We start from the raw sequence: 54,139 nt of genomic DNA on the forward strand, positions 1-54,139 counted from the left end.
CACCCTACACCCCACACCCTTTGACGATGAACCAAACCATAGTGATCAAAATCGGTACTTCCAGTTTGACCGATAATGAAACCGGCCAATTATCCCTATCCACGATCGCCGCTTTAGTGGAAGTCCTCACCCGGTTGCGCGCTGCCGGTCATCGGGTGGTATTAGTATCTTCCGGGGCCGTGGGGGTGGGCTGCCGTCGTCTGGGAATACAGGAAAGACCGAAAAAAATCGCCCTCAAACAAGCGATCGCCGCCGTCGGTCAAGGTCGTCTGATGCGGATCTATGATGACCTCTTTACCAGTCTTGGTCAACCGATCGCCCAAATTTTGCTCACCCGTCCCGAATTGATGGAACGCACCTGTTATGTCAACGCCTATAATACTTTTCAGGCTTTGTTTGAATTAGGGGTGATTGCCATTGTCAACGAAAATGATACGGTGGCGATCGATGAGTTAAAATTCGGCGATAATGACACTTTATCAGCCCTTGTAGCCAGTTTAATCGAGGCTGACTGGTTATTTATCCTCACCGATGTGGATCGCCTCTACAGTGCCGATCCGCGGCTATTTCCCGAAGCACAGGCTATTGCCCGAGTTAGTCCCGCGCAATTAGCGCAACTATCGATCGATGCCGGTAGTAGTGGCAGTCAGTGGGGGACCGGGGGTATGGCGACTAAATTGGCCGCGGCCAGGATTGCCACAAGCGCCGGGGTAGAAATGGCGATTACTAAGGGAGGGCAGCCCAGCAATATCTTAAAAATTATGGCAGGAGAGGCGATCGGAACCCGTTTTGAAGCCCAAAAACGCAGTGATAACGCCCGCAAACGCTGGATCGCCTACGGACTAATGCCCATGGGTAAAATCTATCTCGATACCGGGGCGATTCAAGCCATTTGTCAGGGGGGAAAATCTCTCCTAGCGGCCGGGATCACCAAAGTGGAGGGGGAATTTAGCGCCTCGGAATCGGTGCAATTGTGCGATCAAGAGGGCCGGGAATTGGCCAGGGGAATTGTTAACTATAGTAGTGAGGAGATCGATCGAGTTAAAGGTCAACATTCCGAGCGTATTGCCAGTTTATTAGGTTATATGGCCGCAGAAACCATCATTCATCGGGATAATCTCGTTATTTTGAGTGCCTCGTCCACCACCTCGACTAATAAGGGATAATTCCCCCACCCAGAGCAAGTCCAGCCAATGCCTTAAATGTAAAGAAATGTCTCAAAAAAACAACAAATTGTTAGACAAGCAAGGGAGTTAGACTAGGGATGTCCCCCGAAGTTCAACCCTGTGAGATTATAAATAAAGCGAAACTCAAAAATGCCTTTATTGCTGTTGGGAGAAACTTAATAATGCGAGACGCGGTAACTAGCCTGATTAGAAAATACGATGTCACCGGACGTTATCTCGATCGAGATGCGATCGATAATCTTAAACAATATTTTGCCTCGGGAACTGCCCGTCTAGCTGCCGCCGCCCTAATTAACGCTAATTCGGCGGCGCTCGTGCGTGGGGCGGCGATTCGTCTATTTGAAGAAGTTCCCGAATTGATCCGCGCCGGGGGTAATGCCTACACCACCCGTCGTTATTCTGCCTGTCTGCGGGATATGGATTACTATCTCCGCTATGCCAGTTATGCGCTGGTGGCTGCTGATACTAATGTTCTAGATGAGCGGGTACTGCAAGGACTACGGGAAACCTATAATTCCCTCGGTGTTCCCATCGGTCCGACGGTGCGCGGTATCCAAATCATGAGCGAAATGATTCAAACCATGGCTCTTGAGGCGGGTATTGCCGACACCTCTTTGATCGCTGAACCCTTTGATCATCTCACTCGCGAACTAAGCGAAGTCTCTATTTAAATTCAGTTATCAGTTATCAGTTATCAGTTTTGTTCGTTCAATCAGTGACTGAGTTTCTTAGTGGATTCTTTTGATGAACAGCGAACAGTTATTGCTATCGAGATGGCGTGATTTGCCGCCAGACAAACAGAGAGAGGTCTTAGATTTTACCGAATTTCTAGCCACACGTCTCTTGTCGTCGCCGGAATCAGAAGCTAGTCCGAACTTGTCCGCATCGCCAGAAAACCCTCAAACTCCCGATCGCCGCTGCCAGTCGATTCCCGCTTTGATCGAGGCAGTCAGACAACGCTATCGGGAATTACCCAATGATGTGGAATGGCTAGACAGTACGGTATTGATTCGCCAAGAGCGAGACGGGCGATGACAACTGCTTTTAGATGCGTTGTCGATGCCGTCGGCGATCGAGCCATTGTTGTAAAATAATCGCCGCCGCTTCCCGATCGATCGCTCCCTTATCCCAAGAGGAAAACTGTTTTTTGGCTTTTAAGAATTCTTCCGCCTCTAGGGACGTGCAACGCTCATCAATGTATTCGAGGGGTAAATCCAAGGCGATCGCTAGTTTTTGGGCGTATTTTTGTACCTGTTTGGCCTGAAATCCTAACTCTCCGGCCATGGTATAGGGCAGTCCCGCCACCAAAATCTTAATATTTCTTTCCTTGACAATTGCCTCAAACTGTGCTACATCGGCAACAAAGGAAGAACGGATAATCGTAGTCAAACCAGTGGCGATTAAACCTGTACCGTCACATCCTGCCACTCCTACCCGTTTTTTGCCGATATCTAAGCCCAGGGCGGCGACCCTTTCCATTACACTGGATGCCCCTGATCCGGGGGTTCTGAGGGGGGTTTAGCGGGGGGAAGTTCTCCCGGACTGTCGAGGGAGTCTAGGGGGGGATTATTGGGCCATTTTAACCAAGACATCCGACTAGGGATGGGAGTTCGTGGCACCGATTGTAAACCCTGGAGCATTTCTGCTAAGGCGGAATTTTCCGGCTTAGTTTCGCGAATTTTGTGCCATACCGAGCGCGACATCATCAGGGTGTGAGAACTGCGGATCGCTCCCAATTGTTCCAGATATTCCCGTCTTTCGTGCTGATAATCGGCAGATATCAACTCTAGCGAGCGAGGGGGATACTTGCGAGTGATCTGGGCCATCTGGATTAATAACTTAGGATAGAGCCAAGTGTAGGCGGGATGGACAATTAATTTCGCTTGATGGGGTCGCTCATCCCGATTAGATAGAATTAATTCAAAATAACCGATCGCCGCTTTTCGTTGCGGTTCAAAAACGTAACCGCGACTAATTTGCGGACCGCCGCACCAAATCTGACAGCGACCGAACAAACTATCAACTAAACTGATTTTAAAATCCTGGATATGGCGATCAAATACCTGACGCAGTAGCGGCGGCATAGACACACAATCTAACTGATAAAGCAATTGAGCGTCAGCATTGCTCACAGGCAGTAAATTCGGTAAATCTGCCTCTTGTTTGCTCAATTCCTGTAATAATTGCGGCGGTAAAGACCAATAGGTTAATTCTGCCAAAGGCTGAAAACCGTGTTGCCGGAAAAGTGCCAAACTGTCCTTTTGATTGATATTAACCTCTAACACCCAGGTGCGGGCTTCCCAAACCGTTTCTAGACAATAACGCAGTAATTGCGCCCCGATGCCCTTGGGTTCGCTTAAAGACTCCCCTGGATGCACCCGCACCTGTTCCACCCGCCAAGTGCTGCGACTACTATTAAAAGGGTTGACTTGGATTGCCCCGCGAATTTTTCCTTCTTCTCCCCGATTGGCCATGGCCTCAGCCACATAGACATGAAAACGGTGTTGGAGAGGATTGGGAAAAAAACTGAGAATTTTAAACAACCCAAACCAAGGCCGCACCTGTTGCACCTGGGTGCGGAAATTTTGGGCGCGACGATCAATATCCTCATCGAAGTCATCCAGGGTTAAAGCTTCAATGTCTTCCAAATCCCGATACTGTACGGGACGGATTGGGCGATCGCTAAAATCGTCCCCTTGGGGAACAGGAGAAGTGGTCATGGCTCTGGGGTAAATATCGTCTATGCACCTATCTTACCGCAGAATCTAGAGGCACTTCCCCACCAATAACAATTTCTGACGGCTCAAGGAGACTGCCACAGAAAGGACACCTCGATGAGCATCTGGGGTTTTTTGGGCCAAATTTCCAATCATGAGAATTCGATGCTACAATAACGGACGGTTAATCAGTCCGAATTTGCAGTAAAAGTCTTTGAGTCAATCTGTAGATACCACTAACACCCTAGACACTCTAGCTCAAGAACTGGCCGCCATTCAGCAGACCGGTTCTAAGCGCGTCGCTTTATTGGGTTCCCGTCACGTTCCCATCACCCACCAGCAATTGATCGAAATGATGGCCTATGCCCTCGTGCTGGCGGGCAATCGGATTATGACCTCCGGGGCGACGGGAACCAATTCCGCCGTCATTAAGGGGGCAATGCGGGCAGATCCTAATCTGTTAACCGTGATCTTACCCCAAAGTCTCGATCGCCAGCCCCTGGAATCCCAAGAACAACTTCAGCAGGTTATCCATCTGGTGGAATGTCCCGAAAATGACCATCTATCCCTAGGGGAAGCCAGCAGCCTCTGTAATCGGGAGATTATCAATCGTTGTCAACAGTTAATCTGTTTTGCTTTCCACGACAGTCAAACCCTTTTGCAAACCTGCGCGGAAGCGGAAGATCAACGCAAGCTGGTTACCCTATTTTATTTTGACTAAATTCAGCGATGAATCTCTCCGTCAGTGCCATTCTTCTCTATTCGATCGTGGCTGCCGCTGTCTCTGTATATCTACCTTTTCTGCTGGTGGCTTACGCTAGAGCTAAGGTGGGTTACAATACCTCCGCTCCCCGGGCCATGTTCGACCAACTCCCAGACTACGCTAAACGAGCAACTTGGGCCCATCAAAATGGTTTTGAAACCTTTATGATCTATAGTGCCGCCGCTCTCATGGCCTACGTTACAGGAGTCTCCTCATCCCTAGCTGCTAACTGTGCGATCGCTTTTGTGATCCTCCGGCTTCTATTTTCCCTTTTTTATATCACTAATATCCCGATCGCTCGTTCCCTGATGTTCGGTCTTGGTTCTCTCTGTACTTATACTCTCTTTGGGTTAAGTTTAATCAAGATTCAGTAGAATTACCCAAACCAGATGCAGGAGAGTCGAAAAACGCTATAGTTCGGGAGCGGTAAAGAATTTGCTTAACCCAAACTATAGTTAATTGTGTTACTGATAAACCGGTAATTTGGGATTATCCACTGATAACAAACCGGTTAAAAGTGAGGCGGGTTTTTGACTATAGGGCCAGGCAAAAGCATGGCGAAAAGCCGCATCTTGACAAGCTTGTAATTGTCGGAAATCGATCACATCTAGGGTGAGTAAATTCTCGTACTCGAAGGGCAGCCGGACATTGTGTAAACCAGCATTATCGGTACAGATAGCAATATCAACCCCCGCTTCAAAACAGCGATCGAAGACTATCTTTAATTGCGATAAACTTTCGAGGGTGCCAGTTTTTAAATAGGTGGTGGGACAGACTTCTAAACATTGATGACGACGGGCAACTTCCGGCAGCAATTCTGGGTATTGTAGGGGAATTTGAATACCGTGACCAATTCTTTGCAGATAGGGCAGTAATTGGGGATAACAACCGTTCTTTGTTTCATAAAGATGGCCGGTGGTATTTAAACCGTTTTCCCTAGCATAACTGTATAAACCAGCAAATTCCTCTAGTCGAGTTTGGTAGTACGAATCACCCCCCGCAATATCGATCGCACAGACGTATTCTCTCATCCCTAGGGCCAGATCAACGATCGCTTTGTTGACTTCGTAGGGAAGTCGCGAGTGCATACAGAGAATTTGACTGGTAATAATCGGATATTCGCTCATTTTCGAGGCTTGACCAACGATCTCGACAATTGATCGCATTTGCTCGATTCGCTCTGTCTGGTTCAAATATTCGTCGGTGCGATAGTAGGGAGTATAGCGCAATTCTAAATAGGCAAGATTCTCGAAGATATAAGCACCGCGAATCAGACGATAGATAAAATAGGGCAAAGTTTGGGCGGTTTGGACACTTTCGACAAGGGTGTGTAATTCTAAATACTCATCTAAACTATTGCGTTCGCGGGTGTAAAATTCCTCAAAAGCGGGATATTCTGGGAATTTATCCGCTAAATCCCGCTCATGTCTGTGAAAGTAGCGCCAGAGAATTCTTGGTACTACCGATCCCCCTAAATGCCGATGCAAATCCGCGTATAAAGCCACAACTCCGCTGCTCCTTAGTCTCTCAAATGTTCCTTAAATATAACGAAGTTTTACAATTGTTTGACAATTGCTCGCAAATAGTATCAGTACCTAGTCGGTGAACAGTGTGGGGTGTGGGGTGTGGGGTGTAGGGTGTGGGGTGTGGGGAGTTTTCTCAGTGAACTGATAACTGATAACTGATCACTGCTTAATGATTTGATAGCATGGAGGAAAACCTATAGAGGGTAAAGCGGTATGAGTAACTATAAAGATTCTTCTTCCATGCGCTATTTCTTGGCAGGATTAAAACCCTTTGCCCAACCTTTATTTTGGCTGCCCCTAGGAATATTTTCCTTAGCTCTCATTGCTTTCTCGATATATCAACAGAATCCTGAATGGTTGGGTTCGGTATTCGATACCCCAGGAAAGTCCTTGGAGGAACGCGAAATCGAGAGCAACAAGATTACCGATACTCCTCTCCCCACTGCCGTACCACTGCCGGCCATTCCTGCCAATAATAATACCGCTCGCCCGGGGAGACCAGCCTCGACGCAGCCTTTTGATCCTTTAAATACTAATCCCAATGACAACCAGAAACCCTCTTTATTCGCTCCGTTAATGCCGCCAGTCAAGCCAAATCCAGTACCGAATGCTAGTAAAGGTCTGCAACCGATTCAAGTGCAACCGATTAGTGGCAACACTAGCAATTATCCTTTACAGAGAGAAATCGAAAATCGCTCGCGGACTGCTAACTTGAATAATTATTCTAATCTCAACCCTGGGGGCAACCCGAATCAAGTCGCCCCCCAGGGAAATTATTCCCCTTATCAACAAAATGTTCGGACCCTACCCTCCTGGAATAATGCCAACCCTAACCCGGTCCCTGGCTCTAGCAACCAATCCAACTATTATCAACCCCCCATATATCAGACCCCCGTTTACGGCAATCAACCCAACGTCACTGGTTATCCCAATCAGGGAATACCGCCCAACAATAATGGCATCCCCAATCAAGTTCCCCCTCAAAGTATTAACCGGGGTTTCTCCATCCAACAACCCATTAATACCCGGTCTTCTGGTTACTAGAGGAACTTAGCTATAAGCTTGCAGGAAGTCTAATAAAATCGGATTAACTATTTCTGGGGCCTCGTCCTGGGGACAGTGGCCTAAGCCAGCTAAGGGGATAAACTTTTTTACTGTCGGGAATCGTGCTAATTCTTGGCCCAAGGGCAAGGGTTCCCAGGGATCCTCGCTACCCCAAAGCAGAATAGCCCGACAGGGGAGAATCGGCAGTAGATCTTCCGGGAGTGGGCCACCAGAATAACCAGTAAAAGCGAGGAAAACCTCGATCGCTCCTGGATCTCTGGCGGGTTTTAAGATTATTTCCACTAATTCCTCCGTTACAGCTTCTGATCGCCGATAAGCTTGCAGGAGAATTTTACGCACTGTCTGGGGTTTAGCGATCTGTTGGAAGAAAAAAGCCCCAATTGCTTTATTTTTGAGAATTATTTGGGCAAAATCTGCTCCTAAACGACGATACCAGGGTAATTCCCCCCGTTTTCTTTCGTGCAGTAGTCTGAGGGAACAATTAATCGCCGCCACCCCAAGGACAAAATCGGGATGATCCACGGCAGCCTGCATAATGGCGATGCAACCGATGGAATTCCCCGCCAAAAAAGCAGCACCCCCCACCACTTCCCGACAAAAATCGGCAATTTGCGCCCCCCAAGTCTCGAAAGTGTAATCGATCTCGTTTTTCGGTTCGGGTTTGTCGGAACCGCCAAAACCAATTAAATCTAGGGCAAAACAGCGACATTTTTCGCCTAAAACGGGGATATTTTTCCGCCAATGTCCCCAAGATGCCCCAAATCCATGCACAAGCACGATCGCTGGTCCTGTCTCCCCCGCACTTTGATAGGTGATTTTGAATCCCCGCCAATGCCAGATTTTTGGTTGTGTCTCTAATCCTAGAATTTGCTGCATACTTTGTTGTGTCTGTAAAGTATTTGTTGCTTTTCTTAATATATACTGTCAGGTTAAGTGGCGGCTTGGCTGGTGGTCTGGGGATGAGGTTTAAAGACTGATCGGGTTCCAATTATTTTTATTAATAAATATTTTACACACTTGATACTGGGTAAGCAAGAGGCTACGGCACTACTAACAGATCATTTCCTCTAAAAAAATGGAGAATCACGTTTTTATCCATGACTACAATGCACAGTAAAGCAAAGGATTAAGCCTCCATCACTACTACCGAATCACCACCCATCAAGAGTAAGAATGATTCTGTATTCTGTGCTACCGTTTGAATTGGGAATTACTGTCTAGAATTTGGTATCGACGACTGGCGACTGGCTCCCCAAAACGAAAACTTTATACCTCGCCCTTGAGATGACTGTTATAAGTTGTGTTGAGAAATGTGTAGAGTTGGAGCAAATCCTTGACGGGAACCTAAGGTCTTGTGATAACTTGTATAGGAGTTATCGACAAGACCCCATCAGCTAGACAGACCCTTCCAGTTTCTCTATGTTTCATCCTAACCAATCGGAAACCCGCGAAGATATCCGTGAGTATGTGGCTCAACTACAACTTCACATGGCTTTACAAGCTCGTAATCTCGTGCCTAGTCTGACTAATACTAGAGATAGTCGCGAGAAACTGCTGCAGGATACCCAGGCGACTATTGAAAAAATCGTTTCTCGTCATTTCTAGTTGACCGATTTTAGCATAGTCACTTGAGCCACAGGACAGGCAATACAGGTGTCAAAATTGCCACTGCGGAGGCTGTCACTAATCTCGATGTCTCCGCTTCTGCAAGAGCAAGAATTGTCTCTGTCCATCAGTAGGCATTTACCTTGTCGTGACAGCAAAGATAAGACCACCAGTTCTTTCGGTTATCTATACTTTAGATGGTCATAATCTGAGATTTATTAAACTTCTGAAATCGTAGAGTGAGCAAGGAATCCAATTCATTTTTATGTTTCAAATAGGCATCATTCAGACATCCATAAATATACTTTGCACGGCTACAACTTGCATTTTTTACAAAGACAATAATATATAGCAAACCTAAAGGAGTTGTGAAAAGGCATCAAATCTTTTCAAGTTAGGAAATTTGAAAAGATTATATTTGGCAAAAAATTCAAATAAAAGATTAACAATCTTAAAGTTTTTGCCGAATTGATTAAACGCTCTATTTGTCTTTCTCTTTCATTTTGATTGGTTTCTAATTGCTTTTTTTCTTTCATTTCTTGATAAAACTTTTCTATTTTACCATAGCAAGCTCTATTTACCCCTCAAATGGAATTGCTATAGTCTTATCCAGCTACAATACGCTTAAATTCTATAGGGGAGGAAAAGCGCAGGATTTTCCCATGTATCGCCTTTCCTCCCGAAAGATTTCAATTGTACGCTCGATCGCTGGTTAAATGCAAGGCGTTTAAATAATAGACCTCCTGCATGATTAAAAAGTCAGTTAATTTCAGGGCAGAAATCAGCCTATTCCCTGACTTCCGCCAGAATTCTCCCGGACAAAGCTCTAACCCTTAAAATCCTAACGTTTTAAAGGATAAATACCCGGTGGCAACCAAAATCCTTCTGTGTAGCCATTCTCCCATTGTATATAAACATGATCGAAGAAATCGAGGTTTTCAGCATGAAGGTCTTTAATTTGCCATTTAGGCCCGTTTATTCCGGTTTCGTGTTTGCCCTGTTGATCATCCCAATCATTCTCTGGGTTAGGAAACTCGGTACGTTTTTCTCCATCTTTGGTAATGAAATAAATGTGATACGATTGATCCTGATTATTTCGAGGCGCTCTTGCTCCAATTGCCCCACGAGGTGCTAGGTAATCTTTTTTCAAAAAGTAGAGAAAACCGAGACGACGCAGTTTTGTCTCAACGCCTGTAACTCGAATATTCTGAGTTGAAAAGGGATCTTTAAACAGGGCTTTGACAGTGGCTAATCCTAACTTTTCAGCCAGATATTTCATCACACAGGAGGCAGAATAAGCGCAGGGATATTTAGCAATAGATGTCTCTGGGTCCTGTTTAACTAATTCCTTTAGTTTGTTTCGACCTTCCTCCGTTGCTTCCATAAAGGTTGTTTTTGACTGAAGAATGGGTAGGATTCCTTGTTCAAATAACCGGCATCCTTCGGCATCAGTTAACTTGTGGTCTGTCGGCAGAGACTGGGTGTGTTCAAGTTTTTTGTAAGCATCTAAAACCAGACCCCCATAAATAGTTTTAGTATAATCTGAGGAATCTGCCACATAAATTATAATGCTGGTTTCTTCTTCATGATTAGCTTGATCATAGCCAAAGGCAGTAATTTTGCGCTTCCCAAGATTCGTGAATCCTGAATAAGTAATCGACCAAGAACCGTCTGCTTTAACCTGATTATTGCCTAGGGAATATTTGTCATCTGCTTTGAGTTCTACAGTGACTATTCCAGAATTTACTTTGCCTGTAAAAGTAACAGGTTTTAGACATTCAAAGCGAGCATCGTTGATGGGACTAATAATTTGTAAGGAAGTCATGGCATTTCTCCTATGGGATTGTTGAAAAATTTACTGTTAGACGAATTGATCACCCAATGAAGGATTAAAAGCGATCGCTTCCAGATCAGTACGATAGATACCAACTTTATGAATTTCCTCTGGTAATCTTGGCCAGATGTGGACTTCACTCTCAAAAGTGCGCCAAAATTGCGGGGTAATTCGGAAGACTCGGTGATTAACAAGGGGAAGTCGCGTAAAATGTTCCTGCATTCTGGCATTAACGTGCCGATTTAAGACCTCAAAGACTTTTTTGACCGTAGCAGGATTATCATATCCGTCGTAATGATTGAAAGTGATTCCTGTTTGATTTTTTAGCTGATTACAGAAGCTTTTAGGTTCTTCGAGTCGTTGAACTTCTTTATAGCCATTAGCAAAAACATCATGAGCAATGGCTTCTAAATAAAGTTGTCTTTGAGCGGCGGGATTTTTAGCGTAGAAAAGAATTTTTGCCACCGCCAAAGTTGAGCCAACACAATTGCCAAATGTTCCCCAACTACCGAAGGCCAATAAATCATCATAAGGTAACACAGAAGTGGCATTCCAAGCCCCATTAAAAAGTCGGCCATCAATGATGACTAATTTAGCGCGTTGCTCGGAAGAATAGTTCTTATATTGAGCCAGAAATTGCTCGTCTAACTGGGCTTGTTCCTGGTCGTCTTTCTGATAATCATCAATACTACCATTTTGACGACGAGTTAGGATAGCGACCTCGAAATCCCAGTCAGTTTCTGATTCTTCTAACCCAACTGCTGGTAATTTTTCAGTCACAAGTTCTCTGGGTGGTCGTCGCCCGTCGTACCACATTTCAGTCTCTTTATTAGAGATGCGGACACGCACTTTAGTTTTAGGAAGAGTTTGAGCGATTCCCATTGCTACTAATTCATCTGCTCCCCAAGTAATTGGCTGTTTGAGAGCCGAGAGATTATACTTATCCAGAAGATTGTATAATCTTGTTTGCATTGTTTCTCGCACATCTTTGGATGAATGTTTTTGAGAATCTCCCATCGCACAAACGACAGCTGAGATTTTTCGATTCATCGACTGTAATAGACGGATAGATTGTTCGAGTCTCCACAACTCTTTGTCGTGTCTTTCTTTTGCCCAATCTGGATAAGGAGTTGGAGCCGGTTGAGGAGGACCGACACCAACAAAAGATTGGACGATGACCGCTTTTTCAAATTGAGAAATAGTGGGGAGATAATCTTCGGGATATTGTAGCAATCGTTCTGCAATAATGAACGCTGTATCCTTGACCCGAAGCAGTGTAATCAGTTGTCTGACTAAAGAATCTGTTTGTCTTCTTGGACTAAGAACGTACACAGGACAAATTCTTTCTGAACGGTTGTCTTGTCCATTAGGGGGAATCCCCACTCCATCTCCATCTTGTTCTGTTGGTCGATGATACACCTTAAATTGAGACTGCTTAATATCTTGCAATATCTTGGCCACAGGGTCATTACTTTTAATTTCGACATGGGGCATATAAGCGAACCATTTCGTCATCTGATTAACAGGAGTTGTTAATTCTAATTCCCAGTGATTATTGTTCGCAGATTTGTAATTATTAATCTCAATTTTATCTCCTGCTGTCAAGGAAAATTTTTGAGTAAGATCAGTAATCTGACTGCTATCTAGGGTAGATTGTTTGATAACAGTATTGACTAGAGCTTTCAGTTTTTGGGTAGTCATCATTGATTCTCCTTTTTTTCAATATCAGAGGATTATCTAAGTCTCAAAACTAGCAAAATTTGAGGACATAACCCTAATTAGGGACAGTAAATTGCATAAACTTGGCAGGTATTGCACACTGATTTCCAGAATCCCCACTATTGCCATCAATCAAAATATAGGCTGTTCCATCAACGATCGCTAATCCTTCTGATGACTGGGGTAATTCTCGAAGGATTTCAGGTTTAAGAATCGTATTGGGTTTGAGATCCTCAGCCGATAGTTTCCAAAAAACGAAATTATCTTGACCATCTTTCGGCCCGCCAGCAATTCCCCAAATCTGGTTATTATCAAAGGTAATTTCTCTGATTCCCCGTCCCCCTAAATCTAGAAGTGTTGCACCATCGAATTGATAGTTATCCAGATTAGCCATTGATAGTAAAACAGCATAATTCTTAGCGTCTAATGTGACAACGGGAGAACGTAAGCCAATCCAAATCTTGAATTTTTCGAGGGATAAAGGCTCAGGAATGGCTACTGCTCCTTCCGCATTAAAAGCATTGGCTTGTTCACACGCCACTTTATCTCCTAATGATTGATTAGCCTTGGTTTCCGCCTCATCAATAGCACGACTCACGGCACTGATAATCTTGTTAGAATTCACATCTAGACCTTGAAAGAGAACTTGAGAATCGATTTGAGGACTTTGGATCAGTTCACCAATAATTTTTAATTGATTTCCCGACAATTGAGCCTGTACAAACCGTTGTCTATTTGCTTTGATCTCACATTTATTGTTACGACTGTGAGAACCGAAGAGAAGAACTTTATTATCATCTAATTTTGCGATCGCTTCAATGTCACTTATTTTTTTCTCTAAGGCTAACTGACTTTGACGAGTTGAGTCTAATTGCTTAGAACTCACAGAATAGAGAAAGAGAGCGTCTTTTTGTTCATTATCTGCTACTAAAAGGCAATTTCCTTCTGATTCTGGACAGGTTACTTTTACGACAGCAGATGGTTCACAGACAGGATATTTTCCCAGTGTTGATACATTGTCAGCCTTAATATGAGCCATCGGGAAAAGCCAACCGAGAAGAAGAGCCAAACTAAGTGCTGATAATAGCTTGAAAAGGTGGGTAATTTTCATAGAAACAGTCCTTAAATTATGAAACACTCGATCGGGGGAAGCTTAATTCAGGAAAATAGTAATAACTCCCCTCATATTTATGTTGACAATTTTAGGTCAATGCGGTGTAAATTTCCTCCGATATTTCGGTATCTTTATAGTATTCAAAGTTAATTTCTTGGACTGTTTCTGTCATGGTGAATAGAACATCTTCAATCTCACGAATCAAGGTTTCTAAATTCGTTTTTTGGATTAATTCCTCAGCAATAACATGACCGAGAAGTGCCATCACTTTAATCGTCACAGGTAAGACATATTCATAGGTATCTTTGAATCCCGTCATTAATTCCTGATCAAATCGTTCTTCGTCCCAGTGGGAATATGCTGTTCCTGGACCATAATCGGTTTCAACAAACATATATTGTAGTTCGGGAATCTTCTTGATTGTTTCGGGTTTAAAAGCACCCGTATTTTGATAAAACAAATTCATCCATTGATCCCAACCAAATCCTAATGTATGTCCAATTTCGTGAATAATTGTGCCAGCAATACCATAATTAGTAAACGTTCCAAGATACTTAGTATTAAACTCAATCTTGCCATAGACGGTATTGCCTTGTTGATAAGGTTTATAGGCTCTAGCAATCACAGAACCAGGACTATAAAATGTTCCTAGTCGGATCACAATATTAGACTGAGGAATGACAAAACGATTCCAAAAGTTACAGGCTAATTTAGCGGTTGCTTTCAGCTTCCCATTGTCATCGTTTAAGATTTGGTAAGTAATCACCGTGCTTCGGTTAATATTTGGGCGAATGATATTGACATGAGGACTATAAGCAAACCAGATGACTGAACCATTGACAGGGGAAGATAAAAGCAATTTCCAATGATTATGATCCACCCTGTCATACTGTTGAATCTCAAGTTTCGATCCAGCTAATAAAGTAAATTTTTGTCTTGGATCGGTTATCTGTGTACTATCAATGGGGTATTTTTTAATGACAGTATTTACCAATGCTTCGATAGCTTGAGTCGTCATAAACTTTTCTTCTCCATTGCCAATAAAATCATTTGAGCGCACAATAGTATAAGGTTTATCGGGATAAAAATTGTGGTCTTTATCCATCTCTCCCCGCACATAAGGAGCAAGGGGTGCAACAGCTTCTATGTCACGATGAAAGGTCAGAGTTTCTAATTCAACCCATCCACAATTGCTATTTACTCCTTCAGGTTTAGAGATAGCTGTACCAAGAATTTCAGAGACGGGAAAAAAAGGTTTTTCTCCACCGATTATTCCTTTGATATAAGCTCCTTTAGGGATGCGTGCTACCATGTCTCCATGAAGGCTTAAATCATCGAGTTCTAGCCATCCAGGGATGCCTTGGTTAGGATTGAGTTCTTCAGGGATTGACATCATAATTAAGTCCTCAAATAAGTGATCATAATTATTAAAACTAGGAGGGGATTAGATTGATTTTGCCCTACCTAACAAAAAGTTTAAGTTTCCTTGACTTCTGCGTATTCTTCAAAGACAAAATGAATATCTTGATTGCCTTGACTTTTATCTGGCTATTTCAGCCAATAGTTCCGCTATTTTTGGTAATCAAGTTAAGTCAATACAGATAATATTTTATCTGTGATTGCTTAACTTGACGTGAATGGACAAGGAATTAAGCAATTGAACACCAGCGAACAATGGTATAACCAATAACACCAGGATCACCGTTGCTGTTTAAATCATTCCAAAATCTGGTGTATTCATTAGGAGGCATAGTCTGACATCCAGCACTGAAAGGATTCGTTTCTCCACCTTGATGAAATAACATCGTTGTTCCAGCAGAAGCACGAGGTTCATTAGGTTGAAATAGGCCATCGTGACTGGTATCTCGTTCCGCCATGGCTGATGCGGTAGGACACAATACTTTACCCAAGGTGGCACTTGTTCCTGTTTTATATTTGTAATATCCTTCGGGTAAACGTCCTAAATCCAGTCGTCCATCACCATTTGCATCAACCCCCATTCTGTTGCGATCAGCCAATGGATTATTACTATCTTCATACTGAGATGAGGGTTCCGTGTTAGAGGCGTATTTACGAGCGTGTTTCCCCGCGCCATCTTTCCAGATCATGTAAGTAATATCATCGTAACAACCATGCCAATCATTGACTTTTGTACTGGTTTCCTTCCGGAAAGAGATTAAATTGCGTTTACGCAATGTTCCGCCATTATGGGTGATAATCTCGGCACAATAATCGTATTGCTCACTTTCCGATAGATTAGAAGCAGGAGGATTGATTCCCGAACCCATTAGGCGATCGGAGGTTAAACTTTCTAGGACCCAACCAGAACAAGGTGAACTAATACGAAGCCATCTCGCACCTTGACTATCCAAACCAGCATCTACGACAGTTAAAGCCGTGTTATTGTCTAATTGACCCACTTTTTCATAGGTAGTCCCGGGTCCAGAGCGCACATTTAAGGGAGGATTGGCATCAGCGGCAAAGACTCGATGCAGCGAGGAAGTTAAAGAAGTAAAGACATAACCTTCCACAGGTTTATCGATGCGAAGCCAATTGTCATCCGTCCCTATCACGTTTAAGGGTGTGCCATTAGTCAGTTCTGTCACCACTGAAAAGTTTGTTCCTGCTCCTGAACGGACTTTTAAGGGCGGATTTGGGTCATTGACAAACACGCAATAGGAAGATTTTGTCAAGTCACGATGAACATAACCTTCAATCGGTTTACTGATTTTGAGCCAATTTCCCTCTTCACCTACAACCGTTAATCGTGTCCCGTTATCTAAACGCCCCACAGGATCATAATTACTTCCTGCACCTTTCCGCACATTTAAAGGCGGATTGGCATCACAGACAAAAACGAATTTTTCTGGCTGAGGTGGATTAACGATGGGTGGTTGACTTCCTAAATATTCCTTAACCCCTGCACAAATTTTCTCAACAATTTGCTGATAACCGCCATCCCTCAACCAAGTTGCATCCGCATCATTGTCAATAAAGCAACTTTCAAACAAGATGGTGGGCATGGTACAAGCATGGGTACAATTCCAGACACGACTATACCAGTCATGGGCAAAGGGCGTTCCAGCGTATTCATAACCCCGTGCTTGTAAAGGCAGTCCTCGGAAGTGTTTATCCATGATTTTGATAAATTTCTCAAATTCTGGACTCCGATTCACATAGAATAACCACCAACCTTTTGCCTGTCGGTTACAAGCATTATGATGCAGACACAAACAAACATTTGCACCACTGTCATTAGCTCGTTGTTGCAAGGTGGAAAGGGAAGCTAATTCATTTTCTTGACGACAGATAATCACTTGATAATTGCCCTCCGCTTCTAAACGGGCCTTAACTTCAACTGCTTCTTTCCAGTTGTAGTCTTTTTCCCGTAAATTTAGCGTATGGTTGACTGCCCCTGAATCTGTCCCTCCATGTCCTGGCATAATAGCAACTTTGAAAATCCGTGATGGAGGAGGTTGTTCTCCACCATATTCATCTAGTAAGCTTTGAGCTTCAGGGAAAACATTTTTGACCTTACTGACATAGTTTGGGTCGGTGGCATAGCCTTTTTCCCAAATATATTGTAAATAGCCTTCGGGATCATTATCATAGGCCTCCCATCCCTGATAGGGGGAATTCGGACGACCGATAAACCGCCAATATCCCATTGCAGCCTGTTCTGCGGTTTTCCAATGACACCAATAACAACCATTGGGTTCGCTAGGGGTAACTAACCAAATTTGATGGGTGATTTTTTCGGTGTAATTGTCGTCAATTTTATCTCGCCATTTGAGTCCACCGGGGTTTCCCGCTTCTTGAAAAAGTTTACTCGTACCTCGTGCAGATTCAACGATTGCTTGTGCTAATTGAACAACCCGTAATTTGCGATACCGAGTGGGAATTTGTTCGGTGGTAGCAACGGCACGCACATAATCAGTCCATGAGAACATCATAATCGTTTCCTCCTATTATTAAACAGTTTCCAAATACTAAAAGTTAGGGAATGCAAATTAATTGATTACTGCTCAAAATTCTTGAGATTTTCCTTTAAGTAAGCCAAGAGAATCTCTAGACGTTTTGCTTCCGCTTCAGTCACTCGTTCACCTTTTTGTTTTAACTCAAAATACCGCTTAGTAGAACTAGCTAAACGAATAGTTTTACCCAATTCTTCTAAGGCATTGAAGTAGGGAATCACAGTATTAGAAGTGGTTAGAGGATAGTTAGTAGTTCTGTGGTAAGCTTCTAATACTTCAGTGGCTAAGTTTTTCTCGATTTGACTGGGGGCTAAAGTAATCCCTTTTTTGATGTTAACTACAATGTAAGGACTGACGGGTTTATTATTAGTTGAAGTCACAATCCCATTCGATCCCATTTTCAAGGTTTCTATCTCAACGGGTTCAAAGAAAAAGGCATAAGCTCCTGTTTGTAAGGGAGCTTCTCCAATCACAGGTCTTTGCTCAACGTTAGCAGGATAAAGACCAAAAGTTGATGTTTTCACTTGGGGTTGAAATCTAGCTTCAACAACAGTTGCCAGAATATTATTAATGCCCTGTAAGGCTGTACTTCCCAGTGTTGTATAAGGTATTAAACTAGGAAAAGCCGCCCCTACAGTTCCCACAACTTGCTTCAATGAATTGGTAACTTGTTCTAAAGTAGAACGTCCTAATCCTTGACAAAAACTACTAAACGATAAATACAATCGCTGAGATTTTTCATCTTTTTGAAAGTCTTCAATTACAGCAACATTTTCAGCCCAAATGTCTGTTACATCTAAAGTCATTCCAGAGATGTGATTAAGATAGTGAACCTTGAAAATAGGGGTTTCTTGATCTCCTAATCCTATCTGACTGACAAGAGCGAAATAGTTATTATCCCACTGTCCTGCTAAATAATGACCTTTGTACTTAGTATACAGTTGCAGTGAAATTGTATTGATCGAGATAGTAAAATCCTCCGCAGGAGCAATTAAAGCATCATTGTCCTTGATATAGGGATCAAGTAATTTTCCCGGTTCGTGAAGAGGAACTCTACCAATAGTTGTCGTGGTCATTTGATATTCTCCTGATGGCATCAATAATGCAGGTAATACATCTAAGCAATTACTGTTGTCCCGGTGATTAAATCTTTAAACTTTGCCGCAACCTGATTTTCCCAAGCCTGAAAAATCAGATCATCTTCAAATAATTTTTGAGGATTAATGGTAGAATTAGGATTGATCAGAACTCCGATATCTCGGTATTCAGGTTGCTCATCTAAAGCGTAAGCTGCTAACTCACTACAAATCCATTTATCAGGACAGTTGAGAGCTTCAGACAGTAATTTTTTGATTTTTTGCCGTGATAAAAGACTGAGTATCTGACCGGGTAAACTTCCAGAAAAGGCATGAGCTAGGATTAGTTTATAGTCATATTTTTTACCTAATTCTGGTTTGAGAATCTCAACAATACGCTCTGCAATCTCATCAGTTAAATCTTTGGGTTTGCGGAAGAAAATTTGGCAATTAGAAGGTTGAAAATAGGGTTCTAGAGGATTTTCTTCTACCATATTCGTGCCAGCATTCGCTTCAATACAGGTATTTTCACCCGTAACGATGAGAGCGTGAGTAGCATAAATATTGCTCATTTTATCCCACTTAGTAAAATAAGCAATTCCTCGACCAACTGGATTTGTTCCGTCATAGGTAAAACCGATGTAACCCTTGTTATAGTTAACTCCGTAAACAGGGTTCAAGGTGACGATTTCAAGTTCGGCTTTTTGTTGTAGTTGAGTAGTCATTTTTTTGCCTCTCAGAACGTAACAAAGAAAGTTCTAACTCTGTTCGGAAGTGAAATAGATGAGTTAGATAGCTGGCGTGACTGGGTAAAATTAGGTGCGGTACTTATACTTACTACTCTAGATCGTCTATCAGAATTTACTGCCCTAAAGACGGCAAATTAACATATTTCTTTAGGTTTCTGTATATAAGTTTACAGAATATTGTTCGGCTATTTATTAATAAAAAAAGTTGAGTTTGATTGAAAACCATCCTAACACTTTAGCTCGCCAATCTGAACTTTAGCCGATTCTCGATCGCAATTTTAGGCCACCCTAGCACTTCGCTCTTTTCCCACAAGGATTTTTACCGAGAAAAATGATCTGTCTGCCTGAGAACAGGCTATAGTGATCATCAAACCCTCAGTGAAAAACTTCCCGTGTCTTCAGTATTCCGCCTTCCTCCCTATTTTTCCCCCGCTCTGCAGCGTCGAGTCATCAAAACTCTCGCCGCAAAAAAAACCCGTCAATTCTTGACATGGGCGGCAGCTTGTGCTAGTTTTTTGATCCTCTGGGCGTGGAATTGGCAGCTAGTTTTGGCCACTTTAACCGGGGTGGGGGCGATGATTGGAGTTTACCATCTCCAGGGTCAAAACTGGCCATCGCTGTGGCTGTGGGGGCGTGCTTTTTTCAGTGCCGATAGCGGTAAGTTAACTTTAGCGGTAGTCTGTGGCGGTTTAGGCAGTTTAGCCACCTATCTCGCTGTGGCAATTTGGACCTATGCCGAAAATCGCTGGTTGGCCCTGGCCTCAATTTTGCAAGGATTTGGCACGGTTTTGACTTTAATCCTGCTAGGATGGCATTTTCTCGACCATCGCGGTGAAAATGAGTCAAAAAACTTCGATCGCTGGTTAGAAAAATTAACAGTCAATGATCCCTTAATGCGCTTAATGGCCGTCCGACGTTTAAGTGAAATGGAACTTTCCCCTAGTCGTCGAGAACAATGTCAAGAATACTTTCGTTATCTTCTCTCGCGAGAAACCGATGCACAAGTGCGATCGGCTTTATTGGATAATTTTTCTGGCAAAGAAGCAATCAAACCGCAACCTTTACAAATACCCCTACAGGTGAAAAAATCCCTCTTGAAATATGATTAAAAAGCTCTCTGCTATTAGCAATCAGCCCTCAACTAAAGCTGACTGCTAGAGGCTGAGGAGGATATTTTTTTACACCAAAGTTAACTCGCGCTCCTCGATATTTTGGAACATCAGCGTACTCAGATAACGTTCTCCAAAACTAGGCTGAATCACCACAATTAATTTACCCTCATTTTCCGGTCGTTGGGCCAGTTGAATTGCGGCACAAAGATTGGCACCGGAAGAAATCCCCGAAAGTAAACCCTCTTCTTTTGCCAAACGACGACCAAATTGAAAAGCTTCCTCATCACTGACAGTAATTACCTCATCAATCAGATCTGTGCGTAAAACTTCCGGAATAAAACCCGCACCGATACCCTGAATTTTATGGGGACCGGGATTACCACCAGAAATCACCGGACTATTGAAAGGTTCCACCGCGACTACTTGAAAACTAGGTTTACGAGATTTAATCACTTCAGCGACTCCCGTAATCGTGCCTCCAGTACCCACACCCGCAACAATAAAATCTACCTGTCCGTCGGTGTCTTGCCAAATTTCCTCAGCAGTGGTGAGACGGTGAATTTCTGGGTTAGAAGGGTTGCGAAATTGTTGCAACATATAAGCCCCGGGGATACTATCGACAATTTGCTGCGCGCGTAAAATTGCCCCTTTCATGCCTTGGGAACCGGGGGTAAGTTCTAGGGTAGCACCGTAGGCTTTTAACATCGCCCGGCGCTCTAAACTCATCGTTTCCGGCATAGTTAAAATCAAGCGATAACCCTTAGCTGCCGCAGTCATCGCGAGGGCAATTCCCGTATTGCCAGAGGTGGGTTCCACTAAAACCGTGGTTTCTGGATTGATTAAACCCGCTTTTTCGGCACTATTAATCATGTGAGTGCCAATGCGGTCTTTGACGGAAGCAGCGGGATTCATCCCTTCTAATTTCATCACAATTCGGCCAAGACAGCCCTCCGCTTGGGGAATCCGATTCAATTGTACTAAAGGTGTGCGGCCAACCAATTCGGTGACATCGTGAGCGATACGCATGATATTTTCTCAGTCTGGGTGATTCGTGTGCTTAGTTATAGCGGTAAGTTCTCAGCTTTAGCGTTTGAGAATTTCCTCACTAGCCAAGGAGGCGCTATATAGCTCACTTATAGCAAAGGCCAGCCCTAGATCGGCAAAATTTCCATTTTCCTTTGTTTCTTTAATCAGTCCGCCTAGCTTGAGAGGATGTGCTATAAAATCTAGATATGATAGGAATGGGATTTTTCTGACAAACTGAAGGTTTTCCCACTGGTGAAAGAGGCTAATCCGTCTTATTTAACCCCTGAAGAACAAGCTTTATCCCTAGAGCAACGTCTGGCTTTTCTCAAGTTACCATTGATTGAGTGCAGGCGTATCCTTGAAGGGCAGGCTGTGTCTATGCTTGACCACTATCAGCAGGATTCTGAATGGCAGCAGTTAATGTCAGGTGATAGCATCAGCTACTAACTTTTAAATTCTGAAAAGTAGGTTACTTTGCTATGGCTAACTCACTAAAATATGCTGAGATACTATCCAAATTTTTGAGAAAAAAGCGATAATTCAACCTCGCTGATTACTGATAACTGATAAGTAGTCGGACATAAATTCTGTTGTCTATCTTGAGAAATGTAAATTGCCGCAATTCTTACTGACTACTGACTCCTGACTCCTATCTCCTATCTCCTGAATCCCGTCTCCTGAATCCTATCTCCTAACCCCATGGTAGATGTTGGATTTTTGTAGGAGTTCTATTTTTCAACAAAGATAAGCAAAAATTATCTACTAACTCCAAAAACTTGAGAATATTTAAATTAACATTCCGCAATATTTATAAATTCTTAAGAATTAATTGAGAAAGATTTTTATTTAACAACGATTTTACAATGGTTACAGCGATTTGATAGAATTTCATAGTGGGTTATTGTGTGCTTTTTTGAACAGCAATGGTTGAAACCCTTGCCACACCTACAAGGTAATCCTAATTAAGACGGGTAAATCAGTCAATTTCACCCACAACGATGATCTTCTTTTTGTGTAGTTTTATTGCAAAAAAAAAGTTTTTTTGACAAAAAGCACAAAGTATGATAAGTACCCAACCTATTTCTGGCTGCCAGTAGTTATTGCAGAGTGGGAGTTGGGAAGCTTTTCCAGTAATCAGTGGACTGAAAACGCAAATCTGACAACTGATGACCCTCTTTTCTTTCCTCTGGCATCAAAATGGTTTCCCGATGCAAGGTGACAGCCATCATAATTTGGTTGGCAATCTTACCGATGTCGTTTTTGACCGCGCTGCCCTGATCTCAGCGTTCGACAAAAGCTCACGCCGAGGTCTGAACGGTGCGTTCATCCGGCGATGACTGGGTTTTTTAAGCGGTTGCTTACCCGGCCCCCTATTCTTAAGAGCATACATCATATAAAGTCGCCCTAAAAGGGCGAGGCTTTAAACCCAATTTTTCGGTAAGTTTTGACGAAATATTGGGCGAGGGTGTGTAAATCCGATGTGAATCCCTAGTCAGGGAGAATAATGTAAAGATTTATTAAATTGTAGCGTAGGATACTGTGCGGGGGGGTAGAGTGTATTTTTGTTTTCAATAGTTAGGGAGAGATTAAGTTAAGATGTGTGACAAGATCGAGACAAACCAGAATTAATAGTTCCAGTGGTTCAGGGAGATGAACTGATTAGCAAGGGGGACGTTAGCAGTTTCGAGATTGGCGATTGCCTTGACAATTGCCTTGAAGCCCATATTTTTTAAGAGGTTAGCGTTACGGTAAACCGCGAATATCCGCGAATGGCTTGGATTCGCTTGGTGCAACTCTTCAAAGTCATCGCAGTTATGAGTTAGCAGAATCCGATTTTCCTGTATGGCATAGTCAAGTACGACATTATCTGTGCATCCAGCCAAACCAATTTCATTGATCGTCAGTACGTCATGACCGGCAGCCGTAAGTAACTTAACCAGAAGTTGGGCTTGCGAGTCCTCATCAAGCAATAATCTTAGGCTCAACACTAATCCCCTTTGCTTCCAGACGGTGGCGTTCTTCTTCTGCTTCTTGCTTGAGTAGCTGCTGATTCGTCTCGCAATAGTCAATTGCTTCATAGATGGCAGCTAGGGGTAACTCCCAATTAAGGGCTGCTTCTTGAGGAGTCATGTCATTGACAATCATATCTGACCAGACATCAAAAGCTTTCAGCCTCCTGCCTTGAAAACAAAGCTGTTGTCGCCAGGAATGAGGACGCTTCTCTAAATATTGCCATTGAGTTTTCGCTACGTTGGTAGTCATGCTGATGCCTTGATGAAAGCTGGTATCCCTAGTTTATCCGATTAAAACAGGGGAAACCACCTGAGACTCCTTCCCCTGTGAATCGCTAGTTGGGATATAGTGTTTGACGATCGTCCTCAGTACTTTTGAGGTTGGGGTTGGCCATCGCTTAACCCACGCTACAAGACTGCTTATCTTGACTAAAAAAACCCGATTCTAAAGTCCCAAACCGATCTAGTCGGGTCAGGTAAGTGATATTTATTTTGGATTTTGGATTTTGGATTGTCTGTTGGCACTAGATTGTCAAAGCGATACTCTCTCCCTCACAATCCGAATTCCTTCCCAAGCTGGCATTTGTCCTGTTTGTCGTTCAGTTATCAATCTTAAGAAAGCATAAAGATTAAAAGCTTCATAGCTTTTGGCAGCATAAAGATTACTCAATTTTTGACATTTAGTATCAGTTAGTTTTACATCTCGTAGAGCCTGATTATTTTTGAGGGCTGCATCATAAATATTTGATAATAAATAAAGTATAAGAAATACTAATAGTGAATAAAACCGAAATAAATCAACAACGCAATTGCCTTTATGGTTAAGTTCGTATTCGAGAATAATATTAAGATCGGGGTTAAGTAAGTTATAGACAATACTATATAGGTCACGATCAGCAATGCGATTGGGGTTAGAGTTAAGGACAGAGTAGAGAGTCTGATATAAATTACAATTAAGGTCAGAGGTAAGCAAATATTCAAGAATGCTATCAAGATTACGGTCATTAACGTTGTCGATTAGACAGTCGAGAATATAACCAAGATTGTTTTTAATAACTTGATTAAGTCTGAGATTAAAAGCACTGTTTAATTCAGAAGTAAGCTTGGGGTTAAGGTCAGAATTAAACTTAGGATTAAGGACGTTATTAAGAACAGAATTAAGATCAACTGTTAGATCAAGAGAAAGATTTTTTAGGGAAATGATATCCAGCTTCTTTAGAGGATTCTTTGTAGAAACGATCAAGTTAAACATTAGATCAAGAACGAGTTTTTCCAGGGAAATGGAAATGATATCCAGCTTCTTTAGAGGATTCTTTGTAGAAATGATATCCAGCTTCTTTAGAGGATTCTTTGTAGAAATGATCAAGTCAAACAAATTCATTTGCCATTGTTGCCATTCAACTTTTTCTATGCCATAAATTCTCTTTTTTTCTCCATCTTTTACCCAACATCCTATTTGCTTTTCTGGGGCTGGATGTTCTTCTATTTCAGTTAATGTAGGTATTCTGTATCTAAATCCTAATTCCGACTGTTTTTGGGTCAGCCATTCACAAAATTTTTCTGCATCACTTGCTCTTATTCCAGTAATTGGCTTTTGAGCATATCCAGGTGGAAATCTATAACCTTTCCAGTGTTCGGGTTGATAACTTTCACCTAATTCTCTCTTCTCATCAATAAACAACTGATATTCGGCACAAGTAATATAACTCTTATCAATGAATAGATTATTATCAATACGCAACAAATTATTTAGCCTCCTTTTTAAGAGAACATTAGCTGCTTGTTTAAATGTGTCTTTCATAATTCAAATTTGATAATTTACAATTCATAATTTATAACTCATGGATGACTTTCTAAATCCTCTTCTAATTTAGCATCTAATTTATTTTTGACATATTCATCAACACTTAAGCCTTCATCTCGACATTCATAAGCAAGTGCCATTGTGTCAACAGTCGGTTCTTCCATGTTCAATATAGCACTAATTATATTAGTGGCATTACTTTGAGCCGCATAAAGACGAATAGTTTCGTGCCACCAAGAGTGATTAATATTGTCAAGTAATAGCTTCTCTTGCTGAGTTTCTTTGATTTCAACTGCTGCTAAATATTCTTGAAAACTCAAATGAGCGAATTCATAGACATCATTCTCTTTCTCCACCAACAAACCACAGACATCTCTCACCTGCTTAATAAACTCCTCTGCTGTAATTTCACTACTCGCTACTTCTCTTAATTTAGCTTGAATCAACGGTGCTTTTTCTGATAATTTAAACTCCCTGGTGTTATTCTGCATTAACATCAACGCCAACACTTGTAATACAGCTTGCTTTTGTGTGGCTATTAAGGGAATAGCAAGTTTTTTAGCACGGTGTCGCTTTTCTAATAATACTTGACAAATTTCTTTGTATAGTTCTACTCTCTTACCGGGTAAAGCACTTCCCCTCCGGTGTACAGTGGCAATCATGGTTAGTAGTAAAGGATTTACTGCCATATCTGCTAAAGGCTTACTATTGAGGATACGCGCAATTAAATCCTCAGCTTGTTCTCTCGCCTCTTCACGCACCCCTAAATCTTCTTCCCCCGCACGACTAATAATTTCTGTCTGTAAATACCAGTTATTAACAAACTGCTGCATTTGTTTAAGGTTGAACGGTTTTACCTCTAGCACAGTTACACTTTCTTGTAGCGGCGCACTTCTATAACCGTAAGGTCTAGAGGTTAGCAAAAAAAGCGTATCAGGATATGTTTGAATCTGTTCATCTACCCAATTTTTAACTTTCTGGCGCTGAGTTTCATCTGCAACTTCATCCAATCCATCTAACAGTACCAAACATTGTTTTTGACGTAATTTATCCGCAAACCAATGTAACGGTGGGTTGAGGGGATCAATCTTACGTTGTCCTTTAATTTGTTGGGTAATTAACTCTGGTAAAGTCAATTTATGAGCGGCAATTTCCTGACTCAACTCAATTTCCTGACTCACCTCTCTAAGATACAGCAACACGGGAATCAGTTTTGGTGCTTGCGGGTGAATCTTGCGTTGAGATTGGGTAGCATAAGTTAGGGCAATGTGCCTGAGTAAAGTCGTCTTCCCTGACCCCGGTGCGCCTAAAATAACTATGGGACGGAAAGCTGCTTCATTTTGCATGGCTGCTAAAAAGTCCCAAATTTGCTTTTCTTTGGGGTTCTTGGCGCTTCTATCTACCGCCTGAATCATTTTGGGATCGACCTGTACTGCCTCTTTGGTCGCCATCTTGAGTGGGACAAATACCTTTTCCAACTTCAAGATGCGGTCTTTATCCAATCCCTGGGTAAGATAGTCCCGACAGATGTAGATGAGTTGCTGGTAATATTTGTTAAGGAAGTTTCGTTTTGACCGCAGTTGTATCAAGTTAGATGGTATATTATTAATTGTCCTAATCAACGTTTGAGCACTCGTTTCCCCTCGTCTTTCTGCTTCTTCCTCTAGGGTTTCCATAAACTTGCCACTAAACTTAACCCAGAGAGACGAACACGCCGTTACGAAGGTTGGAATCAGAGTTTGTGTCCACTCTCCCTGCGTCAATCCTTGTTTAACAGAATCCAGCGTCCATAGGGAAGCTGTACCAAAAGGTATCCACTGAACTAAACGCTGTGTAAGTTTCTGCATCGGTGGCATTGCTGAAAAGGCTTTTCTTCCTATTTTATGCGATCTTCTGTAAAATGAATCCAAGTAGTGGGACTTAGGCATTTTCGGTCAGACGGAAAGGCTCAAACCCTTACGGGACAATACGTTAACCTTGATCTGCTAGTTTCCTTGATATATCTAGGTTTCAGCGATTTTGGGTTTCTCGAAGTAAATCCCAATCCCTACTTGGGGTTGAGACTTTTATCGATTTGTTTTTTGTTTAAGTTACAGTAGCAGATATTCAGCAATTTTCTTGATATGGGTAGCAACAATATTGTAATTATCGGACCTAGAGCATCTGGAAAAACGACTTATTTAGCTGGATTATCTTATTGGCCAAAGCTGAAGGATGTTCTGCAAGAAAAGAGAGATTATGAGATTCACCCTCGTGATGATGGTGCGCTTAGACTTCAATATCAAGCGAAAAATATTCTTTTAGAGGGGGAATTTTCACCAACAGTCATCCCAATAGAGGTTTGTTTCGGCATAAAAATAAAAAGAAGATTTTCTAAAACCGAGCTAGATCTATATCTAGTTTTTAAAGATTATCCAGGAGAGATTGATGAACCTAGTATGCACCTGCACCCTTGGTACAGAGAATTTTGGCAAGAATATTTAAGTCCTGATGTAGTAGGATGTCTGATTTTGTTGCCAGCATGGCAGCGAGAAGAATGTGATAGACAATATAGTCGTATTGTGGAGAATCTAACTAAACTAATCGACGAATATAAAAGAATGAAAAACTTTCGCTTAGCAGTAGCAATGAGTAAATGTGAAAGAATAGAGCTTTGGCCAGGAAGACTTAATCCTGAGTCTGATTTATTTGAAATTCATTTACCAAGAACCACAGATATATTAAGGAGAAGAATACCAAAAGAAAATTTAAAATTTTTCGCTATTTCTTCATTTGGAGTGCTAGGAGAAAATGATCCGCGTCCTAATCGGGCAAACCGCATCATTCACGGGGAGTTCCTGTCAGTTCTCAGAGATTCGGAGAAATGGCAACCCTATAACCTGATTGAACCCTTATATTGGCTGAGTACAGGACAAGTGATACCTGTATTGAATCGAAAATTTCCAGCCCTGTTTTCCTGACAAGGCTGAAAACGCACTACTTAGCCGATACCATCGAAGCCGTAATCTGTAACAGTCAGCCTGTAGGTTGGGTTGACGCAAGGAAACCCAACTTCCATATTGATATTAAAATAAGAGATAAGTTTTCAAAAATTCTGAACCTGATGAAAATCAAAGCTATTATTCATCCAGCCGAAGAAGGCGGTTACTGGGCTGAAGTTCCCGCTCTGCCCGGTTGTATAACAGAAGGAGATAGTATGGACGAAGTTGTCGATAACCTCCAAGATGCCATACAAGGCTGGTTAGAAGTTGCCAATGAAAGCAAATAACCTGAATCTAGGTCAGAAGTGATTGAAATTGCTGTATGAAATCAATATCAAGGAAAAAACTCTGTAAAATTGTCGAAAAAAAAGGTTGGATACTCAAAAAAATTACCAGTAGTCACCATATTTATGAAAAGGAGGATGAAGATAAAATTCTATCTATTCCTGTACACCGCAATCAGGACTTAAAAATTGGAACTTTAAAATCAATTATGAAAATAGCTCGATTATCGGAAGATGACTTATAAGCTTTCGTAGGGTGCGTTAATGTTAATGTAACGCACCATCAATTTCCTAATATGCGGTGGGTTACGCTGTCACTAACCCACCCTACAGTGCTACTGTGAAGAGACAAGCTGATGTCCGAGGTTATAATGGTCAAAGAGTTAAAAAAGAAATTAATCTAATCAATAGCCACAATGAAGGTACAGCCAAATGAGTCAAGTCTTAACCCTAGAATTGAGCGATGAAGTCTATGCCGCCTTGCAACAGCAAGCTAAAATATTAGGTATCGACCTGTCAGAATTAGTAACAACTTCCCTAGAGCGACAGTATCGCTTGAACAAAAATAAAGACCAACGCACGGAAGCGGAAAAAGAAGCAGCACGTCAACGCTTTCGAGCGCACGCTGGCTCAATTAGCGGCTATCCGACAGGAGCAGATAATGAAAGCATTGATGCTGACTTAGGGAGAGAGTATGGAGATACTCATGAGGAGACATGAAATCGGTGATACTCCTCGATAATTCTGGGTTACTTTGCTATGTCTATCGTGATCAACCAGGACATGAAGAAGCTGTCCAATTGTTAGATAGTGCAGGTAAAAGCATCACCCACAGTTACGTTTTAGCAGAGTTAGTTGCTCTAGCTCAAGTTCGGCGTTACCCGCGTTTAGCTACCCTAGAATTTATCACCGATTTGCTAGAAAATCCAGATATCGAGACAGTTTGGATAGAAGAGCCTTTACATCGTGCTGCGGTCAAACTATTGATGGCACGGCAAGATAAGACTTATTCCTTATGTGATGCAGTTAGCTTTTTATTGATGCGTCAGTTCAATATTAATGAAGCATTAACCACCGATCGCCATTTTGAGCAAGAAGGTTTTCACCGTTTACTTGTATTCTAAAAAGGGCAGAGCTGCGTCAGGGGTTGGTATTTCTCCAACTGGTACTCTTGCCATTTCCCCGGCCTCCGTTCGGTGAGGGATTGGGCGTTTCCCAACTGTGCGGCTGCTTCCCGCCAGAATTGTTCAAAGTTCTGCCGCAGTTCTCCGGTGGCAATCATTGATTTTAACGGGATAATTTACTCAACAATTCCAAGAGTTTTTGACTATTAGGAGTCAAGAGAGTTCGACGATAGGCATCGGCGGCCTTTTTAATCGCTTCCGCTTGGGTGGGATAGGGATGAATAACAGTAGAGAGTTTACTCAATCCGATTTTGGCAACCATAGCGGTGGTAATTTCGGAAATCATCTCACCGGCGTGGGAGGCGACGATAGTGGCTCCTAAAATTTGGTCGGAACCTTGTTTGTGAATAATTTTTAAAAAACCGTCCGTTTCGCCATCAGCGATAGCTCGATCGACTATACTCAAAGGAATTTTAATAGTATTAGTGACCAATCCCCGGGTCTGTGCTTGGGTTTCATCCATGCCCACACGAGCAATTTCTGGGTCGGTATAAGTGACCCAAGGCATAACTAAATTACTGAGCTTATCGCGTCCGAAACCGAAGGGAGAAAAGAGAGTATTTTTAATCACAATACGGGCGGCTGCATCGGCAGCATGGGTAAATTTCCAATCCATACAGATATCACCGGCCGCATAAATTTTCGGGTTAGTAGTTTGCAGATAATCATTAACTTTGACTCCCCGACGAGTATCGTATTCCACGGCCACCGCTTCTAAATTTAATCCTGACACATTAGGCTCCCGGCCGGCAGCGACTAAAATCTCATCAACGGTGATAGTTGCTCCCTGGCCGTTGCTAGTATATTCAATCGTTTTACCCCGCTCATTTTTTGTCACCCGTTCAATTTGGCAAGAGAGAATTAATTGCATTCCTTCCCGCAGGAAAGTATTCTCAATAATTTCGGCTGCTTCTGGGTCTTCTTTATTCAAAAGATGGGAATAATTATGAAATAAAATCACCTGTGCGCCTAACCGTTGAAAAGCTTGGGCTAATTCACAACCAATCGGCCCGCCACCGATAACAGCTAATCGGGGAGGCAATTCTGTTAGGGAAAAAATTGTTTCATTGGTATAAAATCCCGCCTCTTTTAGTCCGGGGATATCGGGATGAAAGGCCCCAGCACCAGTGGCAATGACAGCTTTTTTATAATCGAGGGTTTTTCCCGTCACTTCCACAGCATTTTGTCCTAAAAAACGAGCGCTACCCAAGAAGACATCGATACCTAGTTTTTGGAAACGTTGCACCGAATCATTATGGCTAATATCGGCGCGAATTTGCCGCATTCTGGTCATTACTCTGGCAAAATCTACTCTAGTATCTCCAATATCAATTCCCAATTTTTTGGCTTTCTCAATTTCCCCGATAATTCTAGAGGAACGAATCAAACATTTAGAAGGAATACAACCGAAATTGAGGCAATCTCCCCCCATTAAGTGTTTTTCCACTAAAGCCACTTTTAAACCTATCTCTAAACCCGCCGCCCCCGCCGCTACGACTAAACCCGCAGTACCCCCACCAATGACAACTAAATCATAACAATCTTGGGGTTGGGGATTGAGCCAATCGGCAGGATGAACATAATTAACTAATTTTTGATTATGTTCGTCCATGGGGAGAATACTAACTTCACTGGAGCTATTTTGAAACATAGTGAACTACCTCGACTCCCTAGGCGCAGTTACCGCCTTTATTCTGTAGTTTATAGTCAATAAATTTCCCTCTTGACCAAGTTGGTAGAGTAAGTTTCTTGGTTCTATGTTAGTTGTTGTTGTATTAATCCGACAAAACCTGATGAGACTTTCTCTGTCAACTCTTAAGGAGTCGTCCGTTTCATTTTTGAATTGGGGATTTAAGAGCCAATTTTAAAGGCTTCTAGAAATAAACTATAGGTGATACCAATTTTTAGTAAATTGAAAGATTCTCGCAGAATCGGTGCTGGTTTAGCCTGGGAACTTTTTCGATAAACAATCCGGCTAGTCGCCTCCGTAAACAGCAGTAATAAACCGGCAGCGGTGACATCCCATTGAGCAGTTTGGCCAGCAGTAGTGACAATTGCTTGCCCAGAAAAAACTCCAAATAAAACACAAATTATCTGGAGGGAAATCCGCCGCCAAGGATTACCAAAAAAGCTATTAAATCGACTGCTGGTGACATTAGCCAGCGTACTTAAACGGGTGCGTTGCATGGTCATATTTATTTAGAAGTAATACGATTAAGAAGCCACAAAGAGGTAACAATACCAGTAAAGTGCGCGAGAATTGTATTAGTATTAGCCTGCACAATTAACAGGTCAACGGAATTAACAAATTGACTGGGGTTAGAGGCAACATTAAAAGTACCTTGGGGAACATTGAGGGATTTAATTAAGACGATTCCTGCCAAGGCTTGCGCTCCCAAAATGGTTAAAAACATCCCGATAATATTAGCGATTAAACCCTGACGGATTAACTGAATAGTATCGGATTTTTTCGGGCGACTATCTTGATCTCCCCCCAACATTTGACGGGCAATTTTCATGTAACGAGAGGAAAAGAAAATGGCAACTACCAAGAAACAAGCCCCACCAATGGCACATAAAACACCGATTTCAATACCGGAAGTGCGTTGTCTCGTCCCTAATAAACTAGCGGTAGCAATGAGCAATAAAACCCCTGAAATTACGCCTAGGACAATCTGCGTCCAAAAACCGATTCTTCCCTGACGTAAAAGGATATTAGCAGCCCGTTGGACGGCGGGAGGCAAGGAATAAAGATCAGAATCTCTAGGGGTGGATATATTGGTAATTTCTGATTGTTTGTCTCTCATCGGGGTTAAGCTAGGGATTGGGTAAATCTGGTCTTGATCTATTTTCGTCTTTTTTTTTGCCCATGGCTAGAGATTTAATTTTGGCACTGACTGGCTATCTGTTTAGCTTCTACCTGTAAACGCTGGGCCATGCGAAACATTTCTTGACCGGTGTGGAGAGAGCGATCATCGTAGTTAAGGGTAAAGGTTTCTAATTCTTCTAGTCCATCAGTGAGATGATTGAGACAGTAGTAAAGAGAAGCGGCCACTTTGGCCATTTTGGCAGGGTTGGGCCGTTGGCAAAAGAGGGTTTTGGCTCGATCGAGATTTTGGCGACAGGTTTCTAGATAGTCTTGAAAAACAGCCATTAACTGATCATCGAAGGGATCGGCGGATAGGTGATCGATCTGACCTTTGAGAGGCCGGATAATTTGACCGATCAGGCGATTAATCGGGCTATAGGTCTGGTTATACCACTGTTTGACCAGGGCTTCGTCTTCCTGGACTGCTTCTTTGTAACGATGGTAATTTGCCTGGGCGGTGGCGGTGCGTTGGGCGCGTTTTTCGGGAGAATTGGCGATTAGTTGGTTATCGTAGTCCTTTCTTAGTCTCGGATCGCTTAGGATCTCGTAGGCGGCGTTAATAGCGACGATTTTATCGTGACTGGCACTATCGTTTTGACTATCGGGATGGAATTGTCTGGCTAAACGCCGATAGGCCCGTTTAATCTCGTCAGGGGTCGATTTATGGCTGATTTCTAAGGTTTGGTAGTGGTTGCCGGTCATGAGCGCAAGCGATCGATCTGTCTTTTATTATTATCGACCATGGTTAACGCGGCAGAGAAGGGGAATTGTCGAGAGTGGGAAAGTGGGGAGGCGGGGTGTGGGGTGTGGGAAGAATACATAAAAATAATCTCCTGTCTCCTGAATACTGACTTCTGACTCCCGACTCCTGACTTCTAACCCCATGTTGGACAAAGATAAGCAAAAATTATCTATTGACTCCGAAAACTTGAGAATATTTAAATTAACATTCCGCAATATTTATAAATTCTTAAGAATTAATTGAGAAATATTTTTATTTAACAACGATTTTACAATGGTTACAGCGATTTGATAGAATTTCACAGTGGGCTATTCTGTGCTTTTTTGGACAGCAATGGTTGAAACCCTTGCCACACCTACAAGGTAATCCTAATTAAGACGGGTAAATTAGTCAATTTCACCCACAACGATGATCTTTTTTTTATGTAGTTTTATTACAAAGAAAAAGTTTTTTTGACAAAAAGCACAAAGTATGAATTAGGAAGTGGGGAAGTGGGAAGTGGGAAGTGGGGGAGAAGGGAGAATAAATAAAAATAATCTTCAGAATTCAGAGTTGAGAATTTATAATTCTGATCTGACAAAATTGGCAATAATTAGACAAAAGGATTGATTTCAGGGATATCATCGATCGAGGGTAAGTCTATTTGGCCCGATCGCTCTTGTGTAAGATAATAGGGACAATGAAGTTGACAATCGGGACGATGGGGAAAATCGACTAAATCATTTTGGTATGCTGATAGATAGCGATCGAGATCCTTCAATAAACGGCGTAAATCCCGTCCTGTCCCTTGGTGTAGTTTGCGATTATAGTTAAAAGTAATTTGTTCGGGGTTGTGGGGTAACTGCACAAACCAATAGGTCATCGATAAACTATCAGGAGGATAAGCAGAAGTTTCTGCCAACACATACAGATAAAGTCTGGTCTGCCAATTTTTGGCTAGTTTGTCGGCATCGATAGGTTTTAAGTAGGTTTTCCAGTCAAAAATTACCGCTCGATCGCTCTCTAGTAAAATTAAATCATAGATAACCGTTAATAAATAATTACCCACAGTTAAACTGCGACAATGTTCCGCTTCTCGATTAGCTTCTCCCGGATTTTGGGCAATTGCCGGGGCGGCCTTTAATAGGGCTGTTAAACAATGTTCTAACTGTTCATTTTCGCGTAATAGGGACATGATCGGTAGCCCTAATTCCCGCTGCTGTAATAATAGGTGAAACTGACTGCCCCATTCTTGCCTCTCCAATTGCCCGGGGTCAGCCGGTGTGTTAAGTTGCTCTAGATAGACTTTTTGAAATCTCGGTGGACAGGTTTCCAATAGGTTTAAATGGCCCTGGGCAAGACGATAGATATTAGACATGATAACTAGATAGGTATTAAAAACTTTCAGATGCCCCCCTTATTAAGGGGGGATTAAGGGGGGATCGGCACCCCCATTATCAAGGGTAGATCCCCCCGCCTATCGGCACCCCCCTTATCAAGGGGGGCGGGGGGGATCGAACCTAAAATCCATTTTTAATTTAATTATAACCAGCCACTTAGAGTTATCGTTGATAAAACAGGAGTTAGTCTATGGTTTTTGGCTGACAGATGCTAGGAAGGTTGAATAGCCAGAGTATTTAGTAACATTTGATAGACAATACCAAAAGAAATTGATTAGGACAATCTATGCTTAAGAAAAAGGATCATGACGGCCTTTCCCATAAAGATGAAGTGTAACCTAATTTGGTGTTGATGACCGACGACTGACCCGCCAAAACAAAAACTTCCTATCTCATCATTAAGATCAGCTGCCCGCCTATTTAAATTGCTTGTTGAGATGAGGCACTGTGGCACTCTTGCAACAGTAAAGGGATTGGGAGAGATTGACCTAATCTAAGGATCGGGGGTTAAAATACGTCTTAGCTTAATGACAGACAATAGCTTGTTAGAGCTATAATCAGGGTTTTATGCCTATAAAAGTCCCTGTTTACTTAATAAAGAAAATTTGACAAACTTATATAATAATGCTTGGTAGTGAAGCTTCTCAATAATTGACCCCCCATGACTTGGTTATATAAAACCCCCGGTATTCCCGATGAACTGTTTGAACGTTTGCCCGGGATTCCCCTGAGTAAACGCGAGGTGAGATTATTGATGATTTCCGCTTTGCGGTTAGGTGATGGGGGGGTTTTCTGGGATATAGGAGCAGGAACCGGCACTATTCCCGTTGAAATTGGCTTATTATGCCCCAATAGTCCGATTATTGCCATTGAAAGGGATGAAGAAGTGGCCAGTTTAATCCGCCGTAATTGCGATCGCTTCGGGGTAAAAAATGTCACCGTTTTTGAAGGCAGCGCACCCGATTGTCTGCCCAATATATCCCTCGCACCCGATCGCGTCTGTATCGAGGGCGGCAAACCGATTAAATCGGTCCTGCAAGAAGTGTGGCAATACCTGAAACCCAATGGCCGCATCGTGGCTACGGCCAATAATTTAGAAACCCTCTATCAATTTTCCGAAGGTTTTTCTAATTTACAGGCGCGTAATATCGAGATTGTCCAAGCGGCAGTAAATCGCCTAGAAACTAGGGGTATTCACCAAGTTTTTGCCGCCGTTGATCCCATGTTTATCCTGAGCGGCGATAAACTTTAATTGGGGATAACCTTCCATAAAGTTTTCTTAATCTATATAATTATGACAATGCCGCCTAATTTCTCTGGATTAACCATGCCTTGGCCACGCATTGTCAGCGCTATTTTTGCTATTGCCTTCGCACTGGGAATTATTATCGTTGGGGGTTGGTATTTCACCCTCGGCATCGGTGTTATCGTCTTTTTGGGACAATTAGAGTATTTTCGCTTAGTTCGCGCTAAAGGCATTGAACCGGCCGCTAAAACCACTCTCGTAGTTTCCCAATTATTACTACTGACGGCAACTATGGCAGCCCCCCTCACCGATGCCATGTTTCCCCTGGCCGGAGCGTTAATTTGTTTTTATCTGCTCTTTCAGCCAAAAATGGCGACAATTGCCGACATTTCCACCTCAATTCTCGGTCTGTTTTACGGTGGTTACTTACCCAGTTATTGGATTCGTTTACGCGTCGGTTTTTCTCCCGAAAGTGGTCCCGTGGCTATGGCCAGTAACTTACCCCTGATGGGATATTGGCCGGAATCCTGGATGGAACCGAAATTATTCCCGGCCGCTTTGACGGTGACTTTTCTAGCTTTCGGTTGCATTTGGGCCGCCGATATCGGAGCTTATATCATGGGAAAATGGTTAGGGAAAACCAGTTTATCGCTGATTAGTCCCAAAAAAACCGTGGAAGGTTCCTTTTTTGGCATTTTAGGCAGTATAGCGGTGGCCGATTTGGGTGCTTGGTATTTAGATTGGCCCTATTGGCAGCTGACGGGCTTATTTTTGGGCTTATTAATTGGTATTGTCAGTTTATTGGGCGATTTGACCGAATCGATGATGAAACGCGATGCCGGGGTCAAGGATTCCGGGCAGTTAATCCCCGGTCACGGTGGTATACTTGATCGCACCGATAGTTATGTCTTCACCGCTCCCCTAGTATATTATTTCGTCACTTTACTGCTGCCCTGGTTGCGTTAGTAATTTGCATCTTCTCCAAGTGCTAAATTAAAGATTAAACCCAAATTTGCGATTATGTCAGCAGTCGTCCATCCCCGGGGTAAAGTTTATCTTCTCGGTGCGGGAATCGGTCAGAGTAGTTTTCTCACCCTGCAAGCGCGAGCAATTTTAGCCACGGCCGAGGTTTTGCTGTATGATGCCCTAGTGGATAGTCAAATCTTCTCCCTAGTGCCGAAAACCTGTATTTTAGTCGATGTAGGCAAACGGGGGGGACAACCCGGGGCCGAGCAGAATCAGATTAATCGGATACTGGTTAATTATTGTCAAGAGGGAAAACGAGTTATTCGGCTTAAAAGTGGTGATCCGGGAGTTTTTGGGCGAGTATATCCTGAAATGTTAGCCCTAAAGCAGGCTGGCTGTGATTTTGAATTGATAACCGGTATTTCCTCCGCTTTAGCCGCTCCTTTATTGGCCGGAATTCCCCTGACGGAAAAGGATATTAGTCGCTGTTTTGCGGTCTTGAGCGCTCACGATCCCGAGTCTCTCGATTGGTCAGCCTTAGCTAAAATTGATACACTTGTGCTATTGATGGCCGGTCAGTCTTTAGGGCAAATTATCGAGAAATTATGCCAAAATGGGCGGAATATTCACGACTCGATCGCTATTATCCGTCAGGCGGGACGCAAGGATCAACAAATTTGGCGCGGCACTTTAGAAAATATTCTCGCTCAAACCGCCGGGGTGTCCCTCTCACCCTCTATTATGGTCATTGGTCAAGTTGTGGATCTGGCGATTATGTCCTCTCCCCCACCCCTAGGCGGTAAAACAATTGTTATTACCCGTGCCGCCGAGCAAACGAGTCAATTTAGCGAAATTTTGCAAAATCAAGGCGCAGAAGTCCTGGAAATGCCCGCTTTAGAGATTCGTCCCCCCGACCGTTGGCAAGGTTTAGACGATGCCATCGCTCAGTTAAAAGAGTTTGATTGGCTGATTTTAACTTCTGCCAATGCTGTTAATTTTTTCTTCGATCGCTTGACATTTTGGGGAAAAGATGCTAGGGCTTTAGCGACTGTAAAAATCGCCGTGGTGGGTAAAAAAACCAGCCAAGTTTTGCACTCACGAGGATTAAACGCAGATTTTATCCCAGGGGATTTTGTCGCCGATGCCTTGGTAAACGAGTTTCCCGACCCGATTAGGGGGCAAAAATTCCTCTTTCCTCGCGTGGAAACGGGAGGCAGAGAGATATTAGTTAAGGAATTAACGGCCAAAGCTGGTCAGGTGACGGAAGTGGCCGCATATTATTCCGGATGTCCGGCACGCATGGATAGTGGCATCTGGGAAGCGTTTCGAGATGGGAAAGTCGATATAGTCACCTTTGCCAGTTCCAAAACCGTCCAGAATTTTTATCGGTTATTGCTGCAAGAAACGGCAGAATTATCGGTTAATTCCCTCTTAGAAAAAGTTTGTCTGGCTTCTATCGGTCCGCAAACTTCAAAAACCTGTCAAGAGTTATTTGGTCGTGTTGATATCGAGGCGCGAGAATATACCCTAGAAGGATTGACTAGCGCTTTAATCGAGTGGAGTAAGACCTGACATTTTCAGCGCCGTATTTGCGGCAGCCCGGATTCGGAGGATCAAAGCCCCCCTTATCAAGAAGGATCAAAGCCCCTTATCAAGAAGGATCAAAGCCCCCCTTATCAAGGGGGGTTGGGGGGATCAAAGCCCCTTATCAAGAAGGATCAAAGCCCCCCTTATCAAGGGGGGTTGGGGGGATCAAAGCCCCTTAATAAGGAGGGATCAAAGCCCCCCTTATCAAGGGGGGTTGGGGGGATCAAACTTCCAATTACTCCACAAACTCCCTCAAAATTACTCAAAACTTCTTGATTAGTAAAGCGGATTACTGTTAATCCATAACCTGATAAAATTTGGGTTCTTTCTAAGTCATAGGCTTGAGCATCTTCCCTATTATGACTATCACCATCAATTTCAATCACTAATTTTAATTCGGGGCAATAAAAGTCAACAATAAATTGATCAATCGGTCTTTGACGATGAACTCTATATTGAAAATTTTTTAAGTATTCATACCAAAGTTTTCTTTCAGCTTTGGTCATATTTTTACGGAGTTCTTTAGCTCGTTCTACGAGTTTGGGATTGTAGGGTAGATGATGATGATTGGTTAATTGCATAGGTTTGATCCCCCCAACCCCCCTTGATAAGGGGGGCTTTTTACTGGTTTAAGATGATGGGTTAATTGCATAGGTTTGATCCCCCCAACCCCCCTTGATAAGGGGGGCTTTTTACTGGTTTAAGATGTATAAGTCTGTGATATATTACAGGTTACAAGTCGCTGCGCGAGAAAAGAGTACCACCAATTATTTTGCGCGTCCTCCTAAATGCGCCTATCGGTAGGAGTGCCTTTTCACTTCCATCTAATAAAAAAGTTAGCTCATCATAGCTCAACCAGTTTCCGCTCCTGCGCCAACCCACCTCGTCGGCAAATTTTTCATACACATCATAATCGTATTCCCCTGGGACACCACCGCAATCCAGCCAGACTTTTTTCTGCACAGAAAAGCCAAATTTGCCGCGGCTATTATCTACCCAGAGCTTATCAATCGTGCGTAACTCTTCACAGGGAAAGTTGTTAATGCTTTCTTCATCTAGCCAGCCTTCATCTTCCCTCTTAGCAATTAACAACATTAACCGCGCCGTTTCCTCATCGGCCTCGCGCCATTGCCCATTTTTCAGATAGGTTTCTAGTTGAGTAAAGAGAGAAGTCTGTCGTTTTTGTTCTAAAAATTCCAAACCTCGACGTTTTTTAACAGGTAATTCTCGATAACATCGCTCCGCTAATCCCTGAGCTTTAGGATTATCTTCTTTATTATAAAAATGAACAATAAAATCAGTCGGATTAGTCAATAAAGTGGCATACATAATGCAAGCCTCGTACCAGAGATTTTGCTCCCAATTTTCCTTGAGTAAATTTTCTTGTTTTAACCGTTTAACTTCCAAAGCGATTAAATAGGACTGAAAAAGATTATGGGCAAACTCATAGTATTCATCCTTTTTCAAAATTAACTCACTCACATGAATTAACCGCTCTACAAAATCCTTAGCCGAAGTGCTTTCAGGATAACCCAATTCCTGAATAAAATTTTGTATAGAACTCAGTAATTCCGAATATTCAATCGTGGTTGTATTTCCCATTTTCAGGGCTAACTGTTGCAATACCAGTTGACGATGATTTTCCTCATTGTTATCTAAAATCATATCAATGCCCCTAGCTTGAGGGCGAGTGATCAATTGCAGATCAAAAATTCGGCGAAATAAATCCACTCGTTGCTGAGGTAATTTTTGTCCCGAGCCAAAGTTTGCCCGATGTAACTGTACTATCATATTCAGATTTAAGGGATTTCTCGCTAAGGCTAATAGAGTAGAACTTTCCCCGGAATCATCGAGAGCAAATAACTGATTAATTAAATCCTTTGCTTTATTATCGGCAGCTTCTTGTTTAGCTTTTAAACTTCTGCTAACTCTGGTTTCCTGCTCTTGCCAGAAATACCATTTATACACAAAATCCCGAATATTTTTATCGGTAAATTCATTAATAAACACCTTTTGCCGAGGTTTATGCTCAGAGCTAAACGCTTGATAGCCTTTCGGACGAGAAGTTAAAATAAAATAGTTTTGGCGAAAATCTTGCCACTGTTTGCCAATCCATTGACTGACTTTTTCGGCATATTCGGGTTTAACTTCATCAAAACCATCAAACATCACTAACATTCGCTGACGGGTTAAATGACTTTTAGCCCAGTTCTGAGGTAAATCTAATTCTTGAGAAATATCTTGTTTAAGATGTCGCTCAATTAAGGTTGGTAAATCCAATCCTTCTGTGGTGGTAATCACTTCCTGCCATCTCCGTAAACGTAAAAAGACAGGAATTAAAAAAGGTGCATTTTGTTTGGGTTGTTTTAGAGCGTAGTTATAGGCTAAATGACGCAATAAAGTTGTTTTTCCTCGTCCACCAGGAGCCAGAATTAACAACCGTAAATTTGTCCTCTTTTTAGCCCGTCGCAATAAATCCCAAATATCATCCCCCGTACCTTTAGATTCTTCTTCTGAGCGCAGTTCTAATTGACTCAGATCCAAATTAATAAAAATTTCTTCTAGTTCTGGGGTAGAAAAACCAAAGATTGCATCTTCAATCCCTTCAATATCATCATAACGACAATCTGAATCCCGTAATTTAATTAAATATTTCCCGTCAGGATTAGCTAATTGCCAACGTATTTTTTCCAGTCTTTTGTCTAGCCAAACAAAAAAGCTTAAAGCTGTACCTTTACCATGATTTTTACCTTTGGTTCTTGCTATTTCTAAAAACCCTTGACTCCAGGCTGATCCGTAGGTAAAAAAGCCCGCGACGATAAAAGTGACTCCCCCGACAATAATCGTCTTAACCGTGTCATGTTGACTAAGCCAAGTTAAGCCGCCTGTAATGCTACCCCCGATAATTGGAAGGGAAGGAGCGGAGGTTCGGAGTTGATGGGCAACAAAAGCAGTGATTTTTCCCGTCCAAACTTGAGCCTGTTGCTTTTCCTGGTCAAAATCTGATTCTTTTTTCTGTTCAGATTCGGATTCTTCCGGCTTTGTGGTTTTATCGTCCATAAACCCCCTTTGATCAACCTCCTCTAATTATATTAGAACTCTATTGAAGATAGATTTTGGGTTCGATCCCCCCTGCCCCCCTTGATAAGGGGGGTGCCGATCCCCCCTTAATCCCGCCTTAATAAGGGGGTGCCGATCCCCCCTGCCCCCCTTGATAAGGGGGTGCCGATCCCCCCTGCCCCCCTTGATAAGGGGGGTGTCTGAAAATTTTTACACCTACCTACTTAGCATCAAAATCTCTGTTTATTTTAATAACAATAAACGCTGGGGAGATAAAGTAACAGTCCAAGGCAAAGCTTGCTCCTTAATTTCTAACCATTTATCCTTATATAACTCTGCTTGGATATGAAAATCTCTGTCATGGTTGGAGGGTTGATTAAGTTTCAGATAGAGAGTCACCCGATGGGATCCTTCAATGGCATTAGCTAACCAACAGGGAAAAGTATTAATATCGCTTAAATCTCGACCAAAAATAATTTGATGGGCGCGAATTCCCGTATAAGCTAAATAGTCGGGAATTCCGGGGATGGTGTGTAATTTAACATCCCAATCAATGGCCTCCAATTGTTGATTATTAATAATTACAGCACGGGAAAAATTCTTACAGCCGGTAATCTTGGCCAAACTAACGCTATCTGGTCGCTCAAAAATTTTCTGTTTAGAATTATTAGCAATTGCTCGCCCTTTTTCCATAACTAATAAATTCTCACATATTCGATAAGCTTCATCCATATTATGGGTAACAAAAATTGTCACGCCATCGTAATTACTTAAAGTTTTGATCATCTGACGTTCTAATTGAGCGCGTAGATGGGTATCAAGGGCAGAAAAAGGCTCATCTAATAATAAAGCTTCCGGACGACTAGCTAAAGCGCGAGCGATGGCGACCCGTTGCTGTTGTCCCCCCGATAATTGATGGGGATAACGGTTTTCCATGCCGGGTAACTGCACTAATTCCAATTGGTTGGCAATCTGCTGTTTAATAACTTTTTTAGATAAGTTTTTCGGGAGACTAAAAGCGATATTTTCTGCTACAGTGAGATGGGGAAAAAGAGCATAATTCTGCACCACAAAACCGATACGACGCTGACGACTGGGGAGATTAATTCCCTTTTCGGAATCGAAGAGAATGCGACCATTTAAGACAATACGGCCCCTTGAGGGCGTTTCTACCCCAGCCAGCGATCGCAAAATCAGGCTTTTTCCCGAACCCGAAGCCCCTAATAGTCCTAATGGCTGATTTTGGCAGTTAAAAGTGACTGAGAGGTTAAAACCGGGTAAACATTTCTCTATATCGACAAATAAGCCTATTTTATCCCTATAATGCTGATTTTCAGCTGCTAAAAGGGCAAAATCGCGACCCTCCCAGGGTGGCAGCCAGTCCTCCATCTCGTTAGGTTTGCTTTCTCCCAGTCGTCCTAATTGCTGTTTGCGTTGACTTTGCCAGAGATTAACGGCGATAATACCCGATAGGGAGATTAATATGATAATAAACACCCATATCCAAGCCTCAGTCATCGCTCCTGCTTCCACAGCGAAGAAAATCGCCATCGGGATAGTTTGAGTTTGCCCCGGAATATTACCGGCTAACATCAAAGTCGCCCCAAATTCCCCCAAAGCGCGGGCAAAAGCTAGGGTTAATCCTGCTAATACCCCGGGGAAGGAGAGGGGCAAAAGTACGCGCCAGAATATTTTCCCTTCCGATGCTCCTAGGGTGCGGGCAACCTGTAAAAGATTGGCATCCACCTGTTCAAAAGCGCCGAGGGTGGTTTTGTACATCAGGGGAAAAGCTACCACCGTCGCGGTGATAACGGCGGCATACCAAGTAAAAACGATGCGAAAGTTAAATAGGTCTAATAACTGTCCTAAGGATCCGTTTTTGCCGAATAGGAGCAGTAAAATGAAGCCTAGCACCGTCGGGGGCAAGATTAGGGGTGCGACGAAAACTGCCTCGATTAGGGATTTCCACCGTCCACGATAGCCTAACATCCAATAAGCGGCGGCAACACCGAGAAAAAAGATGATTATCAGGGCAATGGTGGCGGTTTTCAGGGATATCCATAGGGGGGAAAAGTCTGGCATTGTTTATCTGGCTATTCCGAAGCCGAATTTTTCAAAAATGTTTTTAGCGGCTGCCCTGGTGAGATATTGGGCGAAAGTCTTGGCAGCTTGCGGGTTTTTACTGGCTTTAATCACAGCTATGGGATAAATAATCGGAGAATGGAGATTATTGGCAGCCGTAGCCACTACTTTTACCCGGTCGGAAATTTTGGCATCGGTGAGGTAAACAATGCCAGCATCGGCGTTACCAGTCTCTACGGCGGCGAGAACATTACGGACAGAGTTGGCAAAGACCAGTTTTGCTCTTATTTGCTCTAAAATGCCGAGATTTTTCAGAACTTCTTCACTGTACTGACCGACGGGAACGCTGCGCGGTTCACCCACGGCAATTCTTTGGACATTACTGTTAGTCAGGGAAGGAAAATCGCTGATTTTTAGGGCGGAATTCTTGGGAACGATTAAAACTAGGCGATTAGTGAGCAGGTTTCTTCTGGTAGTTGTATCGATTAAACCAGCTTTTGCTAAAGCGTCCATTTGCTTAGTGGCAGCCGAGAGGAAAACATCGGCCGGCGCACCTTGTGTAATTTGCTGTTGCAAAGCTCCCGACGCACCGAAGTTATAATTAACTTTAATGTTACTATGGGCTTTTTCAAACCCCGGCTTGATTTCTTCTAGGGCATCTTTGAGACTAGCGGCGGCAGAAATTAGAATTGTCTGGGTTTGCGCGGTGGCGATAGTAGATGAAAAAAGGTTTATTCCTAGAGATAATAAGCAACTAAGGACAATTGAGCCGATAAAAGCCAGAAAATATCGTCTTTTCATCAAGATTGATAGCAAGCGATCGATATTTATATTTCTATCACAACCAATCCACCGCCCAAAATCTGTATCTAGGGTTTGCGGCAAAAAGTTTTTCCTAGGGTGTGGGGTGTGGGAAGTCAGGATAAGTAGAATTGGCTGAATATCCAGCAATTCTCATTTTGAAATAAATAGAGCATTAACCCCGATTTTGGAAGGCAAAATATAGTAGAAAGTGACTATTTTTCAGGGACAGGCGATCACAAAAAAAACAACTGGTGGGACAAATTAATTATAAATACTCAAGCAATCAAAGGGATTGGCTGAGAACGAACGGGGTTAATTCAGGAAGATAGTTCTGTTTTTAGAATAGGGAATTCAAGGGAAATAAAAATTTATAATTAAGTAGTCGTGCAAAATAAATTTCCTAGTGAAGAAAGGCAAAAGGCAAAAGGCAAGGGGGGGTTAGATGTGTGTAATTAATTTTGCTTAGGTACTTATTGTCAGCTAAGGTAAAATGGGTGACAGCACGTCAAATTATTCGGCTCTTCGTTACTTGTTATGGTTCGATAGGGGGGCATAAATCGACTAAATCCTTATCTGGCAAGAGACTTAATTGATTAGTTCCCTCTAGATAAAAAACAATTGACAAAAATCGCTGAATGCCTTTCTCTATAAGAGTTTCATTCCTTATAATCCTGTACATTGCATCAGACAAACCGAAGAACCGCAATTTAATGTTCTGATAGCCTTGGGATGATTCAGAGCTAAACCCACAGGTCAAAAATTAAATCATAAAATCCCGCTTGTTTGGCTGGAAAATCGCCCCTTTCTATCCTAGCAATAATTGATGGTAAAGCTGCGATGAAAGCAGGGCTTCTCTCTTTCGGGTGTAGACTCCAAGCTCTAGGGTTGGTGAGGTTAATCCTCAGATAATCCGTCTGTTTGAGCTTCTCAGAAACCATAATTTCCCAAGAATCTAATTTTCCCTTTCCAGTCCAGATATTTAGGGCTGTTTTCATCCCTTCTGGCCAATTTTTTACAAACTGCTGCCGATATTCATTATACCAGATGATAGGCAGGGGTAATAACTCATCAAACCGGTTACATTTGAGCAAATATAGGCGACTTCCAAAATATTTAAATTCATAAAAACCTTGAGGATTTAATTTGCCCGTATCTGATTCAAAAAACTTACCATCAGAGGTGGGCGGTCCTGTCATAGGACGGACAAACATAATCCGAGGATTTGCTTCCATCAGATCAATTCCTTCAGCAATCCATTTGTAGCCTGGCTCTTGGTACATCATCATATCGCTATCAAAATGCAGCAGATAGTCACTCTGACATTCTTCTATCTTAAAAATCGAGCCAAGGATCGGATAGCCTTTATAGTTATGAGTAGGTTTTATGGCACTGCCGAAATGTTTTAGATATAATCGTTCTTGATACCTGGAATCGTAATTAAAATCTACAATCCGGTCAACCACACCCTTGTGCAGCAAAGTTTGTGCACATTGGCGTAAGTCTTCCATCGTACCAATACCAGGACGATCAACTTTTTCCCCACTCAAAGCAGCCGTGTCTATGGCTAACACTTTTTCTTGAAAGGGAAAATTACACATCTTAACTATATGGGGGATAGTAAGCATCATAAATGGTAAGTCAGTCCGCGCTACAAAAAACCAAAGCGAACAAGTAGGAGATGCCATTAATCTTGCCTCTAACCATTTAGATACGGGACGGGGCTTATTATAACATCTTCACAGCTTTTTTACCCCTTTTGGCAGTTTAAACCCCACCCCAGTTCCTAGTCTTATAGAGTTAGTTGACAAGACTGGGATTTGTGAGGTAATTTTTTAGAAGATGCCCAACTGGGACGATTGATCTCTAAGTATTTTATGACTTTCCCCTTTGTCTCAATTATTATTCCTGTTTTTAATGATGTAGAGGGTCTGAAAACTTGCCTAGAAGCTCTTGAGCGACAAATATATCCTACGGACGATTGGGAGATCGTTGTTGTCGATAACGGGCCCGATGATAGCATTAAAGATTGCGTGGCTCGATTTCCTCGAGCCTCTTATCTGGTAGAAACCATCCCCACGCAATTTGCTGCCCGCAACACGGGGATTAGGGAATGCCGGGGTGAAATCATTGCTTTTACTGATGCTGACTGCCTTCCCGATGCCCACTGGCTGAGAGAGGGGGTAGAGGATTTGGTCAATACTCCTAATTGTGGTTTGGTTGCAGGTCATATTGAGGTTTTTCCCGAAATCGAAGGCAAAGCCAACGCGGTTGAGCTTTTTGAGATGATTACAGCTTTACCCCAAGAAGAATTAGTTACGAAGATGAAATTTGGCGCAACTGCTAATATTTTTACTTTTAAACAGATTTTTGAAACCGTAGGATTTTTCAATCTCTCTCTTCCCTCGGGAGGAGATTTAGAATGGGGACGGCGAGTTAGTAGCGCAGGTTATCAAGTAGTTTATGCCCCAAAAGCCCTAGTCAAACATCCTGCTCGCAAAACTTGGCCTTCCTTAAGGTCTAGAACCATAAGGGTCATGGGGGGATTGCATCAGATCAATTTAATCAGTTACCCCCATCGGTCTAATTTAAACCGTTTCCGGGGCTTAATCGGTGATATTTGGCGAGATTGGCCTAACCTGAACGATCTTCTGGCTATCTACAAAGATGCCAGAATTCCCAACCAAAGCGATCGGATCAAGGTGGTCTTGGTTACTTTAGCGGTAAAGTGGACGAGGATTTCTGAGAAAGTTAGGCTGTTTTTAGGGGGAGGATTAAAGACGGACTACAATAGAGATTTACAAGCAGTGGGTATTAAGTCAGAAAATATTTGATCTATAGGGGTTTTCCTTAGCCTGAAGTCAGTTCTTATACCCTCTCTTTAGGAATCGGCAGAGGAGTTGTTTACGTCTTATTTAGGTTTGCCAGAGCTGATAACTTTTGCTTAATTTTAATCAGGATAGTTTTTATTTTACTCTTGAATAGATTAGAATTTTTGGTAGATCTTTGAATTTGCGTGATTAAATTTTCTGCTATCTTAATCCTCAACAACTTGGCCGTATCTTCAGAGATTTTATTTTCTAGGTAACTTAGCGCATTGCCTAAGGCATCATCTTGAAAATCTGGACAAAAAATGTTAGTGTTTCCTTGCACTCGACTGACGAAAATGAGCCCCTTAATATAGGCAGTTGCTAGAGTTTCTAAATCTAAATCAGATGGCACAAAGTATTGCAAGATATCTTGGAGAGTCTCCTCACCTTCTGCCGCCGCTAAGGCGACACCATAGTTAAAAAAAACGGCTCGATTACGGAGTTGATTGTAGTAAGAAATATCAATGGGGGGATGGACGTTTTCTAGCTGAATCAGGCGCGGATCTTCCTTGGTTAAGCAATCCAAAACCTGTAATATCCCTTTTAAGACCCTGAGTCCTTGCCGACTATGAGAGCTACAATTCTGACGGTATTGAGCTAAAAAATCAGGTATATGCAGCAATTTCTGACGGGATCTGGCGAAGCGAATCCAGATATCCCAGTCTTCACCCCCCGCAGTACCATCGAAATTGAACCAGCCTACTTTTTGCAGAGACTGGGAGCGGATCATAATGCCCGCAATCCCCCCCCAAGTATTGTGCTCCAGAATATTGGGCCAGCTAGGAACTTCACTTTGATCGAGCTGGCCTAGTATAGTCTGGCCATCTTCCGCCATCATCCAAACGTTAGAGGCCACAGCGGCTGCTTCAGGGTTTTTGCTTAAGCTTTCTACACACTTGGCCATCATTGACGGAGCGAGCAGATCATCGGCATCTAAAGTGATTAGAAATTCGCCCCTGATCAAAGCGCTGCCGTTTTTCCTGGCCGCTACTTGCCCCTGTTGTTCTTGATATAAATACTTAATCCGCTGGGGATATTTCTGGGTATATTCTTGGGCTACCTGATGGGTGTTGTCGGTGGAGCCATCATTGACAATAATTATCTCATAGTTTTGATAAGATTGTCTCAAAACAGATTCCACTGCTTGAGCAAGTAAGTGTCCATGCTGATAACAGGGAATTAATACGGAAACTTTGCCGAGCTCAAAAATGGGATCGTTCTCTAGCATATCTTGCACTCATAGGGGTTTAGTCTCGGGTTTGCCTAATAAACCTTTGAGTTTTTTACTTAGCCTACTTTTCCAAGTGCGGAAAATTGTGGTCAGGTGATCGCGGATCACATATTGCCAGCGCCAAGGCCAAGATAAATTCTTCAGCCTGTACTTAAGAAACAGATCGCGATTGGGCATATTTGGCCCGTGACCAAAGCCTGCCCAGTGGGTATATAGTATTCTTTTCCCATTTACCTTGTGAGTATTATCGGCAAACTCTATCTTGAATTTTGCCCACTCGGAGCCTAGATCGGGGATAGCCTCAGTAATGGCTTGGGTTTTCAGCCCCTTAATATCCACACAGTAGTTGACAAAAGGCTGGACAATACAATTATCAGCAAAATGCTGTCTGATTGTGGCTGCTTGTTCAGCCAACTCTTGAATATCATCTAGGCTAAAAGCTCCCCGGGAAGATATAAAAGAGCCTGCGTTGAAACCATTTGCCCTATGCTCTCGGATCATTTTATCTCTAAACTCCCCCTCTTTATAGACCTGATCGAATATACCCCTATAGTAGTACATAAATTCTAATTCAGAGTTGATATAGGTTCGGAACAGCTCTTGCAAGCTATCTAAAACAATAATGTCAGAATCTAGAAAGATAAAATGCTCTAGGGGTCCCCAGAAGATGGAAAAAATACGAAATCTGTGATTATGTATATCGTCGATACCCCTTACTTTTGCTCCCACTCCATCTAATAGCTCCAAGTTTATATCGCGATAAAAATTGAAATTGTATTTCTGAGAAATTTTACTTAGTTGGGATATATTATCATTAAAAGGTATAACATATAGAGGGCATTCAGGCTCATAGGCCTTGAGACTTTCTAAGAAAGGAATCATCCATTCCAAAACCTGATCATTAGCTAAACAGTATATACCTACTTTTCCAAGCGTCTTCATGGGTTAAGATTTATCAAGGAGTTTCCGCTATTCTACTCAGGGAAACTTTTCTTGTCAATCTCAGGGAAAAGGAAAATCCTCAACGCTTACGGTCAAGTAAATTGTGGCCAGGGCTACAAGTCCGTCAAGATACAACAATTTCACCGCCAAGGATAAAGTTAGTATTTTGTTCCTTTCCTGTTCCCTCCTTTCAAGCCACGAGGACTCTAAGGACAGGCAATATCTCAACCTAATTCGTTGCTAGGTCTTGCCGGAGCCGGTCTCTAAATCGGTTAACTGTGATATAAATATTTTTAGATGGGAGCAGTAAAAACTTATGAGCAACGGAATCTGTACTTTGGCTAACGATCGGGTTTACGATCAGCTAGTGGCTCTGCTGAATAGCATTGAGGCGAATGGGGGAAAAGACTTACCAGTTTGTGTCTACCCCTACGATGACCAAACCGAGGAAATTGCCAAGTTAATCGCTCAACGCCCCCAAGTTGAACTGTATCGCGAGCGGGAGTCGATGGAGAGGTGGGATAATTTTGCCAAAGCAGCCTGGGATTCCCATCCTACAGCCCGCATCAGGTGGGAGCAAGCGGGAAGCAATGGCTATCATCGTTTTGGTACCCATCGTCGCTACTGTGCCTTTGACGGCCCCTTTGACCGATTTGTCTATATGGATGCGGATACCTTACTTTTATCTCCCATAGACTATTTCTGGGAAAAGCTAGACGATTATGATTGTGTTGTCTACGATTATCAGTATAAAGATCCCTCGCACGTCTATGAAGTTAGTTCGCCAAGGTTACTGAAAATATTCTCCGAAGAACGGATCAAAAAAGAGATTTTCTGTTCAGGAATCTATGCTTCTAAAAAAAACTTATTTGAGGAAGAAAAGAGAAATTGGATTCTGGAACAATTGCGTTCAGGAGAGTCAGAGATTATCTATCCCATGGCAGTGGATCAACCTCTTCTAAACTACATGATGATGAGAACAGGTACTTCTATATACAATTATGCTTTAAATACTCCTCCAGAAAAGAGAGTAGGTAACTGCGTTACCGATCCCAAATTTGTCGAAAAAGATAATTTATTGTATGATAAAGGATATAGGTTAATTTACCTTCATTATATTGGGATTTCAAGCAGTTTCTTTACTAGATGTTGCCAGGGAGAAAATATAGATTTTCCCTATCGCAGTTTATTTTTATATTATCGCTATCTCTACGAACCTGAAAATTATCCTCAATTTAAATCCAGTCCTGTCTGGTACAATCAACCTAAAAGTTTAGGAAAAAGAATGAAGGAAAAATTACAGAGAATAGCCCGTAAAGTTTTTTCTAACTAATAACAAGAGGTTAATTTGTGACAGAAAAAATAGTAGGTATGCTCAGCAGCTATCCCAATTTAAATCAGGGAGATTGGCTATGGAAACAAACTCCTTATCCCATGGGAGTTTGGGGTAATATTTCCATGCAAGCTAACGCTCCTGAGCCAGATTACTTGTTACTTTATCAGTTTGATTTTCCGGAACCAAAGAAAGAGCAAGGCGGCTGGAAAAATTGGCTCAAAAAACCAGCAAAGCCACAGCAGGCACTTCCATCTATTTTGGGGAGAGTTCCCAAGGAACGCATTATCTATCTCTTAAGAGAACCGCCCTTACCAGAAGTGTTATCGACCAATCTGGAAAATTACCGCATCGCCAGCGAGTATTGTGGCTATGTATCAGGTCCGGATGATTACGCGCCTCAACCATACTATATGCCTGCCGACTGGCACATAAGCAACAGCTTTCGGGATCTGGCCGATTTGCCCTGTCCGGAAAAAATTCGCCTCTGCTCTTGGATTACCTCTGGAACTACCCGCACAGCCAATCATCGCCACCGTTTGTCCTTTATGCAGCTAATCAAAGATAACGAACTTCCTTTCGATTTTTATGGGCGAGGTTTGCCGGACTGGACGGGTTCGAGAGGCTCGGTACAAAATAAATGGAATGTCCTAGCTCCCTACTACTACAATCTGGCCATAGAAAACTACGCACAGAGTAGGTGGTATATCAGCGAAAAGCTCTGGGATCCGCTATTAGCTTGGTGTCTACCTATTTATTACGGTGGAGCGGATGCAGAGAAACTATTGCCACCGAAAAGTTTCTTACGCCTGCCCAGTTTGGATCAAAAAGGAGTTGATTATTTGCGAGAGGTCACTTCTAGTTTGGATGCTTGGCACGAAGCGAAAGAAGCGATTGCCGAAGCGAGACAAGTTATCCTGTACGAGCTGAATCTACTTAACTGGCTCTCTAATTTCGTGGTATCCTAAATGCCAATGGTTCTCTTCGGTTTTGTTGGCAAATTGTTCTATATGATGCCTATTAGCCGCAACTATGAATGCTCCTAAATCAGGACGAAAACTGGGACGGTAGGGACAGAAGGTGTTTTCCTGAGTACAGGATAAACAAGAGAGCCAACCAATTTTTAAAACAACTCTTTCCTATATTGATGGTTAAAAAATGCTGAAAAAAACTATTGGAGTCTATATGCCCTATTTTATGGGAGGAGGTGCTGAATCTGTGGCTCTCTGGATACTAGAAGCCTTAAAAGAAAAATATGACTTAACTCTTTTTACCCTTTACTATCCAGACTGGGAAAAGCTAAATAAGTTGTATGAAACATCCCTCACTCCCAAAGAAGTTAAAGTTGTTTCTGTATTACCTAAAAGTTGGCAAGACATCTCAGAGTTTCTCATCAGTAATAATCCTCATTTTCGGCAGATATCCATTCATTTAAGCCTGCGTTATTTAAAAGAAAGAGCCAAAAATTATTCCTTGGTGCTATCAGCTTGTAATGCGGCCGATCTAGGCGTACCAGGAATCCAATATATCCATTGGGTTAAAGTCCTTGAAGGTGGTAAAATACACCAGAATATGCCCTACCTAAATATCTCCAATTTTTCTGTAGATAACCTCAAAAAGAATCTGTCTATTTCTAACTCTTTTGATGTAGCCAAAGCAGTCAAAGAAGTTTACGGGCTTGATAGTACCGTTATCTATCCCCCAGTGGTCATTCCCGTTAAGGATATTGCTCGGGAGCAAAAAGAGAATGCTTTTGTAATTAGCGGTAGGTTAACAGTAGATAAAAGTCCAGATTTCGGCATTAAAGTCTTAAAAGCAGTGCGGGAGAGAGGATTTTCCATCAAACTCCATATAACTGGGGGAGCTGGGGGAGCTTTTAATAAAAAGTATCAACACTATATTGAACAATTGGTAGCAGAAAATTCCGACTGGATTCAACTGTATAAGGATCTTCCCTATGCAGATTATTGTAATATACTGTACAAATGTAGGTATGGTATCCATCCCAAGAAAGACCAGTTTGGTATCTCCGTAGCCGAAATGGTGAGAGCAGATATCATTCCCTTTGTACAGAAAATAGGAGGTCAAACTGAAATCGTCGGTAAGCACAATACAGAATTGCAATTTAACAGTATGGAAGAAGCAGTAGAAAAGATTATTGCAGTAATTAGTAATGAAAAGAAACAGGAAGAGCTTTTAATGTCCCTCTCCCATCAAAAGTCTCTTTTTTCATCAGAGAAATTTCAAAGGGAAATCAGTCAATTTTTAGATAATTATTTCTCTGACAACGTTTCCGAAACCTAGGCAAGAGATTCTAACGCTTGCACATACTATGTGGCTACATCATCCCAAGTCCACAGGCGTTTCGTCGGGATCATCTCACTGGTGCAATGATTATTAATGCTTAGGGCTGTCAAAAACTATAAAACCTTGAACTTTAAACCCCAACTAAGTTGAGACCCGTAGTTTTTCCTCCTCTATTTTAAGATGAGTTTTACTCCATAAGTGATCGGCCAAAACGAGAGGCGCGCTATATTGATCAGTATTCTAAAATGGAAGCAGGGGATTTTTGCTTGAATCTATGACTGTAACACTGCTCGCACCACCGGCTGAAATAATTCACCTGTCCGGGATTAGCTGGAAAACCTACGAAACGCTGCTCGCAGAAATGAGCGATCGCCGTCTCCGGCTGACCTACAATCGTGGCAATTTAGAAATCATGGCTCCTTCGACCGGACACGAATTTAGTAAAACCTTCATCGGTCGCTTTGTCAAAACCCTAGCGGAAGAATCAGCAGTCCCGATTTATCCCCTCGGTTCTACCACCTTTAAACGCCCTCAATTAAGCGGTGCAGAACCCGATGAATGTTTTTATATTGATAATATTGAGGCGGTTCGGGGGAAAAAGCGACTGGACTTAAATGAAGACCCAGCGCCGGATTTAGTCATAGAAATTGATGTCACCAGCAGTTCTCAAAATCGCCTTCAGGTTTATGCAGATCTAGGCGTGGCAGAGGTTTGGGTTTATAATGGGGAATCTCTGGTTATCCAACAATTACAAAATGGCAGTTATATCACCTCCCCAACCAGTCAATTTTTTATAAATATTCCTATTTCAGAGATTGCTATATTTTTACAACAAGCTGAGACATTGGATTACCTAGAGTTAGTAAAAGCATTTGGGACTTGCGCTTTGATAATGTACCTTTTGGGCGAACGCAGTTCGCCCCTACATTGTGGACAAAATCGGTTACTGTAGGGGCGCAAAGCTTGCGCCCTCCGATCGATCAGGTTTGCTG

General features: G+C 42.4%; 49 protein-coding genes and 2 pseudogenes. 21 read left to right on the forward strand and 30 right to left on the reverse strand.

Annotated features, from left to right (window positions below; genetic code table 11):
* Positions 1 to 26 precede the first annotated feature (26 nt).
* The 3 genes from proB (at position 27) to PN470_RS15000 (ending at position 2,222) form a co-directional block, all read left to right on the forward strand.
* Positions 27 to 1,166 (forward strand): glutamate 5-kinase, encoded by a 1,140-nt coding sequence (proB, locus tag PN470_RS14990; protein WP_271936618.1) that lies wholly within the window; start codon positions 27 to 29, stop codon positions 1,164 to 1,166.
* 98 nt (positions 1,167 to 1,264) lie between these two features.
* Positions 1,265 to 1,858, forward strand: a complete 594-nt coding sequence (gene apcB, locus PN470_RS14995; protein WP_002753654.1) for an allophycocyanin subunit beta — start codon at positions 1,265 to 1,267, stop codon at positions 1,856 to 1,858.
* Between the two features lie 73 nt (positions 1,859 to 1,931).
* A complete protein-coding gene (locus PN470_RS15000) occupies positions 1,932 to 2,222 on the forward strand; it encodes a hypothetical protein (RefSeq protein ID WP_002733243.1) in 291 nt (96 codons plus the stop codon).
* 9 nt (positions 2,223 to 2,231) lie between these two features.
* On the opposite strand, the gene ruvX is transcribed toward PN470_RS15000, so the two are convergent.
* Positions 2,232 to 2,666: a Holliday junction resolvase RuvX gene (gene ruvX, locus PN470_RS15005; protein WP_103112207.1), complete on the reverse strand. Its 435-nt coding sequence runs from the start codon at positions 2,664 to 2,666 to the stop codon at positions 2,232 to 2,234.
* Positions 2,666 to 3,907, reverse strand: a complete 1,242-nt coding sequence (locus PN470_RS15010; protein WP_272104749.1) for a GNAT family N-acetyltransferase — start codon at positions 3,905 to 3,907, stop codon at positions 2,666 to 2,668. Before PN470_RS15010 ends, ruvX begins: the two co-directional genes overlap by 1 nt.
* Positions 3,908 to 4,118: 211 nt before the next feature.
* Here PN470_RS15010 and PN470_RS15015 point away from each other — a divergent pair, with 211 nt between their 5' ends.
* Both PN470_RS15015 and PN470_RS15020 read left to right on the forward strand, forming a co-directional pair.
* A complete protein-coding gene (locus PN470_RS15015) occupies positions 4,119 to 4,625 on the forward strand; it encodes a hypothetical protein (RefSeq protein ID WP_002741066.1) in 507 nt (168 codons plus the stop codon).
* Between the two features lie 8 nt (positions 4,626 to 4,633).
* The gene (locus PN470_RS15020) at positions 4,634 to 5,041 is read left to right on the forward strand and encodes an MAPEG family protein (RefSeq protein WP_002774974.1); all 408 of its coding nucleotides are present in this window, start codon (positions 4,634 to 4,636) and stop codon (positions 5,039 to 5,041) included.
* 90 nt (positions 5,042 to 5,131) lie between these two features.
* Here the strand turns inward: PN470_RS15020 and PN470_RS15025 are convergent, their stop codons facing one another.
* Entirely contained in the window at positions 5,132 to 6,172 is a 1,041-nt protein-coding gene (locus tag PN470_RS15025) for an adenosine deaminase (RefSeq protein WP_002753648.1), read from the reverse strand.
* A gap of 234 nt (positions 6,173 to 6,406) precedes the next feature.
* Here PN470_RS15025 and PN470_RS15030 point away from each other — a divergent pair, with 234 nt between their 5' ends.
* Positions 6,407 to 7,237: a hypothetical protein gene (locus tag PN470_RS15030; protein ID WP_103112209.1), complete on the forward strand. Its 831-nt coding sequence runs from the start codon at positions 6,407 to 6,409 to the stop codon at positions 7,235 to 7,237.
* A gap of 6 nt (positions 7,238 to 7,243) precedes the next feature.
* Here PN470_RS15030 and PN470_RS15035 read toward each other — a convergent pair whose 3' ends face one another.
* The gene (locus PN470_RS15035) at positions 7,244 to 8,134 is read right to left on the reverse strand and encodes an alpha/beta fold hydrolase (protein WP_002774966.1); all 891 of its coding nucleotides are present in this window, start codon (positions 8,132 to 8,134) and stop codon (positions 7,244 to 7,246) included.
* Between the two features lie 543 nt (positions 8,135 to 8,677).
* Here PN470_RS15035 and PN470_RS15040 point away from each other — a divergent pair.
* Positions 8,678 to 8,863: a hypothetical protein gene (locus tag PN470_RS15040; protein WP_002731861.1), complete on the forward strand. Its 186-nt coding sequence runs from the start codon at positions 8,678 to 8,680 to the stop codon at positions 8,861 to 8,863.
* Between the two features lie 193 nt (positions 8,864 to 9,056).
* Here the strand turns inward: PN470_RS15040 and PN470_RS15045 are convergent.
* The 9 genes and pseudogenes from PN470_RS15045 to PN470_RS15085 all read right to left on the reverse strand — a co-directional run.
* Positions 9,057 to 9,164, reverse strand: a pseudogene (locus tag PN470_RS15045) (IS630 family transposase); the annotation flags it as partial.
* 56 nt (positions 9,165 to 9,220) lie between these two features.
* Positions 9,221 to 9,346 (reverse strand): annotated as a pseudogene (locus PN470_RS15050) (IS630 family transposase); the annotation flags it as partial.
* Positions 9,347 to 9,704: 358 nt separating this feature from the next.
* Positions 9,705 to 10,688 (reverse strand): hypothetical protein, encoded by a 984-nt coding sequence (locus tag PN470_RS15055; protein ID WP_271936609.1) that lies wholly within the window; start codon positions 10,686 to 10,688, stop codon positions 9,705 to 9,707.
* Between the two features lie 36 nt (positions 10,689 to 10,724).
* On the reverse strand, positions 10,725 to 12,401 hold the full coding sequence (locus tag PN470_RS15060; protein ID WP_272104750.1) for a DUF4127 family protein: 1,677 nt from the start codon (positions 12,399 to 12,401) through the stop codon (positions 10,725 to 10,727).
* A 70-nt stretch (positions 12,402 to 12,471) separates the two neighbouring features.
* A complete protein-coding gene (locus PN470_RS15065) occupies positions 12,472 to 13,527 on the reverse strand; it encodes a DUF3616 domain-containing protein (RefSeq protein WP_271936605.1) in 1,056 nt (351 codons plus the stop codon).
* Positions 13,528 to 13,618: 91 nt separating this feature from the next.
* Positions 13,619 to 14,926 carry a leishmanolysin-related zinc metalloendopeptidase gene (locus PN470_RS15070; RefSeq protein WP_002753630.1) on the reverse strand — a complete coding sequence of 436 codons (1,308 nt, stop codon included), beginning with the start codon at positions 14,924 to 14,926 and terminating at the stop codon, positions 13,619 to 13,621.
* Positions 14,927 to 15,179: 253 nt separating this feature from the next.
* The gene (locus tag PN470_RS15075; protein ID WP_272104751.1) at positions 15,180 to 17,483 is read right to left on the reverse strand and encodes an SH3 domain-containing protein; all 2,304 of its coding nucleotides are present in this window, start codon (positions 17,481 to 17,483) and stop codon (positions 15,180 to 15,182) included.
* A gap of 65 nt (positions 17,484 to 17,548) precedes the next feature.
* A complete protein-coding gene (locus PN470_RS15080) occupies positions 17,549 to 18,580 on the reverse strand; it encodes a hypothetical protein (protein ID WP_271936601.1) in 1,032 nt (343 codons plus the stop codon).
* 41 nt (positions 18,581 to 18,621) lie between these two features.
* Positions 18,622 to 19,305 carry a hypothetical protein gene (locus PN470_RS15085; protein ID WP_271936599.1) on the reverse strand — a complete coding sequence of 228 codons (684 nt, stop codon included), beginning with the start codon at positions 19,303 to 19,305 and terminating at the stop codon, positions 18,622 to 18,624.
* Between the two features lie 416 nt (positions 19,306 to 19,721).
* Here PN470_RS15085 and PN470_RS15090 point away from each other — a divergent pair, with 416 nt between their 5' ends.
* Entirely contained in the window at positions 19,722 to 20,438 is a 717-nt protein-coding gene (locus PN470_RS15090; protein WP_194033074.1) for a hypothetical protein, read from the forward strand.
* Positions 20,439 to 20,507: 69 nt separating this feature from the next.
* On the opposite strand, the gene cysK is transcribed toward PN470_RS15090, so the two are convergent.
* From cysK to PN470_RS15115, 5 genes are all read right to left on the reverse strand, one after another.
* Positions 20,508 to 21,467 (reverse strand): cysteine synthase A, encoded by a 960-nt coding sequence (gene cysK / locus PN470_RS15095; protein ID WP_002734500.1) that lies wholly within the window; start codon positions 21,465 to 21,467, stop codon positions 20,508 to 20,510.
* Between the two features lie 1,625 nt (positions 21,468 to 23,092).
* On the reverse strand, positions 23,093 to 23,455 hold the full coding sequence (locus tag PN470_RS15100; RefSeq protein WP_002753611.1) for a DUF5615 family PIN-like protein: 363 nt from the start codon (positions 23,453 to 23,455) through the stop codon (positions 23,093 to 23,095).
* Complete coding sequence (locus PN470_RS15105; RefSeq protein ID WP_002753609.1) at positions 23,430 to 23,729, reverse strand: hypothetical protein; 300 nt, start codon at positions 23,727 to 23,729, stop codon at positions 23,430 to 23,432. The genes PN470_RS15100 and PN470_RS15105 overlap by 26 nt, the downstream gene beginning before the upstream one ends.
* A gap of 282 nt (positions 23,730 to 24,011) precedes the next feature.
* Positions 24,012 to 25,280 (reverse strand): SUMF1/EgtB/PvdO family nonheme iron enzyme, encoded by a 1,269-nt coding sequence (locus tag PN470_RS15110; protein WP_271936593.1) that lies wholly within the window; start codon positions 25,278 to 25,280, stop codon positions 24,012 to 24,014.
* A gap of 38 nt (positions 25,281 to 25,318) precedes the next feature.
* On the reverse strand, positions 25,319 to 27,130 hold the full coding sequence (locus PN470_RS15115; RefSeq protein WP_271936590.1) for an NACHT domain-containing protein: 1,812 nt from the start codon (positions 27,128 to 27,130) through the stop codon (positions 25,319 to 25,321).
* Between the two features lie 276 nt (positions 27,131 to 27,406).
* On the opposite strand from PN470_RS15115, the gene PN470_RS15120 reads away from it, so the two are divergent.
* The 5 genes from PN470_RS15120 (at position 27,407) to PN470_RS15140 (ending at position 29,672) form a co-directional block, all read left to right on the forward strand.
* Complete coding sequence (locus PN470_RS15120; protein WP_271936588.1) at positions 27,407 to 28,243, forward strand: hypothetical protein; 837 nt, start codon at positions 27,407 to 27,409, stop codon at positions 28,241 to 28,243.
* 143 nt (positions 28,244 to 28,386) lie between these two features.
* On the forward strand, positions 28,387 to 28,551 hold the full coding sequence (locus PN470_RS15125; protein WP_271936586.1) for a type II toxin-antitoxin system HicB family antitoxin: 165 nt from the start codon (positions 28,387 to 28,389) through the stop codon (positions 28,549 to 28,551).
* Positions 28,552 to 28,586: 35 nt separating this feature from the next.
* On the forward strand, positions 28,587 to 28,793 hold the full coding sequence (locus tag PN470_RS15130; RefSeq protein WP_002731781.1) for a type II toxin-antitoxin system HicA family toxin: 207 nt from the start codon (positions 28,587 to 28,589) through the stop codon (positions 28,791 to 28,793).
* A 187-nt stretch (positions 28,794 to 28,980) separates the two neighbouring features.
* The gene (locus tag PN470_RS15135; RefSeq protein WP_002790029.1) at positions 28,981 to 29,268 is read left to right on the forward strand and encodes a hypothetical protein; all 288 of its coding nucleotides are present in this window, start codon (positions 28,981 to 28,983) and stop codon (positions 29,266 to 29,268) included.
* 5 nt (positions 29,269 to 29,273) lie between these two features.
* Complete coding sequence (locus tag PN470_RS15140) at positions 29,274 to 29,672, forward strand: type II toxin-antitoxin system VapC family toxin (protein ID WP_288035564.1); 399 nt, start codon at positions 29,274 to 29,276, stop codon at positions 29,670 to 29,672.
* A gap of 163 nt (positions 29,673 to 29,835) precedes the next feature.
* On the opposite strand, the gene PN470_RS15145 is transcribed toward PN470_RS15140, so the two are convergent.
* From PN470_RS15145 to PN470_RS15165, 5 genes are all read right to left on the reverse strand, one after another.
* A complete protein-coding gene (locus PN470_RS15145; protein ID WP_272104752.1) occupies positions 29,836 to 31,383 on the reverse strand; it encodes a mercuric reductase in 1,548 nt (515 codons plus the stop codon).
* 200 nt (positions 31,384 to 31,583) lie between these two features.
* Positions 31,584 to 31,925: a DUF565 domain-containing protein gene (locus PN470_RS15150; RefSeq protein ID WP_002753579.1), complete on the reverse strand. Its 342-nt coding sequence runs from the start codon at positions 31,923 to 31,925 to the stop codon at positions 31,584 to 31,586.
* 2 nt (positions 31,926 to 31,927) lie between these two features.
* Entirely contained in the window at positions 31,928 to 32,539 is a 612-nt protein-coding gene (locus PN470_RS15155) for a DUF3611 family protein (RefSeq protein WP_002733490.1), read from the reverse strand.
* A gap of 74 nt (positions 32,540 to 32,613) precedes the next feature.
* Positions 32,614 to 33,303 (reverse strand): J domain-containing protein, encoded by a 690-nt coding sequence (locus PN470_RS15160; protein WP_103112221.1) that lies wholly within the window; start codon positions 33,301 to 33,303, stop codon positions 32,614 to 32,616.
* A gap of 632 nt (positions 33,304 to 33,935) precedes the next feature.
* The gene (locus tag PN470_RS15165; protein WP_103112222.1) at positions 33,936 to 34,700 is read right to left on the reverse strand and encodes a PD-(D/E)XK nuclease family protein; all 765 of its coding nucleotides are present in this window, start codon (positions 34,698 to 34,700) and stop codon (positions 33,936 to 33,938) included.
* A 683-nt stretch (positions 34,701 to 35,383) separates the two neighbouring features.
* Between PN470_RS15165 and cbiT the strand changes: the two genes are divergently transcribed.
* The 3 genes from cbiT to cobA are packed head-to-tail and all read left to right on the forward strand — an operon-like array spanning position 35,384 to position 38,506.
* The gene (cbiT, locus tag PN470_RS15170) at positions 35,384 to 35,974 is read left to right on the forward strand and encodes a precorrin-6Y C5,15-methyltransferase subunit CbiT (protein ID WP_002732225.1); all 591 of its coding nucleotides are present in this window, start codon (positions 35,384 to 35,386) and stop codon (positions 35,972 to 35,974) included.
* 42 nt (positions 35,975 to 36,016) lie between these two features.
* A complete protein-coding gene (locus tag PN470_RS15175; protein ID WP_043997242.1) occupies positions 36,017 to 36,934 on the forward strand; it encodes a phosphatidate cytidylyltransferase in 918 nt (305 codons plus the stop codon).
* A gap of 54 nt (positions 36,935 to 36,988) precedes the next feature.
* A complete protein-coding gene (cobA, locus tag PN470_RS15180; protein WP_272104753.1) occupies positions 36,989 to 38,506 on the forward strand; it encodes a uroporphyrinogen-III C-methyltransferase in 1,518 nt (505 codons plus the stop codon).
* Positions 38,507 to 38,667: 161 nt separating this feature from the next.
* On the opposite strand, the gene PN470_RS15185 is transcribed toward cobA, so the two are convergent.
* From PN470_RS15185 to PN470_RS15205, 5 genes are all read right to left on the reverse strand, one after another.
* A complete protein-coding gene (locus PN470_RS15185; protein WP_272104754.1) occupies positions 38,668 to 39,102 on the reverse strand; it encodes an endonuclease domain-containing protein in 435 nt (144 codons plus the stop codon).
* 151 nt (positions 39,103 to 39,253) lie between these two features.
* Complete coding sequence (locus PN470_RS15190; RefSeq protein ID WP_272104755.1) at positions 39,254 to 41,581, reverse strand: GUN4 domain-containing protein; 2,328 nt, start codon at positions 41,579 to 41,581, stop codon at positions 39,254 to 39,256.
* Between the two features lie 243 nt (positions 41,582 to 41,824).
* Positions 41,825 to 43,663: a molybdate ABC transporter permease subunit gene (gene modB, locus PN470_RS15195; protein WP_271936566.1), complete on the reverse strand. Its 1,839-nt coding sequence runs from the start codon at positions 43,661 to 43,663 to the stop codon at positions 41,825 to 41,827.
* A gap of 3 nt (positions 43,664 to 43,666) precedes the next feature.
* Positions 43,667 to 44,464, reverse strand: a complete 798-nt coding sequence (gene modA / locus PN470_RS15200) for a molybdate ABC transporter substrate-binding protein (protein ID WP_272104757.1) — start codon at positions 44,462 to 44,464, stop codon at positions 43,667 to 43,669.
* A 743-nt stretch (positions 44,465 to 45,207) separates the two neighbouring features.
* Positions 45,208 to 46,152, reverse strand: a complete 945-nt coding sequence (locus tag PN470_RS15205) for a hypothetical protein (RefSeq protein WP_002753562.1) — start codon at positions 46,150 to 46,152, stop codon at positions 45,208 to 45,210.
* Between the two features lie 189 nt (positions 46,153 to 46,341).
* On the opposite strand from PN470_RS15205, the gene PN470_RS15210 reads away from it, so the two are divergent.
* Entirely contained in the window at positions 46,342 to 47,298 is a 957-nt protein-coding gene (locus PN470_RS15210; protein WP_002732381.1) for a glycosyltransferase, read from the forward strand.
* A 70-nt stretch (positions 47,299 to 47,368) separates the two neighbouring features.
* Here PN470_RS15210 and PN470_RS15215 read toward each other — a convergent pair whose 3' ends face one another.
* Together PN470_RS15215 and PN470_RS15220 are read right to left on the reverse strand one after the other, a co-directional pair.
* Positions 47,369 to 48,562: a glycosyltransferase family 2 protein gene (locus PN470_RS15215; protein ID WP_193977457.1), complete on the reverse strand. Its 1,194-nt coding sequence runs from the start codon at positions 48,560 to 48,562 to the stop codon at positions 47,369 to 47,371.
* Between the two features lie 9 nt (positions 48,563 to 48,571).
* Positions 48,572 to 49,507 (reverse strand): glycosyltransferase, encoded by a 936-nt coding sequence (locus tag PN470_RS15220; RefSeq protein ID WP_272104756.1) that lies wholly within the window; start codon positions 49,505 to 49,507, stop codon positions 48,572 to 48,574.
* 316 nt (positions 49,508 to 49,823) lie between these two features.
* Here PN470_RS15220 and PN470_RS15225 point away from each other — a divergent pair, with 316 nt between their 5' ends.
* The 4 genes from PN470_RS15225 to PN470_RS15240 all read left to right on the forward strand — a co-directional run bounded on the left by PN470_RS15225 (position 49,824) and on the right by PN470_RS15240 (position 54,099).
* Complete coding sequence (locus PN470_RS15225; RefSeq protein WP_271936561.1) at positions 49,824 to 50,840, forward strand: Npun_R2821/Npun_R2822 family protein; 1,017 nt, start codon at positions 49,824 to 49,826, stop codon at positions 50,838 to 50,840.
* 17 nt (positions 50,841 to 50,857) lie between these two features.
* Entirely contained in the window at positions 50,858 to 51,808 is a 951-nt protein-coding gene (locus PN470_RS15230) for a glycosyltransferase family 10 domain-containing protein (RefSeq protein WP_002774912.1), read from the forward strand.
* Positions 51,809 to 51,998: 190 nt separating this feature from the next.
* Positions 51,999 to 53,144 (forward strand): glycosyltransferase, encoded by a 1,146-nt coding sequence (locus tag PN470_RS15235; protein ID WP_271936558.1) that lies wholly within the window; start codon positions 51,999 to 52,001, stop codon positions 53,142 to 53,144.
* 277 nt (positions 53,145 to 53,421) lie between these two features.
* Entirely contained in the window at positions 53,422 to 54,099 is a 678-nt protein-coding gene (locus PN470_RS15240) for a Uma2 family endonuclease (protein WP_103112229.1), read from the forward strand.
* Positions 54,100 to 54,139: the final 40 nt, after the last annotated feature.

It is taken from the genome of Microcystis sp. CS-574, from assembly GCF_028329095.1.
GTDB classification, from domain to species: domain Bacteria; phylum Cyanobacteriota; class Cyanobacteriia; order Cyanobacteriales; family Microcystaceae; genus Microcystis; species Microcystis ichthyoblabe_A.

Excerpts from the sequence above, each read along its gene's own strand:
- PN470_RS15030 (WP_103112209.1), top strand. The coding sequence starts at position 6,407 with ATGAGTAACTATAAAGATTCTTCTTCCATGCGCTATTTCTTGGCAGGA.
- PN470_RS15190 (WP_272104755.1), bottom strand. The coding sequence starts at position 41,581 with ATGGACGATAAAACCACAAAGCCGGAAGAATCCGAATCTGAACAGAAA.
- PN470_RS15155 (WP_002733490.1), bottom strand. The coding sequence starts at position 32,539 with ATGAGAGACAAACAATCAGAAATTACCAATATATCCACCCCTAGAGAT.
- PN470_RS15165 (WP_103112222.1), bottom strand. The coding sequence starts at position 34,700 with ATGTCTAATATCTATCGTCTTGCCCAGGGCCATTTAAACCTATTGGAA.
- PN470_RS15185 (WP_272104754.1), bottom strand. The coding sequence starts at position 39,102 with ATGCAATTAACCAATCATCATCATCTACCCTACAATCCCAAACTCGTA.
- PN470_RS15205 (WP_002753562.1), bottom strand. The coding sequence starts at position 46,152 with ATGGCATCTCCTACTTGTTCGCTTTGGTTTTTTGTAGCGCGGACTGAC.
- PN470_RS15020 (WP_002774974.1), top strand. The coding sequence starts at position 4,634 with ATGAATCTCTCCGTCAGTGCCATTCTTCTCTATTCGATCGTGGCTGCC.
- PN470_RS15175 (WP_043997242.1), top strand. The coding sequence starts at position 36,017 with ATGACAATGCCGCCTAATTTCTCTGGATTAACCATGCCTTGGCCACGC.
- PN470_RS15070 (WP_002753630.1), bottom strand. The coding sequence starts at position 14,926 with ATGATGTCAATCCCTGAAGAACTCAATCCTAACCAAGGCATCCCTGGA.
- apcB (WP_002753654.1), top strand. The coding sequence starts at position 1,265 with ATGTCCCCCGAAGTTCAACCCTGTGAGATTATAAATAAAGCGAAACTC.
- modB (WP_271936566.1), bottom strand. The coding sequence starts at position 43,663 with ATGCCAGACTTTTCCCCCCTATGGATATCCCTGAAAACCGCCACCATT.
- PN470_RS15040 (WP_002731861.1), top strand. The coding sequence starts at position 8,678 with ATGTTTCATCCTAACCAATCGGAAACCCGCGAAGATATCCGTGAGTAT.
- proB (WP_271936618.1), top strand. The coding sequence starts at position 27 with ATGAACCAAACCATAGTGATCAAAATCGGTACTTCCAGTTTGACCGAT.
- PN470_RS15240 (WP_103112229.1), top strand. The coding sequence starts at position 53,422 with ATGACTGTAACACTGCTCGCACCACCGGCTGAAATAATTCACCTGTCC.
- PN470_RS15145 (WP_272104752.1), bottom strand. The coding sequence starts at position 31,383 with ATGTTTCAAAATAGCTCCAGTGAAGTTAGTATTCTCCCCATGGACGAA.
- PN470_RS15110 (WP_271936593.1), bottom strand. The coding sequence starts at position 25,280 with ATGAAAGACACATTTAAACAAGCAGCTAATGTTCTCTTAAAAAGGAGG.
- PN470_RS15210 (WP_002732381.1), top strand. The coding sequence starts at position 46,342 with ATGACTTTCCCCTTTGTCTCAATTATTATTCCTGTTTTTAATGATGTA.
- cobA (WP_272104753.1), top strand. The coding sequence starts at position 36,989 with ATGTCAGCAGTCGTCCATCCCCGGGGTAAAGTTTATCTTCTCGGTGCG.
- ruvX (WP_103112207.1), bottom strand. The coding sequence starts at position 2,666 with ATGGAAAGGGTCGCCGCCCTGGGCTTAGATATCGGCAAAAAACGGGTA.
- PN470_RS15130 (WP_002731781.1), top strand. The coding sequence starts at position 28,587 with ATGAAATCAATATCAAGGAAAAAACTCTGTAAAATTGTCGAAAAAAAA.
- PN470_RS15160 (WP_103112221.1), bottom strand. The coding sequence starts at position 33,303 with ATGACCGGCAACCACTACCAAACCTTAGAAATCAGCCATAAATCGACC.
- modA (WP_272104757.1), bottom strand. The coding sequence starts at position 44,464 with ATGAAAAGACGATATTTTCTGGCTTTTATCGGCTCAATTGTCCTTAGT.
- PN470_RS15235 (WP_271936558.1), top strand. The coding sequence starts at position 51,999 with ATGCTGAAAAAAACTATTGGAGTCTATATGCCCTATTTTATGGGAGGA.
- PN470_RS15225 (WP_271936561.1), top strand. The coding sequence starts at position 49,824 with ATGAGCAACGGAATCTGTACTTTGGCTAACGATCGGGTTTACGATCAG.
- PN470_RS15055 (WP_271936609.1), bottom strand. The coding sequence starts at position 10,688 with ATGACTTCCTTACAAATTATTAGTCCCATCAACGATGCTCGCTTTGAA.
- PN470_RS15125 (WP_271936586.1), top strand. The coding sequence starts at position 28,387 with ATGAAAATCAAAGCTATTATTCATCCAGCCGAAGAAGGCGGTTACTGG.
- PN470_RS15115 (WP_271936590.1), bottom strand. The coding sequence starts at position 27,130 with ATGCAGAAACTTACACAGCGTTTAGTTCAGTGGATACCTTTTGGTACA.
- PN470_RS15065 (WP_271936605.1), bottom strand. The coding sequence starts at position 13,527 with ATGAAAATTACCCACCTTTTCAAGCTATTATCAGCACTTAGTTTGGCT.
- PN470_RS15080 (WP_271936601.1), bottom strand. The coding sequence starts at position 18,580 with ATGACCACGACAACTATTGGTAGAGTTCCTCTTCACGAACCGGGAAAA.
- PN470_RS15035 (WP_002774966.1), bottom strand. The coding sequence starts at position 8,134 with ATGCAGCAAATTCTAGGATTAGAGACACAACCAAAAATCTGGCATTGG.
- PN470_RS15075 (WP_272104751.1), bottom strand. The coding sequence starts at position 17,483 with ATGATGTTCTCATGGACTGATTATGTGCGTGCCGTTGCTACCACCGAA.
- PN470_RS15060 (WP_272104750.1), bottom strand. The coding sequence starts at position 12,401 with ATGATGACTACCCAAAAACTGAAAGCTCTAGTCAATACTGTTATCAAA.
- cbiT (WP_002732225.1), top strand. The coding sequence starts at position 35,384 with ATGACTTGGTTATATAAAACCCCCGGTATTCCCGATGAACTGTTTGAA.
- PN470_RS15135 (WP_002790029.1), top strand. The coding sequence starts at position 28,981 with ATGAGTCAAGTCTTAACCCTAGAATTGAGCGATGAAGTCTATGCCGCC.
- PN470_RS15215 (WP_193977457.1), bottom strand. The coding sequence starts at position 48,562 with ATGCTAGAGAACGATCCCATTTTTGAGCTCGGCAAAGTTTCCGTATTA.
- PN470_RS15220 (WP_272104756.1), bottom strand. The coding sequence starts at position 49,507 with ATGAAGACGCTTGGAAAAGTAGGTATATACTGTTTAGCTAATGATCAG.
- cysK (WP_002734500.1), bottom strand. The coding sequence starts at position 21,467 with ATGCGTATCGCTCACGATGTCACCGAATTGGTTGGCCGCACACCTTTA.
- PN470_RS15000 (WP_002733243.1), top strand. The coding sequence starts at position 1,932 with ATGAACAGCGAACAGTTATTGCTATCGAGATGGCGTGATTTGCCGCCA.
- PN470_RS15105 (WP_002753609.1), bottom strand. The coding sequence starts at position 23,729 with ATGACTACCAACGTAGCGAAAACTCAATGGCAATATTTAGAGAAGCGT.
- PN470_RS15120 (WP_271936588.1), top strand. The coding sequence starts at position 27,407 with ATGGGTAGCAACAATATTGTAATTATCGGACCTAGAGCATCTGGAAAA.
- PN470_RS15150 (WP_002753579.1), bottom strand. The coding sequence starts at position 31,925 with ATGACCATGCAACGCACCCGTTTAAGTACGCTGGCTAATGTCACCAGC.
- PN470_RS15010 (WP_272104749.1), bottom strand. The coding sequence starts at position 3,907 with ATGACCACTTCTCCTGTTCCCCAAGGGGACGATTTTAGCGATCGCCCA.
- PN470_RS15085 (WP_271936599.1), bottom strand. The coding sequence starts at position 19,305 with ATGACTACTCAACTACAACAAAAAGCCGAACTTGAAATCGTCACCTTG.